Origin of the sequence: Nocardioides zeae (genome assembly GCF_010686755.1) — a bacterium.
Classification (GTDB): Bacteria; Actinomycetota; Actinomycetes; order Propionibacteriales; family Nocardioidaceae; genus Nocardioides; species Nocardioides zeae.
Genome location: NZ_JAAGXA010000009.1, coordinates 171,343 through 229,013, shown reverse-complemented (window position 1 = coordinate 229,013; position 57,671 = coordinate 171,343). Strand labels below are relative to the sequence as shown.

Here is a 57,671-nt window from a genome sequence, read left to right as displayed (position 1 = left end):
GCACGAGCCGCAGGTCGTGGGGTCGGGCTGCCGGAAGCCCTCGATCGCGGCGGCCAGCGACGACGGCGTCCGGCGGGGCCGGGACTCGACGTCGGCGGCCAGGTCGCGCAGGGCGGCGAAGGCGTCGTGGGTCGACGCCGGCACGCAGCCCACGGCGACCGCCCGCTCGACGACGCCGCGCTGGGCGCGGGCGAGCGCCGCGCCGCGGCGCACCAGCACGAGCGGGGGCTTGCGGTGCTCGCGCAGGTCGCGGGTGAGCCGCCGCCAGAAGGTGACCCCTGCGGGCTGGGTGAGGCAGTACGCCGCGGCGAGCAGCCCGCGTGCGGCCAGCTCCTCGACGACGTCGGTGGCGAAGATCCCCTCCGTCACCACCAGCGGCGACCCGCCGAGGTCCAGCACCTGCGAGCCGGTGCGGCCGTTGGCCGAGATCTCGTAGGTCGGCACCTCGACGCGACCGGCGCGGCAGACCTCCTCGAGGGCGGCCAGCGCCTCGTCCCGCAGCCAGGAGCCGGGGTGGTCCCAGTCCACGATCCCGGCGTTGGGGCCGGTGGCGATGCGCGGGAGCGCCGGGTCGTCACCGTCGCGGTAGAAGTCGTCGAGCCGCAGCACGGGCAGGCCGAGACGCTGCGCGAGCCGCGACTTGCCCGACCCGGAGGGACCGGCGAGGACGATGACGCGAGCGGCGAGCGGGGTCGTCATGGGACCGCGGCGGGCGTCGGGCTCAGTAGCCACCGGCGGCGGGACCACCGCCGAGGAGGGCGCGCGAGCCGGAGACGCCGAGGCGGGTGGCGCCCGCGGCGACCATCGTGCGGGCCTGCTCGAGGGTGCGCACCCCGCCCGAGGCCTTGACGCCGAGCGCGGGGGCCACGGTCTCGGCCATGAGGCGCACCGCGTGCTCGGACGCACCGCCGGCGGGGTGGAAGCCGGTCGAGGTCTTGACGAAGTCCGCGCCGGCCTCGGCGGAGGCGCGGCTGACCGCCACGATCGCCTCGTCGGACAGGGCGGCGGACTCGATGATCACCTTGAGCACGGTCGGCGCCGGCACAGCGGCGCGCACGGCGGCGATGTCGGCCTGCACGTCGGCGTACCGGCCCTCGACGGCGGCGCCCACGTCGATGACCATGTCGACCTCGTCGGCGCCGTTCGCGACCGCCTCGGCGGCCTCGGCGGCCTTGACGGCCGAGGTGTGCTTGCCGCTCGGGAAGCCGCAGACGACCGCGACGTGGAGGCCCTCGGGCACCGTCAGCGGCAGCATGTTCGGGGAGACGCACACGGAGTAGACGCCGAGCTCGGCCGCCTCGGCGACGAGCGCCTCGACGTCCGCCCGCGTCGCCTCGGGCTTGAGCAGCGTGTGGTCGATGAGACGGGCGATCTCCGCGGCCGTCGGCTCGTCGGTGGTCGCGGGCGTGGGCTCGGGGGTCTGCGCGTCGGTCACCGCGCCAGCATAGGAGGCACCCGGCCCGCCGCGCCTCAGAGGCCCGCCGCGGCCTTCACCCCGAGCTTGAGGGCGTCGAGGCGCTGGGCGGCGACGATGCGCGCGGCGGCGACGCCCCCCGCCTCCCCGTCCTCGACCGGCACGACGACCTCGAGGTAGCACTTGATCTTCGGCTCGGTGCCGCTCGGCCGCACGATCACGCGCGCGCCGTCGGCGAGGCGGTAGCGCAGCCCGTCCGTCGGCGGCAGGTCGGCGCTGCCCTGCGCCAGGTCCTCGGCGCTGAGCACCCGCAGGCCGCCGAGCTCGGTCGGCGGCGTCGTCCGCAGGCGGGCCATCGCGTCGCGGATGACCTGGAGGTCCTCGACGCGCACCGACAGCTGGTCGGTGGCGTGCAGCCCGTGGGCGCGCGCGATGTCGTCGAGCGCGTCGGAGAGCGTGCGTCCCTCGGCCTTGAGCGCCGCCGCCTGCTCGCAGAGCATCAGCAGCGCCGACACGCCGTCCTTGTCGCGCACCGAGCCCGGGTCGACGCAGTAGCCCAGCGCCTCCTCGTAGCCGAACGCCAGGCCCTCGACCCGCCCGATCCACTTGAACCCGGTGAGCGTCTCGAGGTGCGGCTGTCCCGCTGCCTCGGCGATCCGGCCGAGCAGGGACGACGAGACGATCGAGCAGGCGAAGATCCCCTGGGCGCCGCGCGCGAGGAGGTGCGTCGCGAGCAGGGCACCCACCTCGTCCCCGCGCAGCATGCGCCAGCCGGCGGGCTCGGTCGCGTCGGCGCCCGGCACGGGCACGGCGGCCGCGCACCGGTCCGCGTCCGGGTCGTTGGCGACGACGAGGTCCGCGCCCGTGCGGGCGGCCAGCGCGATCGCCGCGTCCATGGCGCCCGGCTCCTCGGGGTTGGGGAAGGCGACGGTCGGGAACGTGCCGTCGGGCTCCTCCTGCTCCGGCACGACCGACGGCTCGGCGAAACCGGCGGTCTCCAGCACCTGGCGCACCGGGACGCCGCCGACGCCGTGGAGCGGGGTGTAGACGATCCGGAGGTCGCGCGGGCCCTCGCCCGCCAGCTCCGCGACGGTGTCGAGGTAGCGGTCGACGATCTCGTCGTCGAGCACCGTGCCGCCGTCGCCGCGCGGGACGTCGGCGAACGCCCCGACCGCGGCGATCCGGGACGAGATCCCGCTGTCCGCGGGCGGCACGATCTGGCAGCCGTCGCCCAGGTATACCTTGTAGCCGTTGTCCTCCGGGGGGTTGTGGCTGGCCGTCACCATGACGCCGGCGACGGCGCCGAGCTCGCGCACGGCGTACGCCAGCAACGGGGTCGGCAGCGGCCGGGGGAGCACGTGCGCCCGCAGCCCGGCGCCGGTCACGACCTCCGCCGTGTCGCGCGCGAAGACGTCGGAGTCGCGACGCGCGTCGTACCCGATCACGACGGAGGCGCCCGGCCCGGCGCCGTGGTCGCGGAGGTACGCCGCGAGCCCGGCCGCCGCGCGGGTGACCACCACGCGGTTCATGCGGTTGGGGCCGGGCCCCAGCGCGCCCCGGAGGCCGGCCGTGCCGAACTCGAGAGTGCCGTCGAAGCGGTCCGCGAGGTCGGCGAGCGCGGCAGCGTCTCCGGCCTCGACGCCGGCGAGGACGTCGGCCAGTTCCGCACGCGTGCGCGGATCGGGGTCCTCGGCCATCCAGTCCCGTGCCGACGCGATCAGGGTGCTGGTGTCCGCGGTGCTCATGGCGCTCACGGTAGTGGGTGCAGGATGGAGCCGTGCCCTCTCCGACCCCTGTCGACGACCTCGCGGGCGGCGCCCCGGACACCTCCGACCGGTTGACGCGGCTCCACGACGCCCACGCCGTCCGCCTCGCCGCCGTCGACCCGCTCGTGCGTCCCGCACCGCCGAGCGCGGGGGAGTCCGACCGCCTCCTCCTCAGCGGCGAGGTGGGAGCAGTCGCGGCCGTGCGCGAGAGCGACCTGCTCTGGGTCGCCCGCCGGGCGCACACGCTCACGGTCCGTGCCGCCGCCCCCGACGTCGATGCCTGGACGGCGGTGCTGGACCGGTGGCTCGCGCAGGTCGCCGCCGACCCGGCGGCCACCGACGCCGAGACGTCCGCGACGGTGGCGCTCGCGAGCCGCGACGTCGACCTCGTCGCCCCCCTGGTCGCCCGCCACTTCGGTCCGGCCTCGATCCTGGCGATCCGTGCCCTCGACCGCGCCGACCCCGACGAGTGGCGGCGTCCGCCCCCGGGCGTCCGGGTCCGCCCGGCCGGGTCCGGGGACCTGCCCTGGCTGCTCGACCGGTCGGTGGACCTGCACGCCTGGGAGAGCCGGTTCGGCTACGTGCCCGTGCGACCGGAGGCCCGCGCCGCCCTCGAGGGCGAGCTCGGCGAGGCGCTGGAGCGCGACGAGGGCTGGACGTGGGTCGCGGAGGTCGACGGCGCCCCTGTCGCGTTCGTCCAGGTGAACCCACCGGAGGCGGCCGGGTGGGTCAACGGCGCCACGTGGCTGGCGCCCACCGGCTACCTCGTGCAGGCCTACGTCGCGCCGGACCTGCGCTCCAGCGGGCTCGGCCGCGTGCTGGCCGCTGCTGCCCACGCGCGCGCCGCCGAGGAGGGCTGGGCGGCGATGCTGCTCCACCACTCCGGCGTGAGCGGCTGGTCCACGCCCTTCTGGGCCTCGATGGGCTACCGGCCGCTCCTCACGTCGTGGATGCGCCGACCGGCGTTGCGCGCCGGTGCGTGAGCCGCAGGGCACGCCGGCGTACGTCTTCACCGAGCGCTGGCTGCTGCCCCACCCGCCCGACGCCGTCGCGACCGTGCTGCTCGACCTCGCGGCGTACGTCGACTGGTGGCCCCAGGTCGTCGCCGTCGGTCGGCTGGGCGACGACGACGCCCTCGTGCTCTGCCGCTCCACGCTGCCCTACGACCTCGAGCTCCACCTGCGCGCGACCGAGCGCGCCCTCCCGAGGCTGGAGGTGGCGATCGGCGGGGACCTGGTGGGTACGGCGCGCTTCACCCTCGTCGCCGTCGGGGCCGGGACGCGGGTGGACTACCGCCAGGAGGTCGACCTGGGCGGGTGGTTCGGACGCGTGCCCGGCCCCGTGCTGCGCCTGCTCGACCCGCTCCTGCGCTGGAACCACGCGCGGATGATGGCCGGCTGCGTCGCCGGGCTGCGGGCGCGGGTGGTGGAGCTGGCCGCCTGACGCCGGACGTCATGCGTCGCGACGGTCGGGGCCGCCGCTCCGCATGACGTCCGCGAGGGGCTGATGGTCTCGAGCGGGAGGGGGTTCGGAACTGTGCGGTTGGTGCGGATTTGTTCGCCGGAGATCCACCCCACCCGCACACTTCTTGGCGCCCGGCCGCGCGCGGCGCTGGACCCCAGCGACGCCGTACGCCGCGGGAGCCGCCACCGAACGTCATGCGTCGCGACGGTCGGGGCCGGCGGTTCGCATGACGTCCGCGAGGGGCTGATGGTCTCGAGCGGGAGGGGGTTCGGAACTGTGCGGTTGGTGCGGATTCGTTCGCCGGAGATCCACCCCACCCGCACACTTCTTGGCGCCCGGCCGCACACTTCTTGGCGCCCGGCCGCGCGCGGCGCTGGACCCCAGCGACGCCGTACGCCGCGGGAGCCGCCGCCGGACGTCATGCGTCGCGACGGTCGGGGCCGCCGCTCCGCATGACGTCCGCGAGGGGTGGGGCTCAGGCGTCGATGCTCGACATGTCGCCGTACCGCCCGCCGACGACCGCGTCCCGCGGGACGGCGGTCTCCAGCTCGGCGAGCACGTCGTCGTCCAGCCGGAGGGCGCCTGCGCCGACGTTCTCCTCGAGGTAGGCGGTGCGCTTCGTCCCGGGGATGGGGGCGACCCCGACCCCGTCGCGCCCGGACCGCGCCAGCACCCAGGCGAGGGCGAGCTGTCCGGGCGTGGCGCCGAGCCGGTCGGCGATGGCGCGCACCCGGGCGACGAGGGCGAGGTTGGCGTCGAGGGCCTCGCCCTGGAAGCGCGGGAAGTACGCCGTGCGGCGCGAGTCGTCGGCGGCGAGGTCGGACTCGGCCGTGATCGCACCGGTGAGCAGGCCGCGGCCGAGCGGCGAGTAGGAAACCAGCCCGATGCCCAGCTCGGCGAGGACGGGCCAGATGTCGTCCTCGAGGTCGCGGCTGAACAGGGAGTACTCGGTCTGCAGCGCCGTGATCGGGTGCACCGCGTGGGCGCGCCGCACGGTGTCGGCCGCGGCCTCCGAGAGGCCGAGGTGCCGCACCTTGCCCGCGGCGACCAGCTCCGCCATCGCGCCCACGGTCTCCTCGATGGGCACGGTGGGGTCGACCCGGTGCTGGTAGTAGAGGTCGATGACGTCGACGCCGAGCCGCTCGAGCGAGGCGTCGCACGCCCGGTGCACGTAGTCGGGCCGCCCGTTGATGCCGACGCGGGTGCCGTCGGGGAGCCGCTCGTTGCCGAACTTGGTGGCCAGCTGCACGCCGTCGCGGCCCTGGGCGCTCGAGGCGATCGCGGCGCCGACGAGACGCTCGTTGGTGAAGGGGCCGTACATGTCGGCCGTGTCGAGGAACGTGACGCCGAGGCCGAGCGCGCGGTGGATGACGCGCGTCGCCTCGGCCTCGTCGCCCGTGCCGTAGAACTCGCTCATGCCCATGCAGCCCAGGCCCTGGGCGGAGACGGTCAGGGGCGCGGCGGTGCCGAGGGTGGTGCGGGGGATCGTCATGACCCCAGTGAAGCGCGGCGACCCGAACCGCCGCACGCTCCAGGGCCGGCGACTCAGAACGCCGGTCGCCAGAACTCCTCGGTCGCGAACGGTCCACCGACCCGGGAGGCCTCGACGCCGTCCTCGGCGCGGGCGGCGATGCCCGCGGCGTACGCCTCCGCGTCGTCGACCGGCTCGTAGCCGAGGGCCCGTCCCGGGGCGAGGTCCCACCAGCCCCGCGTGTTGGCGGAGACGCCGTAGAGCACCGCGAACCCCGGGGCGGGGGCGGTGAGGGCGGCCAGCACCATCCGCACGCAGTCGCCGGGGGAGAGCCAGGTCGCACGGTGCCGCTCGGTCGTCGGCTCGTCGAGGAACGAGCCGATCCGGCAGGCCACCGCGTGCACGCCGTGGCGGTCGGCGACGAGCTGGAGGAGCGCCTCCGCGGCGACCTTCGCCAGGCCGTAGTAGGTGTCGGGACGCGGTGGCGTCGTCACCGGGAGCGGATCGGCCGGGGTGTACGACGCGTGCGGCGTGCCCCCGACCGCGTGGTTGGAGGACGCGTAGACGATGCGGTCCACGCGGTGGGCGAGCATCGCCTCGAGGAGCGCCGCGGTCGTCACCGTGTGGGAGGTCAGCGAGTCCGACAGGCTGCCCTCGCCCGGGTTGCCCGCGAGGTGCACGACGGCCTCGAGCGGTGCGCCGCCGGACGCCTGCTCGGCGAAGACGGCGGCCACGTCGTCGGGGTCCGCGCAGTCCGCGGTGTGCCACGGCACCGTCCAGCCGGTGGGGGCGGGGGCGCGGTCGAGCCCGACCGCCTCGTGTCCGGCCTCGAGCAGCCCGGCGACCACGACCTGACCGATGGAACCGGCGGCGCCGGTGACGAGAACGCGCATGGCCCCGACCCTAGTGGGGGGAGCGTGGGGCCGGGCGTCAGCGGCGGTAGCGCTCCAGGTCGGCGCTGAGCTCCGCGAACAGCGCCTGGTTGAGGGTGAACGCCACCTTCACCTCGTCGACGACCCGGGCCTTCTCCGCGGCGGTCAGGGCGAGACCGTCGAGGCGTGCGCGGTAGCCGTCCTTGTAGGGCTTCGGCTTGGGGATCTCGGCGAAGTCGTAGAACGCCACGCCGACACCGTCGACGAGGTCGAACTCGCGGCTGAGGATCCGGCCGATGGCCTGACCGCCCGACAGGTCGCCCAGGTAGCGCGTGTAGTGGTGGGCGACGAAGAGCGGCGCCCAGGCGGTCGCGGAGGCGATGCGCTCGGCGTACGCCGCAGCGGCCGGGCTGTCGACGCTCGTCGTCCCCGGCGCCCAGTGCGCGAGGTCCGCGTCGATCGCGTCGAGGCGCTCGAGCGCGGGGTCGGAGACCGCGGCGACGGCCGGCTCGGCGCTGAGGGCCCGGGCGGTGGCCTCGAGGGCGGCGTACACCTGGCGGAGCCGCAGCAGGTACGCCGCGTACCCGACCTCGTTGATCCGGCCCGCGAGCAGCTCCGTCATGAAGGACGAGCCCTCGGCGGCGGTGTGCTCGGCCTGCGAGCCCTCCCGCATCACGGTCGAGAGCGGGGCGTCGAGATCGTGGGCGAGGACGGTCATGGCGGGGCTCCCGGTGGTGGGTGGTGGGCGGCGGGTGGCAGGTGGGACGGCGCGGACGGGGGTGACGCACGGCCGCTTCTCGACAGAGTGTCGACATCTTCTCGACAGTCTGTCAAGATGCGTGCCGACCCAGGTAAGCCTCGCCTGAGTTTGATTAGGCTACCCTAAGCCGACGGCGCCGGTCCTGATCCGGCGTCACGCGACCAGACGAAAGAGCCCCCGCATGCTCCGTTCCTCCTCACGGCCCCGGCCGCGGCGCCGTTGCGCGCTGCTCGTCGGCGCCGCCCTGACCCTCGTGCTCGCCGGTTGCGGACTCGACGGCGTCGGCGGGGGAGCCGAGGGCGGACACGGCGCGGGCGAGGGGGAGGTCGCGCCGCCCCTCGCCGAGGTCACGGCGCTCGACGACGTCCGCGACTGGGAGGGCGAGGTCTCCGCCGTGCTGCCCCCCACGCCGGTGGAGCCCGTCGCCGACCCGACGCCGGAGCTGCCCGTCACCGTGACCGACGCCCAGGGCACGGAGGTGACGGTCACGGACGTCGACCGGGTGCTGGCGCTCGACGTCTACGGCACGCTGTCGCGCACCGTCTTCGAGCTCGGGCTCGGCGACACGCTGGTCGGCCGCGACGTGAGCACGCAGTTCGCCGAGGCGGAGGACCTGCCGCTCGTCACGCAGAACGGGCACGACCTCAACGCCGAGGCCATCCTCGAGCTCGACCCGACGCTCATCCTCACCGACACGTCCCTCGGCCCGTGGGACGTCATGCTCCAGATGCGCGACTCGGGCATCCCCGTGGTCGTCGTCGACTCCCACCGCGGCCTCGACAACCTGTCCTCGCTGACCGCCGAGGTCGCCGCGGCCCTGGGCGTCCCCGACGCCGGTACGGCGCTCGCGGAGCGCACCGAGGCCGAGGTCGCCGAGGTGGCCGAGGCCATCGCGCAGGTCGCGCCCGCCGACGAGGGGGAACGGCTGCGCACGGTGTTCCTCTACGTGCGGGGCACCTCGGGCATCTACTACATGTTCGGCGAGGGCTCGGGCGCCGACGCCCTCGTGCGGGCGATCGGCGGCTACGACGTCGCCGGTGAGATCGGGTGGTCCGGCATGCGCCCCGTGACGGACGAAGGCCTGATCGCCGCCCAGCCGGAGCTGGTGCTGATGATGACCGACGGCCTCGCCTCCGCCGGCGGCGTGGACGGCCTGCTCGAGCGGCTGCCCGCCCTGGCGGCCACCCCGGCCGGGGAGAACCGTCGGTTCGTCGACATGGCCGACGCGCAGATCCTCGGCTACGGCCCGCTGACGGCGGGTGTGCTCAACGCGCTCGCCGTGGCCGTCTACGCCCCCGGGACGGTCTCGTGAGCGCCGTCGCCGACGCGCGACCCACGCCGGTCGCGCCCCGGCGCCGGGTCGCCGCGTGGGCCGTCGGGCCCGGGCTGCTCCTCCTGCTCTCCGTGGGGCTGGTGGTCGCGTTCGTGACGTCGGCGGCCACCGGCCAGTTCCCCATCCCCCCGAGCGAGGTGCTCGGCTCGGTGCTGCACCGCATCGGTCTCGACATCGGCCCGCTGCCGTCGCACCCGCGCGCCGAGGACAGCCTGTGGAACGTCCGCTTCCCGCGCGCGACCATGACGCTCCTCGTCGGGGCGGCGCTGGCGACCGCGGGCGCGCTCATGCAGGGGGTCTTCGGCAACCCGCTCGCGGAGCCCGGGGTCGTCGGCGTCTCCTCGGGCGCCGCCGTCGCCGCGGCGGCGGTCATCGTCTTCTCGCTCGACTTCGCCGGGTCGTGGACCATCGCGGTCTGCGCCTTCGTCGGGGGGCTCCTGACGACGATGCTCGTCTACGTCATGTCCCGGGACAACGGGCGCACCGAGGTGGTCACCCTCGTGCTCACGGGCATCGCGATCAACGCGGTGGCCAGCGCCGGCCTGTCCTTCCTGCTCTTCCTCGCCACCACCTCGTCGCGCGAGGAGATCGTCTTCTGGACCCTCGGCAGCTTCAACGGGAGCCGCTGGCCGGAGGTGCAGGTCGTGCTCCCGCTCGTGGTCGTCGGGATCGTGGCCGCGCTCGTGCTCGCGCGCCAGCTGGACCTCCTGGCCCTGGGGGACCGTGCCGCCCGCCACGTGGGCGTCGACGTCGAGCGGCTGCGCCTCGTCTGCATCGTCCTCGTCGCGCTGCTGACCGCGGCCGGCGTCGCCTTCTGCGGTGTCATCGCCTTCGTCGGCCTCGTCGTGCCGCACCTCGTGCGGCTCGTCGCCGGCCCCGGCCACCGGCTGCTCGTGCCGGCGAGCGCCCTCGGCGGCGCCGTCCTCCTCGTGCTCGCCGACCTCTGGGCCCGCACGGCCATCAGCAACGCCGACCTGCCCATCGGCATGCTCACCTCGCTCGTCGGCGGGCCCTTCTTCTTCTGGCTGCTGCGCCGCGCGCGGCGCACCGCGGGAGGCTGGGCGTGAGCGCCCGGCACGTCGCGCCGGCGCTCGTCGCCCGCGCGGTCGGCGTCACCATCGAGGGCTCGGCCATCCTCGACGGCGTCGACCTCGACGTGCGCCCGGGCGAGGTGCTCGTGCTCGTCGGTCCGAACGGCGCCGGCAAGTCGACGCTGCTCGGGGTGCTGACCGGGGACCTCGAGCCCTCCTCCGGCACGGTGGAGATCGACGGTCGACCCGTCGCCGCGGTCCGGGCCCGCGACCTGGCCCGGGTGCGGGCCGTGCTCGCCCAGCAGCAGCGGCTCGCCTTCGGGTTCCGCGCCCGCGAGGTCGTCGAGATGGGACGGGCGCCGTGGCACCGCACCCCGGCCGCGGCCGACGACCTCGCCGTCATCGCCGCGGCCGAGGAGCGGGCCGACGTCGCCCACCTCGGCACCCGCCTCTTCCCGACCCTCTCCGGCGGCGAGCAGGCGCGCGTCTCCTTCGCCCGCGTGCTCGCCCAGGCGACGCCCGTCCTGCTGCTCGACGAGCCCACCGCCGCCCTCGACCTGCAGCACCAGGAGGCCGTGCTCCGGGTGGCCCGCGACGAGGCCGCCGCGGGTGCCGCCGTCGTGGTCGTGCTCCACGACCTGTCGCTCGCCGCGGCGTACGCCGACCGCGTCTGCGTGCTCAGCCGCGGCCGTGTGCGCGCCGTCGGGACCCCCCGCGAGGTGCTCACCGCCGCGCTCCTCACCGAGGTCTACGAGCACGCCGTCGACGTGATCGAGCACGCCGGCCACCTCGTCGTCGTCCCCGTGCGGGCGCCACGCGCGCTCCCGTCCAGCCCCACGCCCAGTCCCACGCCCAGTCCCACGCCCAGCCCCACGCCCAGCCCCCGTCCCGAGGAGGACCCGTGCCCGGCCGTCTGACCGCACCCCGCGCCGTACCCCGTGCCGCGCTGCTCGCCCTCCTCGCGGGCCTGCTCGTCCCCGTCGGCCTCGTCGCCACCGCCCCCGCCGCGCAGGCCGCGGCCCGCGTCAGCGTGGCCAACCCCGACGGGGACGCGGTCGTCGACCCGACCTATGCCACGACGCTCACCGTCCGCGGCTCCGGCTTCCAGTCCGTCCAGGGCGGCCACGGCGGGGTGTACGTGTTCTTCGGGACCGTGTCGTCGGGCTGGCAGCCCAGCAGCGGCGGCCGCACGGGCGTGGACTACTTCTACGTCCCCGACTCCGAGTCCGCCGACAACCAGGGCTTCCAGAAGTACGTCGCGTTCCCCGGCTCCGACACCGCGTCCTCGGCCAACGGCGGCCTGATGGGGCCCGACGGCTCCTGGTCGACGACCGTCACGGTGCCCGGCGCGGTGTTCACCGCCTACGACCGCTCCAGCAACGAGCGCACCGTCGACTGCCGCGAGGTGACCTGCGGGATCATCACCGTCGGGGCCCACGGCGTCGCCAACAGCAGCAACGAGACCTTCACGCCGGTGCGCGTCGCCGACCTGTACGACGAGGGCGACGCCCTCGCGGAGCCCGCGGCCGGCACCGGGGGCGGTGCCGCGCCGTCCACCGCCGCTCCCGGGGCCGGCGCGGCGGCGCCGACCGCGGAGGCGCCGGTCGCGGCAGGCCCGGCGACCCTCGAGGTCGACCGGGCGGGTGCCGTCGCCGGACGGGCGCTCCCGTTCCGCGCGACCGGGCTGCCGGCCGGGCAGCAGCTGAGCGTCACGTTCGACGACGGTGCGGCGGCGGCGGGGCCGTTCCAGGTGGCCGCCGACGGCACCATGGCGGGCGTCGTCACCCTCCCGGCCGACACGAGCGCCGGCACCCACGAGCTGCGCGTGTTCGGGCTCGAGGAGGAGCTCGCCGTGCGGTTCGCGGTGCAGGCCGACGAGTCCGGCGCGTCCGGCGAGGCGGGCGCCACCGAGACGGTCGCCGCCTCCACGGGCGACCCGAGCCGGTACGCCGTCGCGTTCGTCGCCGCCGCCGGCCTGGTGCTGCTCGCCGCGGTCGCCCGGCTGCTCCTGGCCCGTCGCCGGGCGGCACTCCGATGACGCGCGCGTCCCGGGCCGCGCTGCTCGCGGTGCTCGGCGTCACCGTCGTGTGCCTCCTGGCCGTCTCCGCGGTGCTCGGCGTGCCCGGCGCCCGACCGGCCGGAGCGGCCGAGGTGGTGACGACCGGCGCCACCGGGACGACCTCGACCCAGACGCCGACCGGTCCGACGCCGGACCCCACCGGCCCGACGAGTGCACCGACGACGACGGCGCCCACGGCCGAGCCGACGGCTGGACCCACGGACGGGCCGACCACCGGGCCGACCAGCGAGCCGACCAGCGAGCCGACCAGCGAGCCGACGGACGGCCCCGTCGCGGTCGACGACGCGGTGCTGCGCTGGGGGCTCTCCAACGAGTCCAACAACGCGGCCCACGAGCCGGGCTCCTTCAACTTCTTCTCCGCCGGCAAGGTGCTGCCCGGGCTCGGGGCGCTGCTCCGCCAGGACCAGTGGCGAGCCTCCGCGGGCGACGTGAGCGTGGAGAAGTGGGACGGCTCCGCCTGGCGCACGACGGCGTGGAACGGCTGGCGCACGACGAGCGACGGCGCCCCCATCACCAACCCGAGCGCCGGGACGTTCAGCAACCACCAGGTCGTCGTCCGGGGCGGCACGGGCACCGTCGACCGAGCGGCAGGCACCGCCCGGATCGCGTGGGAGGGCACCTTCACGGTGCTCTACTACTCCGGCCGCTCGTTCTTCTACGTCACCGACCCCCGCCTCGACGTCGCTGCCGACGGCACCGGCACGCTCACCGGCTCGGTCAGCGGCTACGCCTCGTCGCGCGACGACCCGACGCAGCGCGCCGAGGTGCCGCCTCGCGAGGTCGTCCTCGCGAACCTCCCCGCCGTCGACCTCGACGACCCCAGCGGGTTCACCGCGACCCCGGCCTACCGGGGCGTGCGGGTGAGCGGCACGAGCCAGCGCACGGACGTGCCCGACGCCGGGTCCTTCCCGCAGTCCTTCGTCGCGATGATGGAGGAGCTCGGGACCGGACCGTTCTGGTACTCCAGCGGTGCCTCCACCGACCCCTTCAAGGTCGCGCTGCCGCTGACGGTGGCGTACGACGCGTCCGTCCCCGCTCCGGTCCCGACGCCCGCGCCCGTGCCGAGCGACGTGCCGACCGTCCCCGAGAACACCGCCCTGGCGCCGCCGGCCCGGTCGTCCTCCGCCCGTGGTGGCTCCCCGGGCCCCGTCCGGTCCACGCCGCAGACCGTGGTGCCCGCGGCCCTCGGCGTACCGGTGGCGGAGGCGGCGGTCGCAGCCCAGCCGCTGCCGACCAGCCACGACCTCGTGGCGGTGTCCGCACCGTCCGGTGGCGACGCCCCGGCCGGTCCGGGTGACGCCCTGTGGTGGCTCGGGGGCGGGCTGCTGCTCGCCGCCGCCGCACTGCTCTCGGTCCCGCAGGACCGCCTGCTCCTCCGCCGCTCGGGCGGCGTCCGCACGGCACCCCCGGGTGCCGGTCCCTTGGTCTGACGCACCCGGCGTCCGTCCCCGAGAAAGGAACCACCATGTCCACCCTGACCCGCGTGGGCGCCCGTCGTGGCGTCCGCACGAGCGCGGCCCTGACGGTCGCCGCGCTCGTGACCGCCCCGCTGGCCCTGGCCACCGCGCCGGCCCAGGCGGCCGACGAGACGCCGGCCCCGCTGACCCTGCAGTGGGAGATCTCCGAGCGCTTCGACAGCCACCTGTCCACCCACGTGCTGGGCGACGGCGCGACCGAGGACGCGTCCACGGGCGTCATCACGTTCCCGGGCGGCGTCGGCACCTATCACCCCGCCACGGACGAGGCGTCCGTGGCCTACGACGGCTCCGTCGCCGGGTCGTTCGCCTTCGGCGGCACGACCTACTACACGGTCACCCTCGCGGACCCCGTCGTGACCGTCGGCGCCGACGGCGCGGGTGAGATCAGCGCGGTCGTCTCCGCCTGGAACGCCAGCACCGGCCCCAGCAGCCCCGAGGCCAGCACCGACCCGACCCGGGTGGTCGTCACCACGTTCGACGCCGGCGACGGCTGGACGGACGGCGAGGGCGTCGGCACCCTCACCGCCACGCCCGACTGGGCCGGCGTCCTGCCGGCCGGGTCCGCGGAGGCCACCGCCCTCGGCATCCCGTCCGGGCAGCCGGTCGACGGCCAGTCGTTCAGCCCGGACTTCCTCGGTGCGCTCACCCCGGGCGTCCGCGCCCACTTCTACGCCTCGGGCGCGAGCAGCGACAGCCAGAAGGACCCCTCGTCGTTCGTCGCCGAGGCGGCGCCGGTCGCCCCGCCGACGGTCACGTACGAGACGCTCGGCGCCGACCCGACCGAGGGCCTCACCCTGTCCGTGAAGGGCCAGGGCTTCCGCGCCGTCACCCAGCCGGGGGACAACGGCGTCTACGTCGGCCTCGCCGAGGCCGGCGGGCTGCCGCCCGTCGACGACCGCGAGGGCCAGGACGCCTTCGCCGCCGTCGACTGGATCACCCCCAGCCGTATCACGGAGGGCGCGTTCTCGTCGGTGCTCAACGCGCCGACCGACGAGCTCGACCCGACGAAGCAGTACGCGCTCTACACGTGGCAGGCCCACACCCACTCGAACGACAGCCAGGACACCGAGACCGCGGTCGAGATCGACTGGTCGCAGCTCGAGGCACCCACCCCCGCGACCCTCACCTTCGCCGGCGCGGTCGCCCAGCGCTACGCCACCACCAACTGGGTCGGCGTGTCGGTCGGCGGCGTCGAGGACGGTGCCGGCACGGTCACGCTGACCGGCGTGGGCGCCGCGCAGACCGCGACCATCGAGTTCGGCCGTGCCGCGTTCCGCGTGCCCGCCAGCCTCAAGCCCGGTGCGTACACGGCGCGGTTCTCCCTGGCGACCCAGGGCGCCGACCCGGTCGTCCTCACGAAGGCCTTCACGGTCTACAAGGGCCAGCCCGTCCTCGGCCACTCGCTGAGCACCACCCCGACCCCGTCCCGCACCGGCAACCTCCTCGTCGGCGTCGCCCACGCCGGCAACGGCGCCGGCCAGGTCGCCCGCCCGGCCGGTCAGGCCGTCGTGCGGCTCTACACCTCCGCCGGCCGCGGCGTCTGGTACTCGGGCGTCAAGGTGCTGTCCAACGGCACCGTCCGCCTGCAGCTGCCCAAGCTCGCGAAGGGCAGCTACCGCCTCGACATCTCCTACGGCGGCAGCAGCCTCACCCTCGGCGCCTCGCAGCAGCGGACCTTCACGGTGCGCTGATCCGTCCTCGGGCCACGGGCGCCCCGTCGACCGGCCTCGGGGTCGGTCGGCGGGGCGCCCGTCGTTCTGGCCCGGGACCGGGAGCGCGCCGGACTGTGCGGTTGGTACGGCGCGGGCCGGGTCGGCGGCGTACCGACGTCCCACTTCTTGTCGGTCCCCGGGTCGGGTCGCCCGCGCCCGGCACATTCGTGACCGTCCCGTGGTGTTCGGGGCGTCCCGCCGGGGCTTAGGGTCGGCGGACGCGGTTCACCGACCTGATTCTCGGAAAGGTTCAGCCATGACCGACGCCCCCGTCATCCCTGCGCGCCCCGTCCGCCCGGCCCGGAGGCGCCTCGCGCTCGCGCCGGTCCTCGCCCTCGCGCTCGGCGGCCCCGCGCTGGTCGCCCCGGTCGCAGCGCACGCGGGCGTGCCGACGGTGCCCGCGGTGACGGCGGTGAGCACGGTGACCGCCGCCGAGCCGACGGCCACGGAGCTGGGCTCCCTCGACCACCGCGTCCTGCGCCAGAGCAACGCCGAGGGTCTCGAGGTGCTCGCCACGGTCCGCGGCATCACGCTCCCCGCGGAGAGCCCGATCCAGCTCGCGGTCGCGCCGGCCGGCACGGACGTGCTCACGGTCGACCCGGCGACCCTGCCGGGCCACACCGTGGTCCCCGCCGAGGACGTCGCGCCGGACGGCGCCGGCGCGACCGGGGTCGCGACCGACACCGTGCGGGCCGAGGCGGCGAGCCTGCAGCGGGGCACGGCGTACGCGGTGTTCGCCTGGACCGACGACGGCTCGGTGCTGGAGTCAGCGCTCGACCTCGACTTCGACGCCCTGGAGCCGGGCACCTCGATCGGGATCGAGGGCTCGACGACGCAGCGCTACGCGACCACGTCGCGGATCTGGGTCGCGGTGCGCGGCAGCGAGGGAGCGTCCGTGACGCTCTCCGGGCTCGGAGCGCCCCAGACCAAGCGCGTCGTGGACGAGCTCGCCCGCTTCGACGTGCCCCCGGGGGTGCCGGTGGGGCGCTACACCGCCGAGTTCTCGGTGAGCGCCGACGGCGCGGGCGACGGCCTCGTCGCCTCCTGGGACTTCCGGGTCACGCAGGGGCTCAGCCAGACGGGAGCCTCGGTGCAGCAGACGCCCACCCCCACGCGCGCGGGGCGGATCAAGGTCGGCGCGTTCACGAACAGCTCCGCCGTCGCACCCCCGCAGGGGCGGGCGACGGTGAGCATCTACACGGCGGCCGGCCGCGGGGTCTGGTACTCGGGCGAGCTCCAGCTGGCCACCGACGGGACGCGGGTCACCGGCCTCCCGGCGCTGCCGCGCGGCAGCTACCGGGTCGACGTGCGCTACCGGGGCTCGTCGCTGTTCCACGCCTCCACCCTCACGCGCACCCTCACGGTGCGCTGAGGGGGACGCCGACGCCGCCGAGCACGAAGGCGACGACCGACTCCGCGGGGACCTGGCGGGGGTTGAGGCAGGCGTGGACGAGCGGCAGCACCGCGGCCACGTCGGTGACGGTGAACTCGCCGGACGCCACGCCGTCCTCCAGGATCCCGCGGAGCACCGCCTCGACGGCGACGACGTGCTCCCGGATCTCGCGGAGGGACGCGTCGGACAGCAGACCGTAGACCTGCGGCCCCAGGCCGAGGTGGAACTGCTCGCCCTCGGCCAGGTGGTGGCGCACGTAGCGGCGGAGCCGCTCGGTGGCCGAGCCGGCGTCGTCGAGCACCCCGTGCAGGTCGTCGAGGTAGCGGTTGGTCTCGTGGGAGGCGAACGCGACGACGACCGCGTCCTTGTCGGGGAAGTGGTGGTAGATCGTCGTGCGACCCACCCCGGCGCGCGAGGCCAGCTGCGCCATGGTCACGGCGTCGAAGCTGCGCTCGCCGATCAGGTCGACGAAGGCCGAGAAGACCCGCTCGCGGATGTGCTCGCGATGGGCCGACAGGGACTCCCCGGTGATCTTCGGCACGGGCCGGCTCCTAGACGCTCACAGGCGCGGGACGACCGCGCCGAGCAAGGATCCCATCCGGGTGGCGGCGGAGCGACCCGCCTCCAGCACCTCCGCGTGGTCCAACGGCTCCCCGCTGATCCCGGCGGCGAGGTTGGTGACGAGGGAGATGCCGAGGACCTCCAGGCCCGCCTGGCGGGCGGCGATCGCCTCGAGGGTGGTGCTCATCCCGACGAGGTGGCCGCCGATGGCCCGCACCATGCCGATCTCGGCCGGCGTCTCGTAGTGGGGGCCGGGGAACTGCACGTAGACGCCCTCGTCGAGGTCGGGCTCGACCTCGCGGCACAGCGCGCGCAGGCGCGAGGAGTAGAGGTCGGTGAGGTCGACGAACTCCGCGCCCTCGATGGGGGAGCGGGCCGTCAGGTTGATGTGGTCGCTGATGAGCACGGGCGTGCCGGGCGACCAGGTCTCCTTGAGGCCGCCGCACCCGTTGGTGAGCACGATGGTGCGGCAGCCCGCGGCGGCGGCCGTGCGCACGCCGTGCACGACGGCGCGGACGCCCTTGCCCTCGTAGAAGTGCGTGCGGCTGAGGAAGACGAGCACCCGCCGGTCGCCCGCGCGCACCGAGCGGATCTTGCCGGAGTGACCGGCGACCGCGGCAGCGATGAAGCCGGGGAGGTCCGTGGTCGCGATCTCGGCGACGGTCTCGCCGAGCATGTCGACGGCCGGCAGCCAGCCGGATCCCAGCACGACGGCGACGTCGTGCTGCTCGACGCCCGTCAGCTCGGCGAGGCGCGCGGCGGCGGCCTGGGCGTCCTCGGCGGCGGTGGTGGTGGGGGCGGCGTGCTGAGGGGCGTTCACCCGGCGGACTCTAGGGCAGCGACCCGCGCGCGAGCGCGCGAAAAACGGCGCGGGCGGGCGGTCGTAGCCCATTCGTGACCTCCGGCACGGCGGGTGCCGCAGGACGGCTACCCGATCTGGGGGATCAGCGCCTCTCGTCGACGCCGGGACGCCCCGGCCGGTCCCACCCTGCACCCGTGATCCCCCGCCGCTCCGGCGCGCCTGCCGCGCCCGCCGTACTGCTCGTCCTGGTGCTCGCGGTCGCGAGCACCCTGGCGTCGGCCGTCGCCCCCGCCCGCGGGGCCGCGCTCGCGAGCGCCGCCGCGGACCCCTGCGCAGCGGGAGGCAGCGTCATCGCCTGCGAGAACGCGAAGCCCGGCACACCGCCGGAGACGTGGGACATCGACGGTGCTGGCGACGCGTCCATCCAGGGCTTCGCCACCGACATCAGCGTCGACCTCGGCGACCGCGTCGACTTCAAGGTCGACACCGACGCGCGCGCCTACCGCATCACGATCTACCGCACCGGTTGGTACGGCGGCGCCGGCGCCCGCGAGATCGCGAGGGTGAGCCCGTCGGCGCCGCTGCCCCAGGTGCAGCCGGAGTGCATCTCCGACCCCGCCACCGAGCTCTACGACTGCGGCAGCTGGGGCGTCTCCGCGTCGTGGACCGTGCCCACGACGGCGGTCTCGGGCGTCTACGTCGCTCGCCTGGAGCGCACCGACACCGGCGGGGCCAGCCACATCACCTTCGTCGTGCGGAACGACGCGAGCACCTCGGACGTGGTGTTCCAGACGTCCGACACGACCTGGCAGGCCTACAACACCTACGGGGGAGCGGACTTCTACACCGGCGCCGCCAACGGACGCGCCCACAAGATCAGCTACAACCGGCCGATGCTCACCCGTGGCGGCATCGGCGGTCGCGACTTCTACTTCGCGAACGAGTACCCGATGGTGCGCTACCTCGAGCGCAACGGCTACGACGTGACCTACCAGGCCGGGGTCGACACCGACCGTGGAGGCGCCCTGCTCAGGAACCACCGGGTGTTCCTCTCCGTCGGTCACGACGAGTACTGGAGCGGCGCCCAGCGTGCCCACGTGGAGGCTGCCCGGGACGCCGGCGTGCACCTGATGTTCCTCAGCGGGAACGAGGCCTACTGGCGCACGCGCTGGGAGCCCTCCGCGGACCCGTCCCGCACGGCGTACCGGACCCTCGTCTCCTACAAGGAGACCTGGTCGCGAGCGAAGATCGACCCGTCCTCCGAGTGGACCGGCACCTGGCGCGACCCGCGCTACGCGCCCACCACGGCGGGCGCGGGCCGACCCGAGAACGCGCTGACGGGCACGGCCTACATGGTCAACTACAGCGACCTCGCCCTGCGCGTGAGCGCGGCGGAGGGACGGCTCCGGCTGTGGCGCGGCACGTCGCTGGCCGGCCTGGCCTCGGGCACGACCGCGACGCTGGCGCCGCACACCGTGGGCTACGAGTCCAACGAGGACCTCGACAACGGCCACCGCCCCCCGGGGCTGGTGCGGCTGTCGACGACCACGGGGGCCGTGCCGGAGTACCTCCAGGACTACGGCAACACGGTGGCGCCCGGCACGACGCGGCACCACCTCACGCTCTACCGCGCGCCCAGCGGCGCGCTGGTGTTCAGCGCCGGCTCGGTGCAGTGGAGCTGGGGCCTCGACGGGGAGCACGACTCGCCCTCCGCCCCGCAGCCGCCCGACGTGCGCATGCAGCAGGCCCAGGTGAACCTCCTCGCCGACATGGGCGTGCAGCCCGCGACCCTCCAGACCGGGCTCGTGCGCGCCACCGCGTCGACCGACACCGTGGGGCCGACGGTGAGCGTCACGTCACCGACGGCGGGCGCGGCCGTGCCCAACGGCCAGGTCGTCCGCTACGCCGGCACCGCCACCGACACCGGGGGTGGCCGCGTCGCGGGCGTCGAGGTCTCGACCGACGGCGGGGCGACGTGGCACCCGGCCGTCGGCACGACGTCCTGGACCTACGACCAGGTGCAGACCGGCGTCGGCTCCGTCCCGCTCCAGGTGCGGGCCGTCGACGACAGCGCCCGCATCGGTGCGGCTGTGACCCGCGCCGTGCAGGTGAGCTGTCCGTGCTCGCTCCTCGGCGCCACGGTCCCGACCGTCCCGGCCGCGACGGACACCGGGGCCGTGGAGCTCGGCCTGCGCTTCACGCCGACGCGGGACGCGTTCGTCACCGGGGTGCGGTTCTACAAGGGCAGCGGCAACACGGGCACCCACACCGGCACGCTGTGGTCGGCGATCGGCTCCCCGCTCGCCACCGCGACCTTCACCTCCGAGACGACCACCGGGTGGCAGACCGTCCGTTTCGCCGCCCCGGTGCCGGTCGCCGCGGGCGAGGCCTACGTGGTCTCCTACTCGGCGCCCGTCGGTCGCTACGCCGTCAAGGAGGACGCGTTCAGCGCGGCCGGCCTCCGCGCCGACCCCCTCTCCGTCGCCGGCGGGTACGGCGCACCCCCCGCCGGCGTCTTCGCGGCGGTCGGCGACTTCCCCGACCGCAGCTACGGCAACAGCCACTACTTCGTCGACCCCCTCGTGGTCCTGACCGACGACTCGCCCCTCGTGCTCGACCAGCGCTCACCGCTGCCGGGGTCCTCGTCCGTGGCCGCCTCCGCGGTCGTCGCGGCGCGCTTCTCCCGCCCCGTCGTCGCCTCCACCGTCGCGGTCCGGGTCACCGACGCCCGCGGTGCGACGGTGGCGGGCACGACGTCGTACGACGCGGGGACGCGCACGGTGACGTTCCGTCCCAGCGCTCCGCTGGCCGGGTTCGTCCGCCACGACGTGACGGTGTCCGGGCGCGACAGCGCGGGGGTGGGCCCGGGGACGACGGCGGCGTGGAGCTTCACGACCGCGCGGCCCGCCTCCGCCCCGGGGGTGTGCCCCTGCTCGCTGTTCGACGAGGGGACGACGCCCACGCTGCTCGAGGACGTCGACACCGCGGCCGTCACCCTCGGCGTGCGGTTCCGGCCGTCGGTCGACGCCACGGTCACCGCGATCCGGTTCTACAAGGGGCCACGCAACACCGGCACGCACACGGGCACGCTGTGGCGCGCGGACGGCACGGCGCTCGCCACGGGCACCTTCACGAACGAGTCCACCAGCGGCTGGCAGACGCTCGTGCTCGCCACCCCGGTGGCGATCGACGCCGGCGCGGAGTACGTCGCGTCGTACCGCGCCCCCGGGGGTCGGTACGCGGCCTCGCCGAACGCCTTCGCCACCGCCGACCTCTCCCGCGGCCCGCTGCAGGTGGGCGGCGCGGCCGGCGCCTACACCTACGGCTCCGGCTTCCCGTCGTCGAGCTCGTCGACGAGCTACCTCGTGGACGTCGTGGTGGAGCGGCGGGAGCCGCCCCTGGCGGTGGTCGCGCAGACGCCCGCGCCGGGCGCGGTCCAGGTCGCGTCGTCGGCCCCGGTCGGCATCACCCTCAGCGCGCCGCTCGCGTCGGGCTACCGGATCGCCCTGACCCAGGCCGGCGACGGGACCGCGCTCGCGGGTACCACGACGCCGACCGCCGACGGCACCGGCCTGCGCCTCGCGCCGGACGCGCCGCTGCCGCCCGACACCGAGCTGCGGGTGACGGTCACCGGTCTGCGCTCGCAGGGCGGCGCGACGCTGGCCGACCAGACCTGGACGTTCCGCACGCAGCCGGCCGGTGCGGTGGCGGAGCAGACGCTCTTCGGCGCCGTCGTGCCCCAGGTGGCGGCGGTCGACGAGAGCGCGCCGGTCGAGCTCGGGGTGGCGTTCCGCACGCTGCGGCCGGGCCGGATCACCCAGCTCCGCTTCTTCAAGGGGCCCGGCAACGACGGCGTCCACGTGGCCTCCCTCTGGGACGCGTCGGGCCAGCGGCTCGCCCGGGTGACCGTCGCCGGCGAGTCCGCCGCCGGCTGGCAGACCGCGTCGCTCTCGACACCGGTCGTGGTGCAGCCGGGGCAGGACTACGTGGTGTCCTACCTGGCACCCCGCGGGCACTACGCCGTGACCCCCGGCTTCTTCGAGCAGCCCCACGCCGCGGGCGACCTCGTCACGAGCCCCGGGGCCAACGGGCGCTACCTCTACGGCGCGGCCGGAGGGCTGCCCGTCCACAGCTGGGGCGCGACCAACTACTTCGCCGACGTCACGTTCGTGCCCGACCCCCGGGCCGTCTCCGTCGAGGAGTCCTCGCCGGAGCCGGGCGCCACGGGCGTGCCGCGCGACACCGACGTGACGGTCCGGCTCTCCGTGCCCGTGGCCTCCGGCACGCTGGAGCTCCGGGACGGCACGACGTCCGTCGCCGGGTCCTCGACCAGGTCGACGGACGGGCGCGGGCTGACGCTCGACCCGGCCGAGCCGCTGGCGCCGGGCACGACCTACACGGCGACGCTCGCGGGCGTGCGCTCCACGGAGGGCGTCGCGCTGGCCACGACGACGTGGACGTTCCGCACCGAGGAGGCGGCGGCGACCCCGGCCGCGACGTACAACCTCTTCGGGGGGACCGTGCCGGCCGTCGCCGCGGTGGACGACTCCGCCGCCGTCGAGCTCGGCGTCGTCGTCACGCCCACGACGACGGGCGACGTCACCCGCATCCGCTTCCACAAGGGAGCAGGCAACACGGGCACCCACGTCGGGTCCGTGTGGACGCTCGACGGACGGCTGCTCGGGCGCGTGACGTTCACGGGGGAGTCGGCGACGGGCTGGCAGAGCGCCGCGCTCGCGACCCCGGTGCGGCTGACGGCCGGCACCGCCTACGTCGTCTCCTACCTGGCGCCGCGTGGGCACTACTCGGTGACGTCGGGCGGACTGCGCTCGGGTGCGGTCTCGGGGCCGCTCACCGCGGCCGCGGCGGACAACGGGCGCTACGTGTACGGCGCGGGCGGCGGCTTCCCGACCCGGTCGTGGAACGCGACCAACTACTTCGTCGACCTCGAGTTCCAGCCCGCCGGCTGAGCCGCGCGCTCAACGCTCGGGCCGCACCACCGCGGGGGACCAGGCCTGCTCGACGAGGAGGTCCGGGAGCGCGTCCGCGCGGTCGACGTCGAGCGACCAGACGTCGCTGACGCCGGGCTCGTCGGACCGGGACACCCCGTAGAGCAGCGTGTCGTCGTCCAACCACGCGGCCTGGTCGTCGACCCCGCGGGTCTCGCCGGCCAGCACGGTCTCCCGACCGGTGGTCAGGTCGAGCACCGCGAACGACCAGTGGGTGCCGGGGCCGGGATCGTCGACCTTGTAGGCCAGCCGCGCGCCGTCGGGGGAGAGCGAGGGGCACTCCACGTCGGACCGCACGGCGGTGAGGCTCCGTGCTCCGAGGTCCCCCCGCACGAGGTAGGTGGAGCCGCCCGTGGCGACGGTCGCCCAGAAGGTGCGGTCGTCGACGAAGGTGACGCCCCAGACGTTGCGGTCGGCCGGCCTGACCTCCCGGCCGTCGAGCACGAGGCGGAACGCCTCGAGGTCGCCGGCGTCGGCGCCCCCGTCCGTGGAGCGGATCTCCGTCGCCGTCGAGAAGCCGGACTGCTGGTAGGAGTGGCCCGTCACGAAGGTCGTCGTGGCGACGAGCGACCCGTCGGGCGAGAGCCGGGTGCGGCTGGGGATGCCGGGCAGCGACACCGTGGCGGTCTCCGCGAGTCGCGCGTCGAGCTCGACCAGGGAGTAGCGGGTCACCACGCCGCGCTCGACCCGGAGGCAGGAGGCGCGGCCGGGCACCGCGTCGACGCGGTCGCACGCAGTACCGCTGATCGACCGCGGGCCGCCGGGGTCCGCCAGCGCCACGGAGGCCAGGTGTCCGTAGTCGCGGTCGAGCCCCGTGTGGCGGAACACCAGCCGGGCCTCGTCGTCGGGGAGGCCCGTCATCGGGCCCGCGGCGACCGGCACCGACGGCGGTGCCTGCGCGCGGGCGCGCTGCTGGGCCGCCTGGTGGAGCGCCACCCCGGTGACCGGCAGCGTCACCGCCAGCACCGTGGCGCCGAGGACGGCGAGGCGACCCCGCCCGGTCGTGGGCCCGGTCGTGGGCCCGGTCGTGCGCCCGGTCGTGCGCCCGGTCATGCCGCCGCCGGGGCGGTGTCGAGGCGGCGGACCGCGAGGAGGGAGGGGACCAGCACGGCGGCGAGCACGGCCGCGGCGAGGAGCAGCGCGCTGCCGGGCCCGATCCAGAACCAGAGCACGCCGAAGCCGGCGGAGGCGGCCATGCGGCTCACGGCCACGACCGTCTGCGCCGCCGCGATCCCGCGTGCCCGGGAGCGGGGGGCGACGATGCGCCCGGCCGCCGCGGCGAGCACACCGTCGGTCGCGGCGTAGAAGGCGCCGAGGAGCACCACGGTCAGCACCGTGGTGCCGACGGCGCCCAGCGGCAGGGTCGTGGCGCCGTACGCCGCGACGAGCGCCCCGTGGCCCGTGACCATCGTGCGCGCACGGCCCCACCGGTCGGCCAGGGCGCCCAGCGGCACGGCGAGCACGAGGTAGGCGAGGCTCGTCCCGACGTACAGCAGCGGGAACCAGTGAACGGCGAAGCCGCCCCGGTCGAGCAGCGCGAGGTAGAGGAAGCCGTCCCCGATGGTCAGCACCCCGAGCAGGCCCGCGACGAGGAGCAGCCGGCGCATCGCCGGCGTGCGCAGCTCGCGCCAGCCGCCCGGGTCGTCAGCGGTGGGGGCGGGTGCGGTCGCTCGCGGGCGGTCCTCGACGAACAGGCCGAGCAGGGCCAGACCGAGCAACGCGCAGCCGAGCGAGGCGACCATCACCGTCAGGTAGCCGCCGGGGATCCACCACAGCAGCAGGAACGCGACGAGCGGTCCGAGGACCGCGCCCGTCGTGTCGAGGGCGCGGTGCACCCCGAACGCGAGCCCGACGCCGTCCGGCGGGGCGGCGGCGCTGATCATGGCGTCCCGCGGCGCCGTGCGGATCCCCTTGCCGACCCGGTCGAGCGCGACCACCGCGGCCACGGCGCCGGCACCGGTCGCGACGAGCAGGCCGACACGGGCGACGCAGCTGGTGGCGTAGCCGAGGAACGCCACCCACTTCGGACGGCCGGTGCGGTCGGCACCCCATCCGCCGGCGACCCGCACGAGGGCGCCGACCCCCTGGTAGAGCGCGTCGACCAGCCCGTACGCGACGGTCGAGAGGCCGAGCCCGAGGGTCAGGTAGAGGGGGAGGACCGCCGCGACCGACTCCGAGGAGATGTCGGTGAGGAGGCTGACGAGGCCCAGCGTCACGACCACCCTCGGCACCCGTCGACGCCCGTGCGGCGTCCGGGTCGCCCCGGCCGCGGCCGCGGTCGGGGGAGCGGCGGCGCCCCCGTCCCGCAGGGCCAGGTACATCAGGCGTCCTCGCGCTGGAGGGTCGCGTAGATGCTGTACGCCTCGTCGCCCGGCCCCGTGGTCACCACCACCGAGCTGCCCGCGCGGCGCACGGCCACCGCGACCTGTCCGGGCGCCGTCGTGGCGGGCTCCTCGACGAAGCCCTGCGCGCGCAGCGTGCGCAGGTAGAACGCGAGCACGTCGTCACCGGCGGACGCACTGTCGGCCACGAGCGCCACCTGCACCCGCTCGCCGGAGACGGAGACGCTGCTGCTGCCCACCGTGGTGCCCGGCGCGAGGGGCAGCACGTCGACGGGGTACGACGCGACGAGACGCCCGACGGCGCTCTCGGTCGTCGCGGGGAACGGGCCGTCCACCGCGGGGACCGGCGGGTTCGTCGCCGCGGCCTCGCTGACGGCGTCCCCCGGCACCTCGGTCGCCGCCGGTGTCGGCGCGGCCTCGACGCCGCTCGTCGGGGTGACGCCGGACGGGGGAGGCGCGCCCGGCAGGTGCCCCGGCGTACCCGCGCTGCCAGGAGAGGTGGCGGCGTCGCTCGTGCCCGCGGCCGACGGGGGCACGTCGCGGGCGTCGCGACCCGTGTCGTGGGCGTCCCGGAGGGTCGGCGGGAGCACGAGCGCGAGGGCGAGCACGGTGAGCGCGGCTGCAGCCAGGCGGGCGGCACGACGGCTCGCCCGGCGGGGTGCAGGACGGGGGGACACACGCGGACGGTAGGGCCGCGGGAGCGGCCGTCGTGGGTGCTCGGGAGGCGACGTACCCAATCCGGGGGAGGGGACGAGAGCGAGGTCACCCGACGGGTACCGCCGGGTACGACCCGCGCGGTCGGACGAGCCCGTCCGAGTGGCTAGGCTGGGGTCCGTGACCCACTTCGATGTCCTTGTCCTTGGTGCCGGCCCCGGTGGTTACGTCGCGGCGATCCGAGCTGCTCAGCTCGGCAAGTCCGTCGCCGTCGTGGAGGAGAAGTACTGGGGAGGTGTCTGCCTCAACGTCGGGTGCATCCCCTCGAAGGCGCTGCTCAAGAACGCGGAGCTCGCGCACACGCTGACCCACGAGAAGGCGAAGTTCGGCATCGAGGGCGACGCCACGATGTCGTACGGCCCGACGCACAAGCGCTCCCGCCAGGTGAGCGCCGGCATCGTCAAGGGCGTCCACTACCTGATGAAGAAGAACAAGATCACCGAGATCGACGGCTGGGGCACGTTCACGGGCCCGAAGACGATCGAGGTGAAGGGCAAGGACGGCGAGGTCGCCACCCACACGGCCGACAACATCATCATCGCCGCGGGTGCGAAGGTCCGCACCGTCCCCGGCGTCGAGATCAGCGAGAACGTGGTGACCTACGAGGAGCAGATCCTCGACGAGAACCTGCCGTCCTCGATCATCATCGGCGGCTCGGGCGCGATCGGCGTCGAGTTCGCCTACGTGATGAAGAACTTCGGCGTCGACGTCACGATCGTGGAGTACCTCGACCGCATCGTGCCGACCGAGGACGCGGACGTGTCCAAGGAGCTGCTCAAGCACTACAAGAAGCTCGGCGTGAAGATCCTGACCTCGACCGCCGTCAAGGGCGTCGAGGACACGGGCTCCGGCGTCAAGGTCACGGTCGCCCCGGCCGCCGGCGGCGACGAGCAGGTGCTCGAGGCCGACAAGATGCTCGCGGCCTTCGGCTTCGCGCCCCGCACCGACGGCTACGGCCTCGAGGCCACCGGCGTCGAGCTGACCGAGCGCGGCGCCATCGCGATCGACGAGTACGGCCGCACCAACGCGGACGGCGTCTACGCGATCGGCGACGTCACCGGCAAGTTCATGCTCGCCCACGTCGCGGAGGCCATGGGCATCGTGGCCGCCGAGGTCATCGCCGGCGAGGAGACCATGCCGGTCGAGTTCGACTTCGTGCCGCGCGCGACCTACTGCCACCCGCAGATCGGCTCGTTCGGCTACTCGGAGCAGCAGGCGAAGGACAAGGGGTACGACGTCAAGACGGCCACCTTCCCCTTCAGCGCCAACGGCAAGGCCCAGGGCCTCGGCGAGGCGGTCGGCTTCGTGAAGGTCGTCGCGGACGCGGAGCACAACGAGATCCTCGGCGCGCACATGATCGGGCCCGACGTGACCGAGCTCCTGCCGGTGCTGACCCTCGCGCAGAAGTGGGACCTGACCGCGGACGAGATCGGGCGCAACGTCTTCGCGCACCCGACGCTCACCGAGTCGGTCAAGGAGGCCATCCACGGCATCTCCGGCCACATGATCAACCTGTGAGCCCCGCCACCATGGCCGATCGCTCCGACCGCGTCGTCATCGTCGGCGGCGGTCCCGGCGGCTACGAGGCGGCTCACGTGGCCGCCAACGCCGGCGCCGACGTCACGATCGTCGACACCGACGGCCCGGGTGGCTCCGCGGTGCTGACCGACTGCGTGCCCAGCAAGACGCTGATCGCGACCAGCGAGCTCATGAGCGAGCTGGCCGGCTCGGCCGAGCTCGGCGTCAGCTTCCGCGACCACGAGGGCGACGCCGCCACGGCGATCCGGGTCGACCTGGGCCGCGTCAACGCCCGCGTCAAGCAGCTCGCCGCCGACCAGTCGGCCGACATCGAGCGGCGCCTGGAGCGGGACGGCGTGCGCATCGTGCGCGGTCGGGGACGGCTCGACGGTCCCCAGCGCGTCGTCGCCGACCTCGCCGACGGTGGCACCGAGACGCTCGACGCCGACGCCGTGCTCGTCGCGACCGGTGCGGCGCCCCGCGTGCTCGACAGCGCCGTGCCCGACGGTGAGCGCATCCTGACCTGGGAGCAGGTCTACGACATCACCGACGTGCCGGAGAAGGTCGTCGTCGTCGGCTCCGGCGTCACCGGCGCGGAGTTCGCCTCGGCCTACCTCTCCCTCGGCATCGACGTCACCCTCGTCTCGTCGCGCGACCGGGTGCTGCCCGGCGAGGACGCCGACGCGGCGGCGGTGCTCGAGGAGGTGCTGACGCGGCGCGGCATGAACGTGCTGAGCCGGTCCCGCATGGAGTCGGTGACCCGCGACGGCGACGTCGTCACCGTGCGGCTGACCGACGGCACCGAGGTCGAGTGCTCCCACTGCGTGCTCGCGCTGGGATCCGTGCCCAACACGGCCGACCTCGGGCTGCAGGAGGCCGGCGTGCTCGTCGACGACGGTGGCTTCGTGCGCGTCGACCGCGTCTCGCGCACGACCGCGCGGGGCGTGTACGCCGCGGGCGACTGCACCGGCGTGCTGATGCTGGCCTCCGTCGCCGCGATGCAGGGCCGGATCGCGATGTCCCACCACCTCGGTGACGCCGTGGCGCCGCTGGACCTCAAGAAGGTGTCGTCCAACGTCTTCACGTCGCCGGAGATCGCGACGGTGGGCTGGAGCCAGAAGGCGGTCGACGCGGGCGAGATCGTCGCGGAGACCGTGCTCCTGCCGCTGTCGGGCAACCCGCGGGCGAAGATGCAGGGCGTGCGCGACGGCTTCGTCAAGCTGCTGTGCCGACCCGGCACCGGCATCGTCGTCGGCGGTGTCGTCGTCGGTCCGCGGGCGTCCGAGCTGATCCACCCCGTCGCCGTCGCCGTGGGGGAGTCGCTCACGGCCGACCAGCTCGCGAGCGTCTTCACCGTCTACCCCTCGATGTCGGGCTCGATCGCCGAGGCCGCGCGTCGCCTCCACCGGTCCGACCCGGCCGCTCGACGGCTCCCGTGACCCGCTCCGCTGCCGGCACGACCGCGGTCGTCGTCGGCAGCGGGCCGGGCGGCCTCGCCGCCGCGGTCACGCTCGCGGCCGCTGGGTGCGACGTGACCGTCGTGGAGGCGGCCGAGACCGTCGGCGGCGGCCTCCGCTCGGCGGAGCTCACGTTGCCCGGTCTCGTCCACGACCACTGTGCGGGGTTCCACCCGCTCGCGGTGGACAACGCCTTCACCGGCAGCCACGACCTGGCGGGCCACGGCCTCGCCTGGGCGCGGGCGCCGATCGAGATGGCGCACCCGCTCACGGACGGCACCGGGGCCGTCGTCGAGCGCGACCTCGCGACCACCGTCGCGGGCCTCGACACCCTGTCGCCGCGGGACGCCCGCACGTGGCGACGTCTCTTCGGGCCGGCCGCGGACCGGTGGGACGCCGTCCGCGCCGAGATCGGCCGGCCGGTCGTCCACCTCCCGCGCCACCCGCTGGCCCTCGCCAGCTTCGGCGCCCGCGCGGCGGCGCCGGCCGCGCTCGTCGCGCGCGCCTTCGAGGACCGGCGCGTGGCCGCCCTCTGGCTGGGCATCGCCGCGCACGGGTTCCGGCCGCCCTCCGAGCCGTTCACCTCGGCGGCGGGGCTCGCGCTCGGAACGGCCGCCCACGTCACGGGGTGGCCGGTGGCCGTCGGCGGCTCGCAGCGGTACGCCGACGCGATGGTCGGGGTGCTCCGCTCCCACGGCGGACGGGTCGAGACCGGTCAGCGGGTGACGTCGCTCGCGGAGCTCCGCGCCGCCACCGGGGCGGACCTGGTGCTGCTCGACACCTCGCCGCGCGACGCGGCGCGCATCCTCGGCGACGCGCAACCCGACCGGTTGCGCCGTCGCTACGCCGGGTGGCGCCACCTCGTCGGAGCGTTCGGCGTGAGCCTCGCCGTCGAGGGCGGCATCCCGTGGGCGCACGAGCCCAGCCGGCGGTCGGCGGTGGTCCACGTGGGGGGCGCCCCCGATGTCCTCGCGGCGTCGGCGCGCGCCGTACGGGCCGGTCGGGTGCCCGAGCACCCGTTCGTGCTCGTGGGGCAGCAGGCCGTCGCGGACCCGGCCCGCGGGCGTGACGGCGTCGTGCCGGTGGACGCCTACGCGCACGTGCCCGCAGGGTTCGACGGCGACCTGACGGCGCTCGTCATGGCCGAGCTCGAGGCGCACGCCCCGGGCCTGCGCGAGCGCGTGCGGGCCCTCGTGACGCGCACGCCGGCCGAGACCGAGCGGGACGGCATCAACTTCGTGGACGGCGACATCTCGACGGGAGCGGTCGACGCACGGCAGCTGCTGCTGGGGCCGCGGCCGGGCCGCTCGCCCTACCCGACCGGGGTCCCCGGGGTCTACCTCTGCTCGGCGGCCACCGCGCCGGGTCCCGGCGCGCACGGCCTGACGGGGTACGGCGCAGCACGCCGTGCCCTCACGGACCTCGCCGGCGGCCGCGCATAACTACTCATCTGTAGTTCGTGCGAACCGATTGCACAGCCGAGGACCGTGTGGTCCGATCACACGAACCCCACGCGTCACCCGTCCCCCTCCCGTGAACAGCAGTCACCAGCCGTCACACCCCTCTCGGCCCAGGAGTTCCCCCATGTCCCCCCGCTCCACCCGCGCTCGCCTGCTCGCCGTGCTCGCCGCCGTCGCCACCGGACTCGGGGTGATGTCGGTCGTCTCGAGCAGCCCGGCCGCCGCCGTGCCGGTGAACCAGACGTGGACCGTGCCGGCGAACGCCGCCATCACCGTCGACGGCCGTGGCTTCGGCCACGGCACCGGCATGTCGCAGTACGGCGCGCTGGGTGCCGCCCGCCAGGGCCTCGCGTACAACGAGATCCTGCGCTTCTACTACCCCGGGGTGTGGGCCGGCACGGCGACCGGCACCATCTCCGTGCGCATCACCGCCGACGACGACGGCGACGTCATCGTGGAGCGGCGCGGCGGCCTGACGCTCATCGACCGGGGGACCGGGAAGAAGACGCCGATCCCCCAGGACCTGGGCACCGGCGGGTGGCGGCTGAGCTACGGCGGCAGCGACACGACCATCGTCAGCTACTACGCCAACAAGAAGTGGAACTACTGGACCCGCACGCAGGGTGAGGCCGTGTTCTACGCCAACGGCGGCGAGATGACGCTGCACCGCAAGGGCGGCACGGCGAAGTACCGCGGCACGCTCCGCGCCACCATCCCCAGCCCGGGGTCCACGCGCCGCGACACCGTCAACGCCGTCACGCTCGAGCACTACCTCCGGGGCGTGGTGCCGAAGGAGATGCCGTCGTCGTGGACGCCGGCCGCCGTGCAGGCCCAGTCCGTCGCCGCGCGCACCTACGCCGCGCAGGCCCGCACCACGCCGCAGACCCGCACCTACGACCTCTGCGACACGACCAGCTGCCAGGTCTACGGCGGGTACTCCGCCGAGGAGCGGGGCTCGAACGACGCGATCGACCGCACGAAGGGCCAGATCCTCACCAACAAGGGCCAGGAGATCGCGTTCACGCAGTTCTCCTCGTCCAACGGCGGCTGGACCAACGCGGGCAGCAAGCCCTACCTCGTGGCCAAGCAGGACCCGTACGACGGGAACTCCTCGAACAAGAACCACACCTGGAGCGTCGCGATCACCGACCGCACCATCGAGGCCGCGTGGCCGCAGATCGGGAACCTGACCTCGATCGCCGTCACCGACCGCAACGGCAAGGGCGAGTGGAGCGGGCGCGTCAACAGCGTGACGTTCCGCGGCTCCGCCGGGAGCGTCACGGTCACGGGTGCGACGGTGCGCTCCAAGCTCGGCCTGAAGTCGACGTGGTTCAACTTCCGCGTCGCGGCCCGCTGACGGGCCTGCTGCCGACCAGCCCCGTCGTCAGGCGGGAGGGGCGCGGAACGTGAGGTGCGCGCCGTGGCCGAGGTCGAGCACGTCGCCGGGCACCAGCTCGCGGGGTGTCTCCGTGAGCCGCTCCGGTGGCCGGCCACGGCGGTGCAGGTAGGTGCCGTTCGTCGAGCGGCGGTCCACCGCGAGCACCGACCAGTCCTGCAGGCGGAGCTCGAGGTGCACCGCGGAGACGTGCGCCTCGGGCAGCACGACGAGGCGTCCGGCCGGTGCCGCGTCGGGCCGCTCCGGGCGGGGGGCACGGCCGACGACGGTGTCCTCCACGAGGTCGACGACCTCGCCCGTGCTCACCACGAGCTGACCGAGCGCGGGGCGCGGCACCGCCGTGGGGGGACCGGTCAGGGTCTCCGTGCACCGTCCGCACCGGGGGGCGGTGGGCGGGTTGGCGTGCCCGGCGGCGCAGAGGAGGCCCGGCACGACCGCGCGCGGTGCGCGCGGAGCGGGTCGCGCCGGTGGCACGGGGCGTGAGCGCGGCACACCCACCGAGGGACCCGCGGGACGCAGCAGGGTGTCCGTCACCGCGACGTACGCCGTCGGGGTGGCACGGGCGCCAGGTGCCCGAGGTTCCGGTCGTGCGCGCAGCCATCCCGCGGTCTGCAGGCGCTGGGCGGGAAGCACCCCACCGACGAGGGGGAGCGCCGCGGTCGGCACGACCGCAGGGGACGGGTCGCTACGGTCGTCGGTCGTCGCGTCGGCCGTCGCGCCGGACGTCGGGTCGCCGACCGCCCGCACCGTGAAGCGGGTGGCCGCGACGACGGCTCGCTCGTTCCAGCGCACGGCGTCCGCACCCGCGACGGACTGGTCGGTCTCGGCGCTGGCACTCGCGACGTACCGGCCGCGCGCGGCGAGGTGGACGTCCACGGCCGCCCGCTCGGCGGGCGCGTCGGCGGCCACGGCGAGCGCGAAGCCCGGCAGCCTGTCGGCCGGGCGCCCGGCACCGAGGTGCTGTGCGAACGACGTGACGTCGCCACCCTCGGCCATGAGGTGCCAGAGCCGGACGGCGAGGTCCGTGTCGACGCCGGGGTCGAGGAGCGCGACCCCCCGCGGCCAGGCGAGCCCCAGACCGGGCCCCGGCACGCAGAGGTACGGCGCGTGCCCGCGCCCGCCGTCGTCCGTCGTCCCGTGCACCGCAGCCCCGACCCTCAGCCGATCACGACCACGAGGTCCCCGCCCTCCACGGCGCGGGTGCCGGTGACGGCCAGGCGCTGCACGGTGCCGGCACGCGGGGCGGTGATGGAGGCCTCCATCTTCATGGCCTCGATGGTGGCGAGGGTGGCGCCGGCCTCGACGGTGTCGCCCTCGGCGACGACGACGGTGAGGACGCCCTGGAAGGGGGCGGCGACGTGGCCGGGGTCGGCCGGGTCGGCCTTCTCGCCGGCCCGGTCGTCGGCCTCGATGGAGCGGTCGCGGACGGCGATGGGGCGGAGCTGGCCGTTGATGGTGGCCATCACGGTGCGGTAGCCGCGCTCGTCGGCGTCGCTGACGGCCTCCAGACCGAGGATGAGCGTCTTGCCCTCGGCGAGGTCCACGAGGTGCTCCTCGCCCTGGCGGAGTCCGTGGAGGTAGTCGCTGGTCGCGAGGCGCGAGACGTCGCCGTACTGCGCGCGAGCGGCCTCGTACTCCCGGGTCGGGCCGGGGAAGAGGAGGCGGTTGAGCGCGGCGCGACGGGTCGGGCCGGCCTCCGTGAGGAGGGCGGCGTCCTCGGCGGCGAGGTCGGCGTCCGGTGCCGTCCACGCGCGGCCGGCGGGGGACGACAGCGCCTTGGTGCGGAAGGGCTCGGGCCAGCCGCCGGGCGGGTCGCCCAGCTCGCCGTGGAGGAAGCCGATCACGGAGGCGGGCAGGTCGTAGGACGCGGGGTCGTCGGCGAACTCCTGCGGGTCGATGCCCTGGCCCACCAACGAGAGCGCGAGGTCGCCGATGACCTTGCTCGACGGCGTGACCTTCGGGACGTTGCCGAGGATGTCGTTGGCCGCGGCGTACGCGTCCTCGACGGCCTCGAACTTGTCGGCGAGGCCGAGCGCGATGGCCTGCTGGCGCAGGTTGGAGAGCTGCCCGCCGGGGATCTCGTGGCGGTAGACGCGACCGGTGGGGGAGGCCAGGCCCGACTCGAACGGCGCGTAGACGCGACGTACGGCCTCCCAGTAGGGCTCGAGCGCGGACACCGCCGCCAGCGACAGCCCGGTGTCCCGGGAGCTGTGGTCGGTGGCCGCGACGAGCGCGGTCAGGGAGGGCTGGCTGGTGGTGCCGGCCATGGTCGCGGTGGCGGCGTCGACGGCGTCGACACCGGCGTCGATCGCGGCGAGGAGGGTGGCGAGCTGTCCGCCGGCGGTGTCGTGGGTGTGGAGGTGGACCGGGAGGTCGAAGCGCTCGCGGAGCGCCGTGACGAGCGTGCGCGCGGCGGGGGCGCGGAGCAGGCCGGCCATGTCCTTGATGGCCAGCACGTGGGCGCCGGCCTCGACGATCTCCTCGGCCAGGCGGAGGTAGTAGTCGAGGGTGTAGAGCCGCTCGTCAGGGTTCGAGAGGTCGCCGGTGTAGCACAGCGCCACCTCGGCGATGGTCGTGCCGGTCGCGCGGACGGCGTCGATCGCGGGACGCATCTGGGCGACGTCGTTGAGGGCGTCGAAGATGCGGAAGACGTCGATGCCGGTCGCGGCCGCCTCGGCGACGAACGCATCCGTCACGGCGGTGGGGTACGGCGTGTAGCCGACCGTGTTGCGGCCGCGGAGCAGCATCTGGAGGTTGATGCCGGGCACGGCCTCGCGGAGCTTCGCGAGCCGCTCCCAGGGGTCCTCGGAGAGGAACCGCAGCGCGACGTCGTAGGTCGCGCCGCCCCACGCCTCGATCGACCACAGCTGGGGCAGGAGCCGGGCGGTGGGTGCGGCAGCGGCGACGAGGTCGCGGGTGCGGACCCGGGTCGCGAGCAGGGACTGGTGGGCGTCGCGGAACGTGGTGTCGGTGACCGCGACCTGCGTCTGCGCGCGGAGGCGGCGGGCGAGCTCCTCGGGCCCGACCGCGGCGAGGAGCTGGCGGCTGCCGTCCGGCGCCGGGGCGTCGAGATCGACCTCGGGGAGCTTGAGCGCCGGGTCGAGCACCGCGACAGGGGAGCCGTGCGGCTTGTTGACGGTGACGTCGGCGAGGAAGTTGAGCAGCTTCGTGCCGCGGTCGCTGGAGGACTTCGCCGTCAGCAGCTCCGGGTGCGTCTCGATGAAGCTGGTGGTGATGGCACCCGCGGTGAAGTCGGGGTCGGCGAGCACGGCCTGCAGGAACCCGATGTTGGTCTGCACGCCCCGGATGCGGAACTCCGCCACCGCGCGGCGGGCCTTCTCGACGGCGAGCTCGAACGTGCGGCCGCGGCACGTGAGCTTGGAGAGCATCGAGTCGAAGTGGGGGCTGATCTCGGCGCCGGCGTAGGTCGTGCCGCCGTCGACCCGCACGCCCGGGCCGCCGGGGGAGCGGTACGTCGTGATCTTGCCCGTGTCGGGCCGGAACCCGTTCGCGGGGTCCTCCGTCGTGATCCGGCACTGGAGCGCGGCGCCGCGGAGCCGGATCGAGTCCTGGGTGAGACCGAGGTCGGCGAGCGTCTCACCCGCAGCGATGCGGAGCTGGGACTGCACGAGGTCGACGTCGGTGACCTCCTCGGTGACCGTGTGCTCGACCTGGATGCGGGGGTTCATCTCGATGAAGACGTACTCGCCGTCCGGGTTCAGCAGGAACTCCACCGTGCCCGCGTTGCGGTAGCCGATCGCGCGGGCGAACTTCACCGCGTCCGCACAGATCCGGTCCCGCAGCTCGGGGTCGAGGTGGGGGGCCGGGGCGATCTCGACGACCTTCTGGTGGCGCCGCTGCACCGAGCAGTCCCGCTCGAAGAGGTGGATGACGTTCCCGACGCCGTCGGCGAGGATCTGCACCTCGATGTGCCGCGGCTCGACCACGGCCTGCTCGACGAACACCGTCGGGTCCCCGAAGGCCGCCTCGCCCTCGCGCATGCAGGTCTCGACGGCCTCGCGGAGGAGGGCCATGTCCGGCCCCGGCTCGTCGACCCGCCGCATGCCGCGTCCGCCGCCGCCCGCCACGGCCTTGACGAACAGCGGGAACGGCAGCGCGGCGGCGGCGGCGACGATCGCGTCGACGTCGGTGGACGGGTCCACCGATGCCAGGGTCGGTACCCCGGCGGCCTTCGCCGCCGCGATCGCCCGCGCCTTGTTGCCCGTCAGCTCCAGGATGTCCGCGGACGGGCCGACGAAGGTGATGCCGGCCTCGGCGCACGCCTCGGCCAGGGCCGGGTTCTCGCTCAGGAACCCGTAGCCCGGGTAGATCGCGTCCGCACCCGCGCGCACCGCCGTCTCCACGACGAGCCGCGCGTCCAGGTAGTTGCGCACCGGGTGACCGGGTTCGCCGATCTCGTAGGCCTCGTCGGCCTTGAGCCGGTGCTCCGACCCCCGGTCCTCGTGGGGGAACACCGCGACGGTCTTGACGCCCAGCTCGTACGCCGCACGGAACGCCCGGATCGCGATCTCGCCCCGGTTGGCCACCAGCACCTTGGAGAACATGGCCAGACCCTAGCGATCGATCGGGGGACGTGCTGGCCGGGTCCCTCGCAGTGGAACGGTGGACGTGGTCAGCGACGCTCGGACGGTGCGCTCGGCGGGCGGGCCCGGAACCCCCGACCGGCCCCCAGGCGCACGAGCCCCGCGGCGAGCGCGATCCCGCCCACGACGGGGAGCCCGACGAGCAAGCCGAAGGCGATGCCGCCGCCCGTCCCGCCGTAGTAGTCCGATCCGGTGCTCTCCTCGAGGACGTCGGTGGGGACGGACGACAGCCAGTCCTCCAGGTCGGTCCGCGTGTCGCCGAGGAAGGTCGGCTCCTGCTCCCAGGTCTCGTCGTAACCCGGGTAGCGGGTCTTCCAGCCGTCGGGAGCGTCGACGAGGCTGTCGTCGGGCCCCTGCCACAGCACCAGCAGGACCGGCTCGTCGAGGTAGGTGACGATCTGTTGGGCGGGGGACAGGGTCGGGTGCTGGTAGCCCGCCTTCGTCGACGGTTGCCACACCACCACCCGGACGGGCAGGTCGCGCTCGGCGATGTGTGCCTCGACGGCGGCCTCGCCGTCCTCGTCGAGCCAGGCCCGGCCGTCGGGGCTGACGTAGACGGGATCGTCCTCGAGCGAGGCGATGGCGACCGCGACGCGGTCGCGCGGTTCGGGGACGGTCCAGTCGTCGTCGCCCATCCGACTGACGGTCGCGGCTGCAGCGCCGGACCCGACGGCGAGGGCGACGAGGGCGTGGGTGACCCGCGAGCGCAGGAACCTCATCGCGTCTCCCTCAGCTCGTCGAGCACCTGGAAGGGCAGGTCGTCCACGAACGCGCCGTACCCCGTCCGCGCCCACACCGTGTCGCGCTCGTAGTAGGGCCGTCGGCGGTCCCGCAGCGGTAGCAGGTCCGCCGGACGCCGGCGGGCGCACAGCGAGCAGCAGGCGACGTCGAGCGTCACGTCCCCCACGGGGATGTCCCGGCGCTTCACGCCACGGCCGTGGCGCGGGTCGAAGAAGCAGGGCCGGTACGGCGCCTGCCGGCCCCGCCCGTCCTCGAGCGCGTACGCCGCCGTGCGGGTGAGCACGAGCGCCCCCACGAGGTCCGGTACGTCGCGGTCCCGGTCCCCGGCGCGGGCGAGCACCAGCCGTGCGGCCTCGACGGCGGTGTCGATGCGTGACCATCGTGCTGCGTCGAGCGATGCGCGGTCGCGCGCGGCGCGGGCCTCGGCGACCGCGGTCAGCTCGGACTCCACGCGGGTGCGGAGCTCGCGGGGGGTGAGGGTGGCGGAGACGGCGGCGGGGTTGGTCGGGAGCTCGGGCCAGGCCTCCGTCGGCCGCGCCGCCGAGCGGCCTCCTGCTTGCTTCGACGCCGGTCCCCAGGTCGCCACGTGTCGCAGCAGGATCCAGGCGGCACCGGCCCCGACGACGAGTGCTGTGGTGCCGAACGCCCAGTAGGCGCCGGGGTCGGGCGGCTGGTGGTCGTAGCTGCTCTCCCAGTTCGGCGGCGACGCCCAAGGGCTGCTCTGGGCGTAGTGGTCGTAGTCGTCCTGGTCGAAGCCCTCGCCCTGGCGGAGCATGATGTCGAGGTCCATGGCCAGACGGCCGGTGTCCGAGGGCAGCACGCTCCCGTCGTACGTGCCGCTGGCGTAGGTGTCGGGCGCCATGCCGTCGGTGACGGCGGACGGCGACACGTCGTCGGGGACGCCGATCGCCTCGATGCTGCCCACGCCGTTCCCCGCGTCGGTGTCGATGACGTAGTAGCCCGGGCCGAGACCGCCGGCGCCGGACAGGTAGAGCGCCAGGTCCCGCCCGGGGTCGCTGCCCGCCGCGTCGCCGGCCTCCATCGGCACGAGCACGACGTAGACGGCGTGGTCGGTCTGGGCCGCGAGGTCGGCGAAGCCGTCGCGGACCGCCTCCGTCGCGCCGTTGCCGAACATCGGGTCGACCAGGATCGGGTCGGACGTCAGGGCGTCAGCGACGGCGTCGGGGCTCGTCGGATAGGTGAGCCCGGCCCCGGGGATGCCGCCGTCCTCCGCCGTCACCGACAGGTCCTCAGACGGCGCAGCAGGTCGGGCTCGAGCGCGCCGTACCCCGTCGACGCCCACGGCTCGTGGCGTGTCTCGAAGTAGTGCTCGGGCTTGCCGTCCTCGACCACGTCGAGGATGTCCGGGCGCCGGCCTGCCTTGAGGTCGGCACGACACCGGTCGCACACCGGCGCGTCGACGCGGAAGTCGCCGTGGGCGAGGCTCTCGCCGCGGCGACCGACGCCGTGCAGCGGGTTGAGGAAGCAGGGCCTCGTGAAGACGAGCTTCGTGCGGCGGCGGGTGGCCGCCATCGCCTGCTCGCCGCGGTCGACGAGCACGATCGCGCCGACGGCGTCGAGCACGGACGGCGTGGTGCCGTCGTCGGGCAGCAGCCGACCTGCCGCCTCGTAGTGGTCGAGCGCGGCCTGCCACGTCGCGGTGTCGTCCCGCGGGCCGACCTGGGCGCCCTCGATCTTCTCGCCGAGCGTCACGAGGGCGGCCCGGGCGCGCCGGCGGAGCTCGTCGGCCTCGGCCTCGCGGACTCGGGAGAGGACGGAGTCCGGGAGCGCGAAGGTGCGGCGGTCGCGGGACGCCGACGTGCGACGGCGGCTCGCGGTCACCACCGCGACGACCAGCACGACCAGCGCGACCACGCCGCTGACGACGGGAACGGTCGGGAAGCCGTCGCCACCGGGCACGCCGGGGCTGCCCGACTGCCCCGATCCAGACGACGAGCCCGTTCCCGACTCCGCGCGCTGCTCGGTCTTGGCCTCCAGCCCGGCTGATCCGTCAGCGCGGATGGAGGCGACATCGTCGGGGTTGAGGCGCTCGGCCAGCTCGACAAGTCCGGGCCCCAGCTCGTAGGGCGTGCCGTCCCCGGCGCCGTAGCCGAGGAAGAGGTCGACCGACAGCGTCAGGCTGTCCCGATCGGCTCTGCCCACCAGGCGGGGCGAGACCTCGCCGAACGGCTGGACCGTCACGCGCAGCGTGGTGTCGTCCGTGTAGACGGATGCGGGCGCGGATCCATCCCGAGGGCGGGCGTAGTCCACGCCGACGTAGAGCCCCTGCGCAGGCAGCTCCGCCGCTTCGCGGGCCTGCTTCACCCGCGTCACGAGGTCGCCCCCGCTGTTGCTCGTGCCGTCGGGCGGGCGTACGAGCACGACGTAGAACGACAGCTCGTTCTCCTCGATGGCCGCGGTCAGGGCCTCGACGTCGCCCGGGGTCATCCAGCTCTCGGTGCCGGGACCGAAGTACACCGGACTGTCCTCCAGAGCCTGCGCGATCGCGCCCGCTTCGTCCTCCGCCACCTGTGCGTCTCCCGCCGCCGTCGCCCCCGGCTCAGCCACCGGCCCGAACCGCGCACCTTCCTGCCCGAGCCGGGCGCGCGACACCCATTCTCGACCACCGGTCTGGACCAGCATGCGACCGGGTCCGGCCCCCGAGGGGACCGGACCCGGGCAGACGACGCGGGGGACTCAGGCCGAGGCGGCGCGCAGCTTCTCGAGCAGCGGCTCGGCGGCCTCCTCGAGGAAGCGGTCGACGGAGTCGCCGCCGACCTGCACGAGCGCGACGTCGGTGAACCCCGCCTCCCAGAAGGGCTTCACGGCCTCGACGATCGCGTCGAGGTCGGGACCGCAGGGGATGTTCTCGGCGACGTCCTCGGGACGCACGAACTGCGTGGCGCCCGCGAACCCGGCCGTCGTCGGCAGGTCGGCGTTGACCGCCCAGCCGCCGGCGAACCACCGGAACTGCTCGTGGGCCCGCGCGACGGCGGCGTCCCGGTCGGGGTCCCAGCAGATCGGGATCTGGCCGACGGCGCGGGCGGGGGAGCCGATGGTCGGCGCGCCGTCGGTCGAGCCCCAAGCCGACAGCAGGTCGGCGTCCGGCTCGGTGGCGACGAGGTGGTCGGCGAGGGGTGCGAAGCGTCGTACGGCCTTCTCCCCGCCCACCGCCACCCCGATCTGGACGGGCTCGTCGGGCAGGTCCCAGACGCGGGCGGAGTCGATGCGGAAGTAGTCGCCCTCCCACGTCGTCAGCTCGCCCGTGTGCAGGGCCCGGATGATCTCGATCGCCTCGACGAGCATGTCCTGCCGCGCGTCGACGCTCGGCCAGCCCTGACCCACGACGTGCTCGTTGAGGTTCTCGCCGGCGCCGAGGCCGAGGGCGAAGCGCCCGTCCGACATCACGCCGAGCGTCGCCGCCTTCTGCGCGACGACCGCGGGGTGGTAGCGGACGGTCGGGCAGGTCACGTAGGTCATGAGGTCGACGCGCTCCGTCGCGTGGGCGACGGCGCCGAGCACGGACCAGGCGTACGGCGCGTGGCCCTGCGCCGAGAGCCACGGGAAGTAGTGGTCGCTGGCGACCTCGAAGTCGAAGCCGACCCGCTCGGCGGCGACGGCGTGCCGCACGAGGTCCTTCGGGCCGGACTGCTCGGTCATGAGGGTGTAGCCGAATCGCGTCATGCCGTCAGCCGACCACCTCGCCCCAAAGGGCGAGCGTGCGTGGGGTCCTCGGCTGGTCTGCGAGCTGTGCGGTGGGGGCGTGCTGGAGGCGTTGGGGGCTGCACGAACCTCCCAGTTCGGTGCCGGTCGGGCGTCCCGGGCTGGCACACCAGGCGAGGAGCAGGCCGGGTGCGTCCGGGCGGAGCCTGGTCCCGGTCGCGAACTGTGCGGCTGGGACGGGCTGCAGGCGTCGTGGGCTGCACCAACGTCCCACTTCGGTGCCGGTCGGGCGTCCCGGGCTGGCACACCAGGCGAGGAGCAGGCCGGGTGCGTCCGGGCGGAGCCTGGTCCCGGTCGCGAACTGTGCGGCTGGGACGGGCTGCAGGCGCTGGGGTCTGTACCAACGTCCCAGTTCGGCCCCCGGGCCGGGCGCGTCCCCCGCCCGCCCACGAAAGCCACGAGGCCGGACCCCGTCGGGATCCGGCCTCGTGTCGAGCGTGCTGCTGGGTTCAGTCCTTGAGCTCGCAGACGACGGCGCCGTTCGCGACCGTCGCGCCGACCTCGGCGGCCAGCCCGGTGACGGTGCCGGCCTTGTGGGCCTTCAGCGGCTGCTCCATCTTCATGGCCTCGAGGACGACGATGGTGTCGCCCTCGGCGACCGTCTGGCCCTCCTCGACGACGACCTTGACGATGGTGCCCTGCATGGGCGAGGCCACCGCGTCGCCGGACGCCGCGGCGCCGGCCTTCTTGCCGCCCGAGCGCTTCGGCTTCTTGGCGCCGCCGCCCGCCGGACCGGCCGCGAGGCCACCGAGGCCCGCCGGGATGACGACCTCGAGGCGGCGACCGCCGACCTCGACGACGACCTTCTGGCGCTCGCCCTCGTCGTCGGCCTCGCCGGGCGTGCCGCCGAAGGGCTCGATCTGGTTGTCGAACTCGGTCTCGATCCACTGCGTGAACACGGTGAACTCGCCCTCCCCGGAGGGCGTCGACGCGCCGACGTACGCCGGGTCGTTGAGCACCGCGCGGTGGAAGGGGATCACGGTGGGCATGCCGTCGACGACGAACTCGTCGAGCGCGCGGCGCGAGCGCTCGATCGCCTGCGTGCGGTCGCGACCCGTGACGATGAGCTTGGCGATGAGGGAGTCGAACGAGCCCGGGATGGTCTCGCCGTTCTCGTAGCCGCCGTCGACGCGGACGCCCGGGCCCTGCGGCGGGTTCCACGCGGTGAGGGTGCCGGGGGCCGGCATGAAGTTGCGGCCGCCGTCCTCGGCGTTGATGCGGAACTCGATGGAGTGCCCGCGGATCTCCGGGTCGCCGTAGCCGAGCTCCTCGCCCGCGGCGATGCGGAACATCTCGCGCACGAGGTCGATGCCGGTGACCTCCTCCGAGACGCAGTGCTCGACCTGGAGGCGCGTGTTGACCTCGAGGAAGGAGATCGTGCCGTCCTGCGCGACGAGGAACTCGCAGGTGCCGGCGCCGTAGTAGCCGGCCTCCTTGAGGATGCGCTTCGACGACTCGTAGAGCTCGGTGAGCTGCGCGTCGGTGAGGAACGGCGCCGGGGCCTCCTCGACGAGCTTCTGGTTGCGGCGCTGCAGCGAGCAGTCGCGGGTCGAGACGACGACGACGTTGCCGTGCTGGTCGGCGAGGCACTGCGTCTCGACGTGGCGCGGCTTGTCGAGGAACTTCTCGACGAGGCACTCGCCGCGGCCGAACGCCGTGACGGCCTCGCGGACCGCCGACTCGTAGGCGTCGGGGATCTCCTCGAGCGTGCGGGCGACCTTGAGGCCGCGGCCGCCGCCGCCGAAGACCGCCTTGATGGCGACGGGGAGGCCGTTGGCCTTGGCGAACTCGACGACCTCGTCGGCGTCCGCGACGGGGTCCTTCGTGCCGGGCGCGAGCGGGGCGTCGGCGCGGGCGGCGATGTGCTTGGCCTTGGCCTTGTCGCCGAGGGCCTCGATGGCCGCCGGCGGCGGACCGATCCAGGTCAGGCCCGCGTCCATGACGGCCTGCGCGAAGTCCGCGTTCTCGGCGAGGAAGCCGTAGCCCGGGTGCACGGAGTCGGCGCCGGACTTCTCGGCCACGGCGAGGATCTTCGCGATGTCCAGGTAGGAGTCGGCCGGCGTCGCGCCCTCGAGGGAGTGGGCCTCGTCGGCCAGTCGCACGAAGAGGGCGTCACGGTCGGGCTCGGCGTAGACGGCCACGCTGCCGATGCCGGCGTCCTTGCAGGCGCGGATGACGCGCACCGCGATCTCACCGCGGTTGGCGATGAGCACGCGACGCAAGGGCTTGATCTCGGGCACGGTCAACTCCTCGAGGGTCTCGGTCGCGGTGCCCACCCGGGCACCGCCGGGGGGAGTCTAGGGGCAACCGAGCGAACGATCGCCACCGGATCCGGTCCGTGGTACCTACTCCCCGGTACGGCGTACCACCTCGTCGGCCGGGGCCGACACGGTGGGCGACCTGCGAGCACGGGGCGGCTCGCGGATAACCTCCTGCCCATGGGACGACGCTGGCGACGCCTGGCCGCCGAGGTGGGCAAGTTCAGCCTCGTCGGTCTCCTCGCCACGTCCGTCGCGGTCGTGATCTTCAACTGGCTGCTCCACGGCTTCCTCCAGGGCGAGGCGCTGCTGGAGGACAAGCCCCTGTCGGCCTACGTGCTGGCCAACACCATCGGCATGCTCATCAGCTACGGCGGGACGCGGCGCTGGGTGTTCAAGCACCGGTCCGCGGCCACGGCCGACGGTGGGTTCACGGCGTACGTCGTCATCAACGTCGCGACGATGACGCTCCCCGTCGCGTGCCTCTGGTTCAGCCGCAACGTGCTCGGTCTGACGGACCCGGTCGCCGACAACGTCTCCGCGAACGTCATCGGCCTGACCGCCGGTTTCGTGGCGCGCTTCTACCTGTTCCGCCGGTTCGTCTTCAGCACCCCGGCGCAGCCGCTGGCGGTCACCGCGACCACAGGTCCGTCCACCGGTGCCCCAGCTCGGCGAGCGCGGTCCTGAGCAGCGGCACGCTGACCCCGACCACGTTGTGCGGGTCGCCCTCGACGCCCCGCACGAACGCCGCCCCGAGCCCCTCGAGGGTGAAGGCACCCGCGACGTGCAACGGTTCCCCGGTCGCCACGTAGGCCCGCACCTCCGCCTCCTCGACCTCCGCGAAGTGCACGACGGTGGTGGCCACCTCGGTACGCCGCTGCCCGGTCGCCGTGTCCACGAGCGCGTGACCGGTGTGGAGCAGGCCGCTGCGCCCGCTCATCCGCGCCCAGCGCGCGACCGCGTCCTCGGCGTCGCGGGGCTTGCCGTGGGCGACGCCGTCGATCTCGAGCACCGAGTCGCACCCCAGCACGAGGGCACCGGCAGGCACGTCCGGGTGGACCGCGACGGCGTCCCGCTTCAGCTCGGCGAGCGTCCCGGCGAGCTGCGTCGGCGCGAGGTGGTCGAGTCCCGACTCGTCGACCCCCGAGACGATCACGACCGGCTCGACCCCCGCCGTGCGGAGCGTGCGCAGGCGGGCGGGGGACGCGGAGCCGAGGACGAGGGTGGGCACGGCGCCAGCATGGCAGGGGATGTGAGGAATGTCGGTGGCCCCGCCTACGTTGGCCATCCGGCGTCCGATCGAGACGGACCCGTCACACCGACAGCCAGACCAGAGGAGTCGCACGCGTGGGACCAGGTGGCACCGCACGACCGTCGGCGACCCGAGCGGGCCTGCGGGTCCTCGGGGTCGCGATCCGGCGGGAGCCGTGGGTGTTCACCCTCGCGACCCTCGGCAGCGTGCTCTTCGGTGCGCTCACGGTCGCTGACGCGTGGGTCCTCGGCTGGGCGACCGACCACGTGGTGCTGCCCGCCTTCCGCGACGGCGAGATCGGCGCGGGCGTGCTCGTCGCGGTCGTCGCGCTGTTCGTGGGCGTCGCGATCCTGCGGGCCGTCGGCATCGTCGCGCGGCGCCTCGGCGCGGGCATCATGCAGTACCGCATGGAGGCGCACGACCGCCGCGCGGTGACGCGGCAGTACCTGGCGCTCCCCATGTCGTGGCACCACCGCCACCCCACCGGGGTGCTCCTCTCCAACGCGAACGCCGACGTGCAGGCCGCCTGGGGCCCCGTCGCGCCGCTGCCGATGGCCGTGGGCACGGTCGCGATGATGGTGATCGCGGTCGTCCAGATGGTGGTGACCGACCTCGTGCTCGCGCTCGTCGGTCTCCTGGTGTTCCCGGCGGTGATCGTCGTGAACCTGTGGTTCCAGCGCGTCACCTCGCCCCTCATGACGCGGGTGCAGGAGCTGCGCGGCGTGGTCAGCGAGATCGCCCACGAGTCGTTCGACGGCGCCCTGGTGGTGAAGACCCTCGGCCGCGAGAGCGAGGAGACCGAGCGCTTCCGGCAGCGCAGCGAGGAGCTGCGCGACGTGGCGATCCGGGCCGGCCGGCTGCGGGCCGCGTTCGACCCCATCCTCAACGCCCTGCCCAACATCGGCGTGCTCCTCGTGCTGGTGGTGGGGGTGGCCCGGGTGCTCGACGGCTCCAGCGATCCCGGCGCCGTCGTCACGGTGGCCTACCTGCTCACCGTCGTGGCGTTCCCCATCCGCTCCATCGGCTGGCTGCTGGGCGACCTGCCGCGCAGCGTCGTCGGCTACGACCGCGTCCGCAGCGTGCTCCACGCCGAGGGCGGCCTGGAGTTCGGTGACGACCGGCTCGCCGGCCACGGCCCGGGGGCGCGGCTGGAGGTCGAGAACGTCCGCTTCGGGTACGCCGCGGGTGCGCCCGTCCTGCGCGACGTCAGCTTCGCGGTCGAGCCGGGCCGCACCGTCGCGGTCGTGGGCCCGACGGCCGCGGGCAAGAGCACGCTGACCTCGCTGCTGACCCGCCTCGTCGACCCCGAGGCGGGGGCGTTGCGCGTGGACGGCACCGACCTGCGCGACCTGGCCTACGGCGCGCTCGCCGACGCCGTCGCGGTGGTGCCGCAGACGGCCTTCCTGTTCGACGACACGGTGCGCGGCAACGTGGCGCTGGGCCTCGACGTCGACGACGCGGAGGTGTGGGCGGCCCTGGAGACCGCGCAGGCCGCGGACTTCGTGCGCCGGTTGCCCGCGGGCCTCGACACCGAGCTGGGGGAGCGGGGCACGACGCTGTCCGGTGGCCAGCGGCAGCGGCTCTCGCTCGCGCGGGCGCTGGTGCGGCGCCCCCGCCTCCTCGTGCTCGACGACGCGACGTCCGCCGTCGACCCGGAGGTGGAGGCACGGATCCTCGCCGCCCTGCGTCGCGACGAGCCCGGCACCGAGCCCGGCACCACCCTCGTGGTGGTGGCCTACCGCAAGGCGACCATCGGCCTCGCCGACGAGGTCGTGTTCCTCGACGAGGGACGCGTCGTCGACCAGGGGCCGCACGACGAGCTGCTGGCGCGCAACGCCGCCTACGCGCAGATCGTGACGGCCTACGACCACGACCCCGCCGAGGAGGCGCTCCGATGAGCACGACGACGCCCGACCCGGGACGTGCCCGTGCCGCGACGGCGGTCGTCTCCGGCGAGGAGATCGGCGCGATCGAGACGATCCGGCGCGGGGTGCGGCACTCGCCGGAGCTGGCGCACGGCATCCGCGTCACGCTCCTGCTGGCGGCCCTGTCCACCGCCGGCCAGGTCGTCGTGCCCGTCGCCGTGCAGCAGACGCTCGACCGCGGCATCAACGCGCCCGGCGGCACCGACGTCCGGTTCACCGTCGTGATGGCGCTCCTCGCCACCCTCGCGGTGCTCGTGACGGGCCTGGCGTCCTACCTGATGACCTACCGCCTCTTCCGCGCCGCCGAGACGGGGCTCTCCTCGCTGCGGGTGAAGGCCTTCCGCCACGTGCACGACCTGCCGCTCGGCACGCAGGACACGGAGCGGCGCGGCTCGCTGGTCTCGCGGGTGACGAGCGACATCGACCAGGTCAGCCAGTTCATCGTCTTCGGCGGCGTGCTCCTCGTGGTCAGCGTGGGGCAGGTGCTCGTCGCCACGGTCGTCATGGCGATCTACAGCTGGGAGCTGACCCTGGTGGTCTGGGTCTGCTTCGCCCCCCTGTTCCTGTCGCTGCGCTACTTCCAGCGCCGGCTCTCCGAGGCGTACGGCGTGGTCCGGCGCCAGGTGGGCCTGATGCTCTCCGCGATCGCCGAGCCGGTGGTCGGCGCCGCGGTCGTGCGGTCCTACGCGGTCGAGGGGCGCACCCAGGCGCGGATCGACACCGCCATCGACACCTACCGGGGAGCCGCCGTCCGCGCGCAGGGCTTCACCGCCGTCTCCTTCTCGCTGGGCGGCATCTCCGCCGGCCTGGCCAACGCAGGGGTCATCGTGATCGGGGTGCTGCTCGGCATCGCCGGACGGATGACGGCAGGCGAGATCCTGGCGTTCGCGTTCCTCGTGACCCTGTTCGTCGGGCCCGTGCAGATGGGCACGCAGATCCTCACCGACGCCCAGAACGCCATCGCCGGGTGGCGCCGCGTCATCGGCCTGCTCGACACCCCGGCCGAGCTCGTGGACCCGGGCCCGAGCGGCTCCGACCTCCCCGACCGGGCCGTCGACGTCGAGCTCGACGGGGTCTGGTTCGCCTACCCGGGCGGCGACGCGGTGCTGCGCGACGTGTCGCTGCGCATCGCCGCCGGGCGCCGCGTGGCCGTCGTGGGGGAGACCGGCTCCGGCAAGTCCACCATCGCGAAGCTGCTCACCCGGCTCGTCGACCCGACCTCGGGTGCGGTGCGCCTCGACGGCGTCGACCTGCGGGAGGTGCGCGGTGCGTCGCTGCGTCGCCGCGTCGTGCTCGTGCCGCAGGAGGGCTTCCTCTTCGACGACACGGTGCTCGCCAACGCGCGCTACGGCGACCTCGGCGCCGACGAGTCCCGGGTGCTCGCCGCTGCGGCCGAGATCGGCCTCGACGACTGGATCGCCGGGTTGCCCGACGGCGTCCACACCCAGGTCGGCCAACGCGGGGAGTCGCTGTCGGCGGGGGAGCGGCAGCTCGTGGCGCTGCTCCGCGCGCACCTGGCCGACCCCGACCTCCTCGTGCTCGACGAGGCGACCAGCGCGGTGGACCCGGCCCTCGAGATGCGCATCAACCGCGCCCTCGAGCGGCTCATGGCGGGGCGCACCGCCATCACGATCGCCCACCGGCTCTCGACGGCGGAGAAGGCCGACGAGGTCGTCGTCGTCGACGCGGGACGCATCGTCCAGCACGGGCCCCACGCGGAGCTGGTGGCGGCGGAGGGGTCGGCCTACGCCCGGCTGCACGCCTCCTGGGTCGCCCAGCGGGCGGTGGCCTCGTGAGCGGCGTCCGGTCCGCGCCCGACACCGGGGATACTGGCCCGGTGAGCAGCCTGGCCCCCGAGATCGCCGCCCGTCTCAAGCGCACCGCCGACGGGCTCGTGCCCGCCGTGGTGCAGCAGCACGACACCGGCGAGGTGCTGATGCTGGGGTGGATGGACGACGAGGCCCTCGCCCGCACGCTGGGCACGGGGCGTGCGACCTACTGGTCCCGCTCGCGCCAGGAGTACTGGGTGAAGGGGGAGACCTCCGGCCACCGCCAGTGGGTCAAGGACGTGCGGCTCGACTGCGACGGCGACACCCTGCTGGTGAAGGTCGACCAGGAGGGCGCGGCCTGCCACACCGGCGACCGCACGTGCTTCGACGCCGACCGCCTGGGACCGGCATGACCGGCGAGACCGGCGGCGGGGTGCACGGTCGACGACGCACCTTCGGTCCCGTCGTCCTCCTCGGCCTCGCGTCGAGCGGCCTGGTCGCCTTCGCCGGCACGCGGGCGTGGGTGGACACCGGCGGCGCGACCGGTGGTGTGAACGGCCTGGGCCAGAGCGGCATGGCCACGACGGCCGACCTGGGGACCTCCCCGCTGGCGGGGGCGCTCGGTCTCGTGCTGCTGGCCTGCTGGGGCGTCGTGCTGGTCACCCGTCGCTGGTTCCGGCGCGCCGTCGCGGTGCTGGCGACCGTCACGGCCGTCGGCGTCGTGGCCACCGTGGTCACGGCCGCCCGCACGCTCCCCGACGACGTCGCCGCCGAGCTGGCCAGCACCGGACAGGCCGTCGACCCGACCCTCGGGCCCTGGCTCTTCGTGACCGGGGCGGCCGCCGTCGTCGCGGTGCTCGCCGCCGCCGCGGCGGTCCGCCTGGCCCCTGCGTGGCCTGAGATGGGGGCGCGGTACGACGCTCCGGCCGACGCCACGGAGGCCGCGGCCGTCGAGCAGCCCCGCACGTCGCTCGACCTGTGGAAGGCGCTCGACGAGGGGCACGACCCCACGCGCTGAGCCGCCCGCCGCCGCCCTAGACTGGAGCGCAGGGCCACGAGGCCCGTCCCCCGCAGCAACGCGATCGACCCGATGAACCCCGAACAACCCGAGGAGCACACGATGGCCAACAACCACGGCAACACCCCCGCGGCCTGGACCGGGGTGTCGGTGGCGATGGTCGGCTTCGTGGTGGGGGCCGTCGGCCTCATGCTCGACCCCATCAGCCTGCCGATCTTCTACGTCGGGCTCGCGCTCGCCGTCGGCTCGTTCTTCCTCTTCCTCGTGATGGCCAAGATGGGTCTGCACGAGGAGAAGCACTGACCCTCGTGACCGTCCTCGACGACATCGTCGCAGGGGTCCGCGAGGACCTCGCCCGGCGTGAGTCCGCGCTGCCCCTGCCGGAGCTGCGCGCCCGGCTCTCCGACGTGGCCCCCGCCCTCGACCCCCTGCCGGCCCTCGCCGCGCCCGGGTCCAGCGTGATCGCCGAGGTCAAGCGCCGCAGCCCCAGCAAGGGCCACCTGGCGGACATCCCCGATCCCGTGGCGCTCGCCTCGGCGTACGCCGCCGGAGGCGCCGCCGCGATCAGCGTCCTCACGGAGGAGCGCCGCTTCGGCGGGTCGCTGGCCGACCTCGCCGCCGTGCGCGCGGCGGTCGACCTCCCCCTGCTGCGCAAGGACTTCACGGTCACGGACTACCAGGTCGTCGAGGCCCGTGCCTGGGGTGCCGACCTGGTGCTGCTGATCGTCGCGGCCCTGGACGACGACACGCTGCGCCGGCTGCACGACCTGGCGCGCGAGCTCGGCATGAGGGTGCTCGTCGAGGTGCACGACGAGGCCGAGACCGAGCGGGCCATCGCCCTCGGGGCGACCCTCGTGGGCGTCAACGCCCGCAACCTCAAGACCCTGGCCGTCGACGCCGACGTCTTCGGCCGCCTCGCGCCGCTCGTCCCCACCGACCGGGTGCTCGTCGCCGAGTCCGGTGTCGGCGGGGTGGCGGACGTCGAGCGCTACGTCGCCGAGGGCGCCCGCGCGGTGCTCGTCGGCGAGACCCTGGTGAAGGACGGCGACCCCACCGCCGCCGTCCGCGCGATGAGCGGCCTCGTGGCCGCCGGAGGAGCACCCCGATGACCTCGACGAGCCGGTACGACGCCGACGAGCGCGGCTACTTCGGCGAGGGCGGGCAGTGGGGTGGCCGGTTCATGCCGGAGGCCCTCGTCGCCGCCCTCGACGAGCTGACGTCGGCCTGGACCGAGGCGATGGCGGACCCGTCGTTCATCGGCGAGTTCGAGGCCATCCTGCGCGACTACGCGAACGTGCCGAGCGCGCTCTACGAGGCCACGCGCCTCTCCGAGCAGGTCGGCTGCCGCGTGCTCCTCAAGCGGGAGGACCTCAATCACACGGGCGCCCACAAGATCCGCAACGTGCTCGGCCAGGCGCTGCTCACCAAGCGCATGGGCAAGAAGCGCGTCATCGCCGAGACCGGCGCCGGCCAGCACGGTGTGGCCAGCGCGACGGCCGCGGCGTACCTGGGTCTCGACTGCACGGTCTACATGGGCGCGGTCGACACGAAGCGCCAGGCCCTCAACGTGGCCCGCATGCAGCTCCTCGGTGCCGAGGTCGTCGCCGTCGACACCGGCAGCGGCACGTTGAAGGACGCGATCAACGAGGCGTTCCGCGACTGGGTCTCGAGCGTCGACCACACGGCGTACCTGTTCGGCACCGCCGCCGGCCCGCACCCGTTCCCGACGATGGTCCGCGAGTTCTGCCGCGGCATCGGCGACGAGGCCCGCGCCCAGGTCCTCGAGCGCTACGGGCGCCTGCCCGACGCGATCGCGGCCTGCGTCGGCGGCGGCTCCAACGCGATCGGCCTCTTCGCCGGCTTCCTCGACGACGAGGAGGTCGCCATCTGGGGCTTCGAGCCCGGCGGCGACGGCGTCGAGACGGGGCGCCACGCGGCGACCATCACGGCCGGCGGTTCCGGCGTGCTCCACGGCGCGCGCACCTACCTGCTGCAGGACGAGGACGGCCAGACGGTCGAGTCCCACTCGATCTCCGCGGGCCTCGACTACCCGGGGGTCGGCCCCCAGCACTCCCACCTCGCGCACATCGGCCGGGCCCGGTACGCGCCGGTCACCGACGCCGCCGCGATGGAGGCCATGGCGCTCCTCGCCCGCACGGAGGGCATCATCTGCGCGATCGAGTCGGCGCACGCCGTCTCCGGTGCCCTCGACGTGGCCCGCGAGCTCGCCGCGACCAAGGGCCCGGACGCGATCGTGCTCATCAACCTCTCGGGGCGCGGCGACAAGGACATGGGCACGGCCATCGAGTGGTTCGGGCTCGGCGACGCGCAGAAGGACGTGGAGGCATGAGCACCACCCCCGCCTTCGAGCGTGCCCGGTCGGAGGGGCGCGCGGCCCTCATCGGCTACCTGCCCGCCGGCTTCCCCGACGTGCCCGGCGCCGTCGACGCGCTCCACGTCATGGTCGACGCCGGGTGCGACGTCATCGAGATCGGGCTGCCCTACAGCGACCCGGTGATGGACGGGCCGACCATCCAGGCCGCGGCCCAGCAGGCGCTCGACGCCGGCTGCCGCACCACCGACGTCCTCCGCACCGTCGAGGCGGTGGCCGCGACCGGCACGCCGACGCTCGTCATGACGTACTGGAACCCCGTCGAGCGCTACGGCGTCGAGCGGTTCGCCGCCGACCTCGCCTCGGCGGGCGGCGCCGGTCTCATCACGCCGGACATCACGCCCGACGCCGGCGAGGCGTGGATCGCCGCGGCGGACGCCCACGACCTCGACAAGGTGTTCCTCGTCGCCCCGTCGTCCACCGACGAGCGGGTCGCGATGACGACCGCCGCCTCCCGGGGGTTCGTCTACGCCACGGCCGTCATGGGTGTCACGGGGGCACGCACCACCACCAGCGACCTCGCGGGTCCGCTCGTCACCCGGGCCCGTGCCCTCCAGCCGAAGGACGCCCACCTCCCCGTGGGCGTCGGCCTCGGTGTCTCCAACGGCGACCAGGCCGCGGTCGTCGCGGCGTACGCCGACGGCGTCATCGTCGGGTCCGCCTTCGTGCGCACCCTGCTCGACGCGGGCACCGACCGCGCGGCCGGGCTGGCCGCGCTGCGCACGCTCACGGAGGACCTGGCCGCCGGGGTACGTCGCGGGGACGCCGGCGGTGCCTGACCTGCGGGTCTCCGTGCGCCTGCGCCGTCGTTGCGCGGCCGCGGCGGGTGCGTTCGCGCTCGCCGTCCTGACCGCGTGCGGCGGTCAGTCCGAGCCGCTCAACCCGATGGTGGGCGCCGACCTCACCGACGACTCCATGTACGGCATCGTGCTCGACCAGCCGTACACGGTCGCCGGCCCCCCGCTGGTCTCGACGCAGGGGAGCGCACCGGAGGGCACGCCGTACTCGCTGACCGAGGACACCGACGCCGACCTGACGCTCGTGTTCTTCGGCTACAGCCACTGCCCCGACATCTGCCAGATGGTCCTCGCCAACATCGCCAACGCCCTGGCCCGCCTCGACGACGCCGACCGCGAGCGCGTGCAGGTGCTGTTCGTGACCACGGACCCGGCGCGGGACGACGTGGCGACGCTCCGCACCTACCTGGAGCGCTTCGACCCCGGGTTCGTCGGCATCACCGGCGACCTGGCCTCCCTGCAGACGGCGGCGCAGAGCTTCCACGTCTACTTCGAGGAGGGCGTCCGGCTCGCCAGCGGCGGCTACGACGTCACCCACAACGACCAGGTGAACGCCGTCGACGCCGACGACACCGTGCCGATGCTGTGGATGCGGGACACGTCGCCCCACGACCTCGCCGTGGACATCGTCACCCTGCTGGGTCGCCCCGGCTCCTGACCCGCCATGATGGGCGCCATGCTGAACGCCGCCCTCGGCTCGCTCCTGACCGTGCCGCTGTCGATCCCCAGCCCCTCCGAAGGGGTCTGGCACGTCGGGCCGGTGCCGCTGCGCGGGTACGCGTTGTGCATCATCCTCGGCGTGGCCGCCGCCATCTGGATCGGCGAGAAGCGGTGGGTCGCCCGCGGCGGCACGGCCGGCGAGGTCATGGACATCGCGATCTGGGCCGTGCCGTTCGGCATCATCGGCGGCCGGCTCTACCACGTGGCGACCGACTGGGAGCTCTACTTCGGCGAGGGGCGCCGCCCCATCGAGGCGCTGTACGTCTGGAACGGCGGTCTCGGCATCTGGGGCGCGATCGCCCTCGGCGGCGTCGGAGCCTGGATCGGCGCCCGCAGCCGCGGCATCCGGTTCCTCCCGATGGCCGACGCGCTCGCCCCCGGCCTGCTCGTCGCGCAGGCGATCGGGCGCTGGGGCAACTGGTTCAACCAGGAGCTGTTCGGCAAGCCGACCGACCTCCCGTGGGGCCTCGAGGTCAGCGACTCCGTCGCCCGCGCCGCCGGTTTCGCGCCCGGCACGCTCTTCCACCCGACCTTCCTCTACGAGTGCCTGTGGAACCTCGCGGCGTTCGCGATCTTGGTCGCCCTCGACCGCCGGCTCCGGCTCGGTCACGGGCGGGTGCTGGCGCTCTACGTCGTCGCGTACACGACGGGCCGCGTCTGGAACGAGATGCTCCGCATCGACGACGTGCAGCTCGAGAACGTGCTCGGCCTGCGCTGGAACGTGTGGACCTCGATCATCCTGTTCGTGGGCGCCGTCGGCTACCTCGTCCTCACCCGGGGCGAGGGACGCGAGGAGGACGTGTACGTCGAGGGGTTCGAGCGCCCCGCGCCGGAGGAGCGCGGCACGGCGGCCACGGCGGCCACGACGGACACGACGGCCGACTCCGAGGCCGACTCCACGGCCGACACGAAGACCGGCACCACCGCCGACGCGACGGCCGACGCCGAGCCGGAGGCGTCGACCGACCGGGAGTGACCCGCGCCCTACCCCCGTCGCGTGCCCGGAACGCGACCGAACTGTTTCACGGTGGTAACCTCAGCGCGCGCAGGGCCAACGTCGTCCCTCCCGCGGATCCCGGAGGTCATGCAGCCCGGGCGAACGAGGTCGTTCGCCGGGCCTTCCCCCGCGGCCCGCTCCAGCTCCACTGACCGTCCGGCCTGCGCAGCTCGCGTGCCGGACCCCGACGACGGGAGACGCATCCGTGCCCATCTCGCACGCGATCCCCGAGGCCCAAGGGCTCTACGACCCCAGGTTCGAGCACGACGCCTGCGGCGTCGCCTTCGTGGCCACGATGACCGGTGAGGCCAGCCACGACATCGTGGCCAAGGCGCTCCAGGCGCTCCGCAACCTCGACCACCGCGGCGCCGCCGGCGCCGAGGTCAACTCCGGCGACGGCGCCGGCATCCTCCTGCAGGTGCCGGACGCGTTCCTGCGCGCCGTCACCGACTTCGAGCTGCCGGCCGCGGGCTCGTACGCCGTGGGCATGGGCTTCCTGCCGGCCGACGCCGACGACCTCGCGAAGGCCCGCACCACCATCGAGGAGATCGCGGTCGCCGAGGGCGCGCGCGTGCTCGGGTGGCGCGACGTGCCGGTGGAGCCGAGCGTGCTGGGCTCGATGGCGCTCGGCGTCATGCCGACGTTCAGCCAGCTGTTCATCGCCCCGGCCGACGCGTCCGTGACGGGCCTCGCGCTCGAGCGCCTCGCCTTCTGCGTGCGCAAGCGTGCCGAGCGCCAGACGGAGGCGTACTTCGCGTCGCTGTCGGCCCGCACCACGGTCTACAAGGGCATGCTCACGACGGACCAGCTCGACCACTTCTTCCCCGACCTGCGCGACGAGCGCATGGCGTCGGCGATCGGCGTCGTGCACTCGCGCTTCTCCACGAACACGTTCCCGAGCTGGCCGCTGGCCCACCCGTTCCGGTTCATCGCGCACAACGGCGAGATCAACACCGTGATGGGCAACCGCAACTGGATGCGGGCCCGCGAGGCCCTCCTCGCCTCCGACGTCATCGACGGGGACCTCGACCGGCTGTTCCCGATCTGCACCCCGGGCGCGTCGGACTCGGCGTCGTTCGACGAGGTGCTCGAGCTGCTGCACCTCGGTGGCCGCAGCCTGCCGCACTCCGTGCTGATGATGATCCCCGAGGCGTGGGAGAACCACGGCGAGATGGACGAGGCCAAGCGCGCGTTCTACGAGTTCCACTCCTCGATGATGGAGCCGTGGGACGGCCCCGCCTGCGTCGTCTTCACCGACGGCACCCAGATCGGCGCCACCCTCGACCGCAACGGCCTGCGCCCGTCCCGCTTCTGGGTCACCGACGACGGTCTCGTCGTGCTGGCCTCCGAGGTCGGCGTGCTCGACATCGATCCCGCCACGATCGTGCGCAAGGGTCGGCTGCAGCCCGGCAAGATGTTCCTCGTCGACACCGCGGAGCACCGCATCGTCGAGGACGAGGAGATCAAGTCGACCCTCGCGGCGGAGCAGCCCTACGCCGAGTGGCTGGCCGACGGCCTCCTCCACCTCAAGGACGTGCCCGAGCGCGAGCACATCGTGCACACGCACGCCTCGGTGACGCGTCGCCAGCAGGTGTTCGGCTACACCGAGGAGGAGCTCCGCGTCCTCCTCACCCCCATGGCGAACACGGGTGCCGAGCCCATCGGCTCCATGGGCACCGACACGCCCATCGCCGCGCTCAGCGAGAAGCCGCGGATGCTGTTCGACTACTTCTCGCAGCTCTTCGCGCAGGTCACGAACCCGCCGCTCGACGCCATCCGCGAGGAGCTCGTCACCTCGCTCAACGGCTCGATCGGCCCGGAGGCCAACCTCCTCGCCCCCGGCCCGGAGTCGTGCCGCCAGATCGTCCTGCCGTTCCCCGTGATCGACAACGACGAGCTCGCCAAGATCCGCCACATCAACCGTGACGGCGACCGTCCCGGCTTCGTCACGCACGTGGCCCGCGGCCTCTACGAGGTCGAGGGCGGCGGCGCGGCGATGGCGGCGCGGATCGCGGAGATCTGCGCCGAGGTCAGCGCGGCGATCGCCGACGGCGCCCGCATCATCGTGCTCTCCGACCGGCACTCGACCAGCGAGCTGGCACCGATCCCGTCGCTGCTGCTCACCGGTGCGGTCCACCACCACCTGGTGCGGGAGAAGACCCGCACGCAGGTGGGCCTGCTCGTCGAGGCCGGCGACGTCCGCGAGGTGCACCACGTCGCCCTGCTCGTCGGGTACGGCGCGGCCGCGGTCAACCCGTACCTCGCCATGGAGTCGGTCGAGGACCTGGCCCGGGCGGGCTACTACGTCACCGCCGACCCCCAGGTCGCGGTGAAGAACCTGGTCAAGGCGCTCGGCAAGGGCGTCCTCAAGGTCATGAGCAAGATCGGCGTCTCGACCGTCGCGTCCTACACGGGTGCGCAGATCTTCGAGGCCGTCGGCCTGTCCCAGGACTTCGTCGAGCAGTACTTCGCCGGCACCACCTCGAAGCTGGGCGGCGTCGGCATCGACACGATCGCCCAGGAGGTCGCGCTGCGCCACGCCGCGGCGTACCCGCGCAGCGGTGTCGCCCCGTCGCACCGCGAGCTGGCGATCGGTGGCGAGTACCAGTGGCGCCGCGAGGGCGAGCCCCACCTGTTCGACCCCGAGACGGTGTTCCGCCTGCAGCACGCCACGCGGGCGGGGCGCTACGACGTGTTCAAGCAGTACACGTCGCGCGTCGACGAGCAGTCCGAGCGCCTCATGACGCTCCGCGGCCTGTTCCGCTTCAAGAGCGCCGAGCAGGGTGGTCGCGCGCCCATCTCCATCGACGAGGTGGAGCCGGTCGAGGCGATCGTCAAGCGTTTCTCCACGGGCGCCATGTCCTACGGCTCGATCTCCCAGGAGGCGCACGAGACCCTCGCGATCGCCATGAACCGGCTCGGCGCGAAGTCGAACACCGGTGAGGGCGGCGAGGACCCGGAGCGGCTCTACGACCCCGAGCGTCGCAGCTCCATCAAGCAGGTCGCGTCGGGTCGCTTCGGTGTCACGAGCGAGTACCTGACGAACGCCGACGACATCCAGATCAAGATGGCGCAGGGCGCGAAGCCCGGCGAGGGCGGCCAGCTGCCCGGTCACAAGGTGTACCCGTGGGTGGCGAAGACCCGGCACTCGACGCCGGGCGTGGGCCTCATCAGCCCGCCGCCGCACCACGACATCTACTCCATCGAGGACCTGGCGCAGCTGATCCACGACCTCAAGAACGCCAACCCGAGCGCGCGCGTGCACGTCAAGCTCGTCTCCGAGGTCGGCGTCGGCACGGTCGCGACGGGCGTCTCGAAGGCGCACGCCGACGTGGTGCTCATCTCCGGCAACGACGGCGGCACCGGTGCGTCGCCGCTCACCTCGCTCAAGCACGCGGGCGGTCCCTGGGAGCTCGGCCTCGCGGAGGCGCAGCAGACGCTG

45 protein-coding genes (2 of these 45 only partly in view) are annotated in these 57,671 nt (G+C 74.4%); 26 read left to right on the top strand and 19 right to left on the bottom strand.

From position 1 onward, the window contains the following. The 3 genes in view from G3T38_RS21055 to G3T38_RS14305 are tightly spaced (at most 35 nt apart) and all read right to left on the bottom strand, a layout consistent with a single transcriptional unit that may run on beyond the window. On the bottom strand, window positions 1–699 hold the 5' portion of the coding sequence (locus tag G3T38_RS21055; protein ID WP_194247578.1) for a hypothetical protein. The gene continues 591 nt to the left of window position 1, outside the view; 699 of the gene's 1,290 nt are visible here — the first part of the coding sequence; its start codon is at window positions 697–699; its stop codon lies beyond the left edge, outside the window. Window positions 700–721: 22 nt separating this feature from the next. Beyond that, window positions 722–1,435, bottom strand: coding sequence for a deoxyribose-phosphate aldolase (gene deoC, locus G3T38_RS14310; protein ID WP_163772982.1), 714 nt, complete (start codon window positions 1,433–1,435; stop codon window positions 722–724). Window positions 1,436–1,470: 35 nt separating this feature from the next. Next, window positions 1,471–3,159 carry a phospho-sugar mutase gene (locus G3T38_RS14305; protein WP_163772981.1) on the bottom strand — a complete coding sequence of 563 codons (1,689 nt, stop codon included), beginning with the start codon at window positions 3,157–3,159 and terminating at the stop codon, window positions 1,471–1,473. Window positions 3,160–3,191: 32 nt separating this feature from the next. Here G3T38_RS14305 and G3T38_RS14300 point away from each other — a divergent pair, with 32 nt between their 5' ends. After that, entirely contained in the window at window positions 3,192–4,163 is a 972-nt protein-coding gene (locus G3T38_RS14300; protein WP_163772980.1) for a GNAT family N-acetyltransferase, read from the top strand. Further along, complete coding sequence (locus G3T38_RS14295; protein ID WP_163772979.1) at window positions 4,156–4,623, top strand: SRPBCC family protein; 468 nt, start codon at window positions 4,156–4,158, stop codon at window positions 4,621–4,623. The genes G3T38_RS14300 and G3T38_RS14295 overlap by 8 nt, the downstream gene beginning before the upstream one ends. A 496-nt stretch (window positions 4,624–5,119) precedes the next feature. Here the strand turns inward: G3T38_RS14295 and G3T38_RS14290 are convergent, their stop codons facing one another. The 3 genes from G3T38_RS14290 to G3T38_RS14280 are packed head-to-tail and all read right to left on the bottom strand — an operon-like array spanning window position 5,120 to window position 7,705. After that, window positions 5,120–6,136 carry an aldo/keto reductase gene (locus tag G3T38_RS14290; protein ID WP_163772978.1) on the bottom strand — a complete coding sequence of 339 codons (1,017 nt, stop codon included), beginning with the start codon at window positions 6,134–6,136 and terminating at the stop codon, window positions 5,120–5,122. A gap of 53 nt (window positions 6,137–6,189) precedes the next feature. Then, window positions 6,190–7,008 (bottom strand): NAD-dependent epimerase/dehydratase family protein, encoded by an 819-nt coding sequence (locus G3T38_RS14285; protein ID WP_163772977.1) that lies wholly within the window; start codon window positions 7,006–7,008, stop codon window positions 6,190–6,192. Between the two features lie 37 nt (window positions 7,009–7,045). Beyond that, window positions 7,046–7,705 (bottom strand): biliverdin-producing heme oxygenase, encoded by a 660-nt coding sequence (locus tag G3T38_RS14280; RefSeq protein WP_163772976.1) that lies wholly within the window; start codon window positions 7,703–7,705, stop codon window positions 7,046–7,048. Window positions 7,706–7,928: 223 nt separating this feature from the next. Between G3T38_RS14280 and G3T38_RS14275 the strand changes: the two genes are divergently transcribed. The 7 genes from G3T38_RS14275 (at window position 7,929) to G3T38_RS14245 (ending at window position 16,753) form a co-directional block, all read left to right on the top strand. Further along, on the top strand, window positions 7,929–9,059 hold the full coding sequence (locus G3T38_RS14275) for a heme/hemin ABC transporter substrate-binding protein (protein ID WP_163772975.1): 1,131 nt from the start codon (window positions 7,929–7,931) through the stop codon (window positions 9,057–9,059). Beyond that, window positions 9,056–10,147 (top strand): iron chelate uptake ABC transporter family permease subunit, encoded by a 1,092-nt coding sequence (locus G3T38_RS14270; RefSeq protein ID WP_163772974.1) that lies wholly within the window; start codon window positions 9,056–9,058, stop codon window positions 10,145–10,147. The genes G3T38_RS14275 and G3T38_RS14270 overlap by 4 nt, the downstream gene beginning before the upstream one ends. Next, window positions 10,144–11,028 carry a heme ABC transporter ATP-binding protein gene (locus tag G3T38_RS14265; RefSeq protein ID WP_163772973.1) on the top strand — a complete coding sequence of 295 codons (885 nt, stop codon included), beginning with the start codon at window positions 10,144–10,146 and terminating at the stop codon, window positions 11,026–11,028. The genes G3T38_RS14270 and G3T38_RS14265 overlap by 4 nt, the downstream gene beginning before the upstream one ends. After that, window positions 11,013–12,149, top strand: a complete 1,137-nt coding sequence (locus tag G3T38_RS14260; RefSeq protein ID WP_163772972.1) for a hypothetical protein — start codon at window positions 11,013–11,015, stop codon at window positions 12,147–12,149. The genes G3T38_RS14265 and G3T38_RS14260 overlap by 16 nt, the downstream gene beginning before the upstream one ends. Then, the gene (locus tag G3T38_RS14255; RefSeq protein ID WP_163772971.1) at window positions 12,146–13,621 is read left to right on the top strand and encodes a PT domain-containing protein; all 1,476 of its coding nucleotides are present in this window, start codon (window positions 12,146–12,148) and stop codon (window positions 13,619–13,621) included. Before G3T38_RS14260 ends, G3T38_RS14255 begins: the two co-directional genes overlap by 4 nt. Window positions 13,622–13,656: 35 nt before the next feature. Next, window positions 13,657–15,360, top strand: a complete 1,704-nt coding sequence (locus tag G3T38_RS14250) for an HtaA domain-containing protein (RefSeq protein ID WP_163772970.1) — start codon at window positions 13,657–13,659, stop codon at window positions 15,358–15,360. A 277-nt stretch (window positions 15,361–15,637) separates the two neighbouring features. After that, entirely contained in the window at window positions 15,638–16,753 is a 1,116-nt protein-coding gene (locus tag G3T38_RS14245) for a hypothetical protein (RefSeq protein WP_163772969.1), read from the top strand. Here the strand turns inward: G3T38_RS14245 and G3T38_RS14240 are convergent. Together G3T38_RS14240 and G3T38_RS14235 are read right to left on the bottom strand one after the other, a co-directional pair. Continuing rightward, window positions 16,740–17,315, bottom strand: a complete 576-nt coding sequence (locus G3T38_RS14240) for a TetR family transcriptional regulator (protein WP_163772968.1) — start codon at window positions 17,313–17,315, stop codon at window positions 16,740–16,742. The two genes, G3T38_RS14245 and G3T38_RS14240, sit on opposite strands and share 14 nt — an antisense overlap. Window positions 17,316–17,333: 18 nt before the next feature. After that, window positions 17,334–18,155 (bottom strand): purine-nucleoside phosphorylase, encoded by an 822-nt coding sequence (locus G3T38_RS14235; protein WP_338037662.1) that lies wholly within the window; start codon window positions 18,153–18,155, stop codon window positions 17,334–17,336. 176 nt (window positions 18,156–18,331) lie between these two features. On the opposite strand from G3T38_RS14235, the gene G3T38_RS14230 reads away from it, so the two are divergent. After that, window positions 18,332–23,107 (top strand): DUF4082 domain-containing protein, encoded by a 4,776-nt coding sequence (locus tag G3T38_RS14230; protein WP_163772966.1) that lies wholly within the window; start codon window positions 18,332–18,334, stop codon window positions 23,105–23,107. A gap of 9 nt (window positions 23,108–23,116) precedes the next feature. Here the strand turns inward: G3T38_RS14230 and G3T38_RS14225 are convergent, their stop codons facing one another. Genes G3T38_RS14225 through G3T38_RS14215 form a run of 3 tightly spaced genes read right to left on the bottom strand, consistent with a single transcriptional unit; the run spans window position 23,117 to window position 26,165 of the window. Continuing rightward, complete coding sequence (locus G3T38_RS14225) at window positions 23,117–24,199, bottom strand: TolB-like translocation protein (RefSeq protein WP_163772965.1); 1,083 nt, start codon at window positions 24,197–24,199, stop codon at window positions 23,117–23,119. Further along, entirely contained in the window at window positions 24,196–25,467 is a 1,272-nt protein-coding gene (locus tag G3T38_RS14220) for an MFS transporter (RefSeq protein ID WP_163772964.1), read from the bottom strand. The genes G3T38_RS14225 and G3T38_RS14220 overlap by 4 nt, the downstream gene beginning before the upstream one ends. After that, on the bottom strand, window positions 25,467–26,165 hold the full coding sequence (locus G3T38_RS14215) for a hypothetical protein (RefSeq protein ID WP_163772963.1): 699 nt from the start codon (window positions 26,163–26,165) through the stop codon (window positions 25,467–25,469). Before G3T38_RS14215 ends, G3T38_RS14220 begins: the two co-directional genes overlap by 1 nt. Before the next feature lie 157 nt (window positions 26,166–26,322). Here G3T38_RS14215 and lpdA point away from each other — a divergent pair, with 157 nt between their 5' ends. From lpdA to G3T38_RS22720, 4 genes are all read left to right on the top strand, one after another. Then, window positions 26,323–27,720 carry a dihydrolipoyl dehydrogenase gene (gene lpdA, locus G3T38_RS14210; protein WP_163772962.1) on the top strand — a complete coding sequence of 466 codons (1,398 nt, stop codon included), beginning with the start codon at window positions 26,323–26,325 and terminating at the stop codon, window positions 27,718–27,720. A gap of 11 nt (window positions 27,721–27,731) precedes the next feature. Continuing rightward, on the top strand, window positions 27,732–29,159 hold the full coding sequence (locus tag G3T38_RS14205) for an NAD(P)H-quinone dehydrogenase (protein WP_163773010.1): 1,428 nt from the start codon (window positions 27,732–27,734) through the stop codon (window positions 29,157–29,159). Continuing rightward, the gene (locus G3T38_RS14200) at window positions 29,156–30,619 is read left to right on the top strand and encodes an NAD(P)-binding protein (RefSeq protein WP_163772961.1); all 1,464 of its coding nucleotides are present in this window, start codon (window positions 29,156–29,158) and stop codon (window positions 30,617–30,619) included. The genes G3T38_RS14205 and G3T38_RS14200 overlap by 4 nt, the downstream gene beginning before the upstream one ends. Before the next feature lie 142 nt (window positions 30,620–30,761). Next, entirely contained in the window at window positions 30,762–31,994 is a 1,233-nt protein-coding gene (locus G3T38_RS22720; RefSeq protein WP_163772960.1) for a SpoIID/LytB domain-containing protein, read from the top strand. Between the two features lie 27 nt (window positions 31,995–32,021). On the opposite strand, the gene G3T38_RS14190 is transcribed toward G3T38_RS22720, so the two are convergent. The 7 genes from G3T38_RS14190 to G3T38_RS14160 form a co-directional block, all read right to left on the bottom strand. Next, window positions 32,022–33,176: an FHA domain-containing protein gene (locus G3T38_RS14190; RefSeq protein WP_163772959.1), complete on the bottom strand. Its 1,155-nt coding sequence runs from the start codon at window positions 33,174–33,176 to the stop codon at window positions 32,022–32,024. A 14-nt stretch (window positions 33,177–33,190) separates the two neighbouring features. Further along, window positions 33,191–36,598 (bottom strand): pyruvate carboxylase, encoded by a 3,408-nt coding sequence (locus G3T38_RS14185; protein ID WP_163772958.1) that lies wholly within the window; start codon window positions 36,596–36,598, stop codon window positions 33,191–33,193. A 68-nt stretch (window positions 36,599–36,666) separates the two neighbouring features. Beyond that, window positions 36,667–37,356 carry a hypothetical protein gene (locus tag G3T38_RS14180; protein ID WP_163772957.1) on the bottom strand — a complete coding sequence of 230 codons (690 nt, stop codon included), beginning with the start codon at window positions 37,354–37,356 and terminating at the stop codon, window positions 36,667–36,669. Beyond that, a complete protein-coding gene (locus tag G3T38_RS14175; protein WP_163772956.1) occupies window positions 37,353–38,618 on the bottom strand; it encodes a hypothetical protein in 1,266 nt (421 codons plus the stop codon). The genes G3T38_RS14180 and G3T38_RS14175 overlap by 4 nt, the downstream gene beginning before the upstream one ends. Beyond that, entirely contained in the window at window positions 38,615–39,946 is a 1,332-nt protein-coding gene (locus G3T38_RS14170; RefSeq protein ID WP_163772955.1) for a hypothetical protein, read from the bottom strand. The genes G3T38_RS14175 and G3T38_RS14170 overlap by 4 nt, the downstream gene beginning before the upstream one ends. A gap of 129 nt (window positions 39,947–40,075) precedes the next feature. Further along, the gene (locus tag G3T38_RS14165; RefSeq protein ID WP_163772954.1) at window positions 40,076–41,062 is read right to left on the bottom strand and encodes an LLM class F420-dependent oxidoreductase; all 987 of its coding nucleotides are present in this window, start codon (window positions 41,060–41,062) and stop codon (window positions 40,076–40,078) included. Window positions 41,063–41,550: 488 nt separating this feature from the next. Beyond that, a complete protein-coding gene (locus G3T38_RS14160; RefSeq protein ID WP_163772953.1) occupies window positions 41,551–43,341 on the bottom strand; it encodes an acetyl/propionyl/methylcrotonyl-CoA carboxylase subunit alpha in 1,791 nt (596 codons plus the stop codon). A 198-nt stretch (window positions 43,342–43,539) separates the two neighbouring features. On the opposite strand from G3T38_RS14160, the gene G3T38_RS14155 reads away from it, so the two are divergent. After that, window positions 43,540–44,046 (top strand): GtrA family protein, encoded by a 507-nt coding sequence (locus G3T38_RS14155; protein WP_163772952.1) that lies wholly within the window; start codon window positions 43,540–43,542, stop codon window positions 44,044–44,046. Here the strand turns inward: G3T38_RS14155 and G3T38_RS14150 are convergent. Further along, a complete protein-coding gene (locus G3T38_RS14150; RefSeq protein ID WP_338037661.1) occupies window positions 43,991–44,590 on the bottom strand; it encodes a Maf family protein in 600 nt (199 codons plus the stop codon). The two genes, G3T38_RS14155 and G3T38_RS14150, sit on opposite strands and share 56 nt — an antisense overlap. Window positions 44,591–44,706: 116 nt before the next feature. Here G3T38_RS14150 and G3T38_RS14145 point away from each other — a divergent pair, with 116 nt between their 5' ends. From G3T38_RS14145 to gltB, 11 genes are all read left to right on the top strand, one after another. Beyond that, window positions 44,707–46,509, top strand: a complete 1,803-nt coding sequence (locus G3T38_RS14145; RefSeq protein ID WP_163772950.1) for an ABC transporter transmembrane domain-containing protein — start codon at window positions 44,707–44,709, stop codon at window positions 46,507–46,509. Further along, window positions 46,506–48,332: an ABC transporter ATP-binding protein gene (locus G3T38_RS14140; RefSeq protein WP_163772949.1), complete on the top strand. Its 1,827-nt coding sequence runs from the start codon at window positions 46,506–46,508 to the stop codon at window positions 48,330–48,332. Before G3T38_RS14145 ends, G3T38_RS14140 begins: the two co-directional genes overlap by 4 nt. A 41-nt stretch (window positions 48,333–48,373) precedes the next feature. Then, on the top strand, window positions 48,374–48,718 hold the full coding sequence (gene hisI / locus G3T38_RS14135; RefSeq protein ID WP_163772948.1) for a phosphoribosyl-AMP cyclohydrolase: 345 nt from the start codon (window positions 48,374–48,376) through the stop codon (window positions 48,716–48,718). Further along, window positions 48,715–49,323 (top strand): Trp biosynthesis-associated membrane protein, encoded by a 609-nt coding sequence (locus G3T38_RS14130; protein ID WP_163772947.1) that lies wholly within the window; start codon window positions 48,715–48,717, stop codon window positions 49,321–49,323. Before hisI ends, G3T38_RS14130 begins: the two co-directional genes overlap by 4 nt. Window positions 49,324–49,425: 102 nt before the next feature. Continuing rightward, the gene (locus G3T38_RS14125) at window positions 49,426–49,626 is read left to right on the top strand and encodes an HGxxPAAW family protein (RefSeq protein WP_163772946.1); all 201 of its coding nucleotides are present in this window, start codon (window positions 49,426–49,428) and stop codon (window positions 49,624–49,626) included. A gap of 5 nt (window positions 49,627–49,631) precedes the next feature. Continuing rightward, a complete protein-coding gene (gene trpC / locus G3T38_RS14120; protein WP_163772945.1) occupies window positions 49,632–50,432 on the top strand; it encodes an indole-3-glycerol phosphate synthase TrpC in 801 nt (266 codons plus the stop codon). Next, window positions 50,429–51,673 (top strand): tryptophan synthase subunit beta, encoded by a 1,245-nt coding sequence (gene trpB, locus G3T38_RS14115; RefSeq protein ID WP_163772944.1) that lies wholly within the window; start codon window positions 50,429–50,431, stop codon window positions 51,671–51,673. Before trpC ends, trpB begins: the two co-directional genes overlap by 4 nt. Beyond that, complete coding sequence (trpA, locus tag G3T38_RS14110) at window positions 51,670–52,494, top strand: tryptophan synthase subunit alpha (protein WP_163772943.1); 825 nt, start codon at window positions 51,670–51,672, stop codon at window positions 52,492–52,494. Before trpB ends, trpA begins: the two co-directional genes overlap by 4 nt. Next, a complete protein-coding gene (locus tag G3T38_RS14105; RefSeq protein WP_338037660.1) occupies window positions 52,487–53,170 on the top strand; it encodes an SCO family protein in 684 nt (227 codons plus the stop codon). Before trpA ends, G3T38_RS14105 begins: the two co-directional genes overlap by 8 nt. 18 nt (window positions 53,171–53,188) lie before the next feature. Next, a complete protein-coding gene (gene lgt, locus G3T38_RS14100) occupies window positions 53,189–54,208 on the top strand; it encodes a prolipoprotein diacylglyceryl transferase (RefSeq protein ID WP_163772942.1) in 1,020 nt (339 codons plus the stop codon). Between the two features lie 226 nt (window positions 54,209–54,434). Further along, window positions 54,435–57,671, top strand: the 5' portion of a protein-coding gene (gene gltB / locus G3T38_RS14095) for a glutamate synthase large subunit (RefSeq protein ID WP_163772941.1). It continues 1,311 nt past the right edge of the window; only the first 3,237 of its 4,548 coding nucleotides appear in the window; its start codon is at window positions 54,435–54,437; its stop codon lies off the right edge, out of view.

Bases quoted from the DNA above. Each gene is read 5' to 3' on its own strand.
- G3T38_RS14305 (WP_163772981.1), bottom strand. From the start codon at position 3,159: ATGAGCACCGCGGACACCAGCACCCTGATCGCGTCGGCACGGGACTGG.
- G3T38_RS14290 (WP_163772978.1), bottom strand. From the start codon at position 6,136: ATGACGATCCCCCGCACCACCCTCGGCACCGCCGCGCCCCTGACCGTC.
- G3T38_RS14285 (WP_163772977.1), bottom strand. From the start codon at position 7,008: ATGCGCGTTCTCGTCACCGGCGCCGCCGGTTCCATCGGTCAGGTCGTG.
- G3T38_RS14280 (WP_163772976.1), bottom strand. From the start codon at position 7,705: ATGACCGTCCTCGCCCACGATCTCGACGCCCCGCTCTCGACCGTGATG.
- G3T38_RS14275 (WP_163772975.1), top strand. From the start codon at position 7,929: ATGCTCCGTTCCTCCTCACGGCCCCGGCCGCGGCGCCGTTGCGCGCTG.
- G3T38_RS14255 (WP_163772971.1), top strand. From the start codon at position 12,146: ATGACGCGCGCGTCCCGGGCCGCGCTGCTCGCGGTGCTCGGCGTCACC.
- G3T38_RS14250 (WP_163772970.1), top strand. From the start codon at position 13,657: ATGTCCACCCTGACCCGCGTGGGCGCCCGTCGTGGCGTCCGCACGAGC.
- G3T38_RS14245 (WP_163772969.1), top strand. From the start codon at position 15,638: ATGACCGACGCCCCCGTCATCCCTGCGCGCCCCGTCCGCCCGGCCCGG.
- G3T38_RS14225 (WP_163772965.1), bottom strand. From the start codon at position 24,199: ATGACCGGGCGCACGACCGGGCGCACGACCGGGCCCACGACCGGGCCC.
- G3T38_RS14220 (WP_163772964.1), bottom strand. From the start codon at position 25,467: ATGTACCTGGCCCTGCGGGACGGGGGCGCCGCCGCTCCCCCGACCGCG.
- G3T38_RS14205 (WP_163773010.1), top strand. From the start codon at position 27,732: ATGGCCGATCGCTCCGACCGCGTCGTCATCGTCGGCGGCGGTCCCGGC.
- G3T38_RS22720 (WP_163772960.1), top strand. From the start codon at position 30,762: ATGTCCCCCCGCTCCACCCGCGCTCGCCTGCTCGCCGTGCTCGCCGCC.
- G3T38_RS14185 (WP_163772958.1), bottom strand. From the start codon at position 36,598: ATGTTCTCCAAGGTGCTGGTGGCCAACCGGGGCGAGATCGCGATCCGG.
- G3T38_RS14180 (WP_163772957.1), bottom strand. From the start codon at position 37,356: ATGAGGTTCCTGCGCTCGCGGGTCACCCACGCCCTCGTCGCCCTCGCC.
- G3T38_RS14165 (WP_163772954.1), bottom strand. From the start codon at position 41,062: ATGACGCGATTCGGCTACACCCTCATGACCGAGCAGTCCGGCCCGAAG.
- G3T38_RS14155 (WP_163772952.1), top strand. From the start codon at position 43,540: ATGGGACGACGCTGGCGACGCCTGGCCGCCGAGGTGGGCAAGTTCAGC.
- G3T38_RS14140 (WP_163772949.1), top strand. From the start codon at position 46,506: ATGAGCACGACGACGCCCGACCCGGGACGTGCCCGTGCCGCGACGGCG.
- G3T38_RS14130 (WP_163772947.1), top strand. From the start codon at position 48,715: ATGACCGGCGAGACCGGCGGCGGGGTGCACGGTCGACGACGCACCTTC.
- G3T38_RS14125 (WP_163772946.1), top strand. From the start codon at position 49,426: ATGGCCAACAACCACGGCAACACCCCCGCGGCCTGGACCGGGGTGTCG.
- trpB (WP_163772944.1), top strand. From the start codon at position 50,429: ATGACCTCGACGAGCCGGTACGACGCCGACGAGCGCGGCTACTTCGGC.
- trpA (WP_163772943.1), top strand. From the start codon at position 51,670: ATGAGCACCACCCCCGCCTTCGAGCGTGCCCGGTCGGAGGGGCGCGCG.
- lgt (WP_163772942.1), top strand. From the start codon at position 53,189: ATGCTGAACGCCGCCCTCGGCTCGCTCCTGACCGTGCCGCTGTCGATC.